Source organism: Dyella sp. 2HG41-7, assembly GCF_021390675.1.
In the GTDB taxonomy this organism is placed as follows: domain Bacteria; phylum Pseudomonadota; class Gammaproteobacteria; order Xanthomonadales; family Rhodanobacteraceae; genus Dyella_B.
Genome location: NZ_JAJEJV010000004.1, coordinates 2,637,238 through 2,694,908, shown reverse-complemented (window position 1 = coordinate 2,694,908; position 57,671 = coordinate 2,637,238). Strand labels below are relative to the sequence as shown.

The window sequence follows — 57,671 nt, the reverse complement described above, 5'->3', positions numbered from 1 at the left end:
GGCAAAATATATAGCTGAAACAACGCACGACACGGCATCAAGGCGGGCTACATCCCCAGCCCCGCCCGGGCAGCGGCCATGCCGAAAACGAATCAACCGGGACGCATCCGCATGCCCGCGGAGGCAACCCCTTTGTCAGCCACAGGACGGATCACATGCTCAACGCCTATCGCCAACATGTCGCCGAGCGCGCTGCGCTGGGTGTTCCCCCGCTGCCGTTGTCGGCCCCGCAGACCGCCGACCTGATCGAATTGCTGAAGAACCCGCCTGCAGGCGAAGAAGCGTTCCTCGTCGATTTGATCACCAACCGTGTGCCTGCCGGCGTGGACGATGCGGCCAAGGTCAAAGCGTCTTATCTCGCCGCCGTGGCGTTCGGTACGGAAAAATGCGCGCTGATCAGCCGCGAAAAGGCGACACAACTGCTCGGCACCATGCTCGGCGGTTACAACATCCATCCGTTGATCGAGCTGCTCGATGATGCGCAGGTCGGCGGTATCGCAGGCGAAGCGTTGAAGAAAACGCTGCTGATGTTCGACGCCTTCCACGACGTCAAAGAAAAGGCGGACAAGGGCAACGCCAACGCGAAATCCGTGCTGCAAAGCTGGGCCGATGCGGAATGGTTCACCAGCCGCCCCGCCGTGCCGGAAAGCATGACCATCACCGTGTTCAAGGTGCCCGGCGAAACCAACACCGACGACCTCTCGCCGGCGCCCGACGCCACCACGCGTCCGGACATCCCGCTGCACGCGCTGGCGATGTTGAAGAACAAGCGCGACGGCGCGCCGTTCCAACCGGAAGAAGACGGCAAGCGCGGCCCGATCAAGCTGGTGCAGGATCTCGCGCAGAAAGGCCATCTCGTGGCCTACGTCGGCGATGTGGTCGGCACCGGTTCCAGCCGCAAGTCAGCCACCAACTCCGTGCTGTGGTGGACGGGCGAAGATATTCCGTTCATCCCGAACAAGCGCTTCGGCGGCGTGTGCCTGGGCAGCAAGATCGCGCCGATCTTCTACAACACGATGGAAGACGCGGGCGCGCTGCCGATCGAACTCGATGTCTCCAAGATGGACATGGGCGACGTTGTCGAGCTGCGTCCGTACGAAGGCAAGGCGCTCAAGAACGGCGAAGTGATCGCCGAATTCCAGGTGAAGTCGGATGTGCTGTTCGACGAAGTGCGCGCCGGCGGCCGCATTCCGTTGATCATCGGCCGCGGTCTCACCGGCAAGGCGCGCGAAGCGCTGGGCCTGCCGCCGTCCGAGTTGTTCCGTCTGCCGCAGAATCCCGCCGACACCGGCAAGGGTTACACGCTGGCGCAGAAGATGGTCGGTCGCGCTTGCGGTCTGCCGGAAGGCAAGGGCGTTCGTCCGGGCACGTATTGCGAACCCAAGATGACGTCCGTGGGTTCGCAGGACACCACCGGTCCGATGACGCGCGACGAGCTGAAGGATCTGGCGTGCCTGGGCTTCTCTGCCGATCTGGTGATGCAGTCGTTCTGCCACACCGCGGCGTATCCGAAACCGGTGGATGTGAAGACGCACCACGACCTGCCCGCCTTTATCTCCACGCGCGGCGGTATCAGCCTGCGTCCGGGCGACGGCGTGATCCACTCCTGGCTCAATCGCATGTTGCTGCCCGACACCGTCGGCACCGGCGGCGACAGCCACACGCGTTTCCCGATCGGTATTTCGTTCCCGGCCGGCTCGGGCCTGGTGGCCTTCGCAGCCGCCACGGGCGTGATGCCGCTGGATATGCCGGAATCCGTGCTGGTTCGCTTCAAGGGCGAACTGCAGCCGGGCGTGACGCTGCGCGATCTCGTCAATGCGATTCCACTGTACGCGATCAAGCAGGATTTGCTCACGGTCGCCAAGCAGGGCAAGAAGAACATCTTCTCCGGCCGCATCCTTGAAATCGAAGGTCTGCCGAATCTGAAAGTGGAGCAGGCGTTCGAGCTTTCCGATGCGTCCGCCGAACGTTCGGCGGCCGGTTGCACGGTGCATCTCAACAAAGAACCGATCATCGAGTACCTCAACTCGAACATCACCTTGCTGAAATACATGATCGCCCAGGGCTATCAGGATGCGCGCAGCCTGCAGCGTCGCATCAAGGCGATGGAAGCATGGCTTGCCAGCCCGCAATTGCTGGAACGCGATGCGGATGCCGAATACGCCGCCGTGATCGAAATCGATCTGGCTGACGTGCACGAGCCTATCGTGGCGTGCCCGAACGATCCGGACGACGTGAAAACCCTTTCCGACGTCGCCGGCGCCGCGATCGACGAAGTGTTTATCGGTTCGTGCATGACCAACATCGGTCACTTCCGCGCCGCGTCGAAGTTGCTGGAAGGCAAGCGCGATATTCCGACCCGCTTGTGGGTGGCTCCGCCGACCAAGATGGACCAGAAGCAGCTCACCGAAGAAGGCCACTACGGCGTGCTCGGCACCGCTGGCGCGCGTATGGAAATGCCGGGTTGCTCGCTGTGCATGGGCAACCAGGCGCAGGCGCGCGAAGGTGCAACGGTGTTCTCCACCTCCACCCGCAACTTCCCGAATCGTCTGGGCAAGAACACTAACGTGTATCTGGGTTCGGCCGAGCTGGCCGCGATCTGCTCGCGTCTGGGTCGCATCCCGACCAAGCAGGAATACATGACCGATATCGGCGTGATCAACGCCAACGGCGAAAAGATCTATCGTTACATGAACTTCGATCAGATCGCCGATTTCAAGGAAGTGGCCGATACGGTCAGCGCATAAGCGTGTGATGTCGAATCCCTCTCCCCTCCGGGGAGAGGGCAGGGTGAGGGGCCAAAGCTTGCCTCACACCCCATAAGAGCGGTGCTCCGATTTCTATTTTTCCGCAAGAGTGACCCCTCACCCCAACCCTCTTCCTCGCTCCTCAAAGCGCGGCCATCCATGGCCGCTCCCCGCGTCCCGAAGGGGAGAGGGAGCTGGTGGTCCGCGCAGTCGTTTATGCTTGCGCGATGATCTCTTCTCACCTATCCGCCGTTTCGCTACGCGACCTGATTCTGGTGCAGGCCGTGCACCGGCATGGAAGTTTCAACAGCGCAGCGCGGGCCATGCACATCAGCCCATCGGGTTTGTCGCATCAAGTGCAAAAAGTGGAACAGGCGCTTGGCGCTCCGTTGTTCGAGCGCGGCGGTCGACGCGTCGTGCCGACCGCGGGTGGCAAGCGTCTGTTGGAACAGATCGATGCAGTGCTCCTGGCCGCCGAACATTTGCAGCAAGCCGCACGCGCAGGCGAAACCGCGTTCGGCGGCGAATTGCGACTCGGTGTGTTGGCGACCTTGGGGCCGTATTTGCTGCCGCATTTGATCGAGCCGTTTCCGCAGCATTTTCCCGGCGCGCGTTTGAGCTTGTCGGAAGGCAAGCCGCGCGGACTGCTTCGACGCTTGAACGAAGGCGAATTGGATGCGGTGTTGGCGCCGCCCGTTGCGGCGGTCAGTGGCATTGCGATGCGGCCACTGTTCTTCGAGCCGTGGGAAGTGTTGCTGCGCGCCGATCATCCGTTAGCCGGCAAACGCTCCGTTTCCATGGAGCAACTCGACGCCAGCCAAGCAATTTTGATGTCGGAGAGCCACGCCGATGGCGAGGGTTATGTGCAGGACGTGAGCCTCGAAAGTCTCGCCGCCCTAGTCACGCTGCGCGGCGGGCATGCGCTCGTACCTGCGCTCGCGCACGATCGGCTCGCTTCGATGCCGGACATCGCGTTGGCGAAGATCAAAGGTTCGACGCCGGGGCGTGAAATAGCGCTCTATTGGCGCGAAGCATCGCCTTGGCACAGCGATCTGCAAGCGTTTGCCGATCTGCTGCGCAAACTGGCCAAACAGCGCCCGGGCCTGCGCCTGATCGATAACGCGTAGCCGCTCAGCGATTATCCAACGTAGTGCCGGTAAGCAGCCCGCGCGCCAGCATGCTGCATTGCCGACGATGCACCAGCAATTGCCACTGACGACCGCCGATCTGCCGCCACAACACCGCCGAACGCACCGCCGCCAACAAGCTGGCGCGTACGCGTTCCACCATGGCGGGCTGCTGTAGCCATTGTGGATTGCCTGTGACCATCACGCGCGGTCGCAACGTGGATAACGTGCTTGCGTAGAGTTCCGCGAGGCGGCTGGAAACCTGCGGCGAATTGAGGCCGAAATGCTCCACTTGCCGTTTGGCGGAGACGATGCCTTGCTGCAATTGATCGAGCAGGTCCTTGCGATGCCCCAGGCTGCGCTCCAGTCGCATGATCGTCACCACCATGCGCGTGATCGCCATATCGCGACCGCTTTCGTCCAGTTGCGTAATCAACGTACGCAAACCCATGCGAATGCCCGACACGCTGCCGTACACGCCGACAACCGACGGCGAGTCGATGCGAAACACACTGGCCAAGCTGGCGTCGAGCGCGAGATCGTCGCAGCGTCCCTCGTTGGCGAGTTGATGCGCCAGGGCGGAGGCCTGAAACAACCCGGCGAGCGCCAGTACGCGCTCTTCGTTCATGGCGAAAGCTTCAAGCACGCTGCGTCATACTCTCTGCAGTGGAATGGGGGAGGCCGCCGTACGCGGCATCGGTTGCGGCGATCACGGCGCCACCCAGGCATTCGTCGCCGGCGTAGAACACCACCGATTGGCCGGGCGTCACGGCGCGTTGCGGCTCGTCGAACCGAACTTCCAGTTGATCGCCGTGTATGGACACCACGCACGCCTGATCGTGCTGTCGGTAGCGGGTTTTGGCGGTGCAACGAAATTCCCTGGCCGACGGCTCGCCGGCCACCCAGGTTGGGGTTTCGGCGATCAGCCGCAGGGACTGCAGCCACTCATTCTCGCCGCCTTGGGCCACGTAGAGCACGTTCCGCGCGACATCCTTGCCGACCACGTACCACGGCTCGCCGCCGGTATTTTGACGGCCGCCGATACCGAGACCGTTGCGTTGGCCCAGGGTGTAATACATCACGCCCTGATGCTCGCCGATCAGATGGCCGTCCGGGTTGCGCATTTCGCCGGGCCGGGCAGGGATGTACTGCGTCAGAAATTGACGGAAATCGCGCTCGCCGATAAAGCAGATGCCGGTCGAATCTTTTTTCGCGTGCGTCGGCAGCGCCGCGTCGCGCGCCATGTCGCGGACTTTGGACTTTTCGATTTCGCCGATCGGAAATAACGTAAAGGCGAGTTGTTGCTGCCCCAAAGCGTGCAGGAAATAGGTTTGATCTTTGCTGGCGTCGACGGCGCGCAACAGGCGAAAACGACCGTTGAGGCTGTCTACGCGCGCGTAATGCCCGGTGGCGATCTTTTCCGCGCCCAGCGCGCGTGCTTCGTCGAGAAAGGTTTTGAACTTGATTTCGCGGTTGCAAAGCACATCGGGATTCGGTGTGCGGCCCGCGCGATATTCGGAAAGAAAATGCTCGAAGACGCCATCCCAGTATTCGGCGGCGAAATTGCGCGCGTGAAAAGGGATGCCGAGTCGGCCGCAGACGGCGACGGCGTCTTTGCGGTCCACATCCGCAGTGCAAGGGCCGTTGCGGTCGTCTTCTTCCCAGTTCTGCATAAACAAGCCTTCCACCTCGTGGCCGGCCTGTTGCAGCAGCAAGGCGGCCACCGAGGAGTCGACGCCGCCCGAGATGCCCAGCATCACTTTCACGGCATGCCTCCGCTGGGCATGAGATTGGCGATGACGGACAACGGCAGTCGCTGGCCTGCGAGCCAATCGTCGATGCTCATGAGAATCATCGGGCTGCGCAGGCGTTCGCCTAAGCCGGCGATGTCCTCGCGGGTCATCCACAAGGCGCGGCGGACGCCGGTATCGAGCGGTTGATGAGGATCGTGGCTTAAAGGCTTGGCGGCGAACGTGAAGCGGACGACAACGTCGCCATGCTCCTTGCTGCGCCACTGATGGACGCCGATCAGGTGTGTCAGCGCCACCGTCCAGCCGGTCTCTTCGCGTGTTTCGCGCACGGCCGCGTGCTGGAGGCTTTCGAAGTCATCCAAATGACCCGCAGGTTGGTTATAAGCCACGCAACCGCCGACCTCCTCTTCCACCATCAGGTAGCGGTCGCGGTCGGCCACGACGCAGGCGACGGTCACATGCGGGCGCCAAACGTCGTTATTCGGGCTTTTGGGTTCTGTCATCGTAAAGGGGGCCATGCGCCCGGGGAGGCACTGGAAATGGCGTTATTGTGCCATTACATCAAGCGCCATCGCTCGGTAGCACACTAGGGATGCTTTGATTGAATCCACACAGGCGTCCCAGAGCCCGGGCGTATACTGAAGCCAAAACAAGCACTAACCGGTAAAGCATGGCGAACGAATCAGATCAAGAACAAGGCGGTGGACATGGGCTTACCGTCGAAGTATCCAAGCCTGAGGTGGCGCGACCGCCGCTGTTTCAGGTGTTGTTGTTAAACGACGATTTCACGCCGATGGACTTTGTGGTCGAGGTATTGCGTACGTTCTTTGGCATGGACCAGGAGAAAGCCGTACAAATCATGTTGCATGTACACACTCGCGGTAAGGGCGTGTGCGGGGTGTTCACCCGAGAAGTGGCAGAAACCAAAGTCACGCAGGTGAACGAATATTCACGTGCCAACCAGCACCCTCTTTTATGCACGATGGAAAAGGTGTGAGGACAATTCAGCGTTTCGGCGTTATCGTGACGGCGAAGACATTGATTCACACCTTGTTGGCCCCCATCTTGCATCAATCGCGATAAAGCCGCCCCAACATTGCAGTGGAGAAGGTCCGGATGTTCAGCAAGGATCTCGAAGTCACCATCGGCCAGTGCTACAAGCAGGCCCGCGAGCAGCGACACGAGTTTATGACCGTGGAGCACCTCCTGCTCGCCCTTACGGAAAATCAGTCCGCGCTCGGTGCTCTGCGCGCATGCGGCGCGGATCTGCCGCGTCTCACTCACGAATTGGAAAAAATCATCGCCGAGACCGTGCCGGTATTGCCGCACGGGGACGAGCGCGATACGCAGCCGACGCTGGGATTCCAGCGCGTGTTGCAGCGCGCGGTGTATCACGTGCAATCGTCCGGTCGAAAAGAAGTCACCGGCGCCAACGTGCTGGTCGCAATTTTCGGTGAGAAAGATTCACACGCCGTGTATTTCCTGCATCAGCAGGAAATTACGCGCCTTGATGTGGTCAACTACATTTCGCACGGCATCGCCAAGATCGGCGACGAGTCGCCCAACAGCATTTCGGGCAGCGAGCGCGATGCCGAGGAAGGCGGTGAGGGCAAGGGCAATCCGCTCAGCGAATACGCCACCAACCTCAACGAACTCGCGCTGGAAGGCAAGATCGATCCGCTGATCGGCCGCCAGGACGAAATCGAACGCACCATCCAGGTGCTGTGCCGCCGCCGCAAGAACAATCCGCTCTACGTCGGCGAGGCTGGCGTGGGCAAAACGGCGCTCGCCGAAGGTCTGGCCAAGCGCATCGTCGACGGCGAAGTGCCGGAGGTGCTGGAAAGCGCCACGATCTGGGCGCTCGATCTGGGCGCGCTGGTGGCGGGCACCAAGTATCGCGGCGATTTCGAAAAGCGCCTGAAAGCCGTCATCGCTCAGCTCAAGAAGCAGCAGGGCGCGATTTTGTTTATCGACGAAATCCACACCATCATCGGTGCGGGTTCGGCGTCGGGCGGCACGATGGACGCCAGCAACCTGATCAAGCCGATGCTTGCGTCGGGCGAGTTGCGCTGCATCGGTTCCACCACGTTCCAGGAATTCCGCGGAATCTTCGAAAAAGACCGCGCGCTGGCGCGTCGCTTCCAGAAGATCGACGTGGTCGAACCCAGCGTCGCCGACAGTCTGGAAATTCTCAAAGGTTTGAAGTCGCGCTTCGAAGAGCATCACAACGTGTCCTACACGTTGGAAGCGCTGAAGGCCGCCGTCGATCTTTCGGTGAAGCACATTCCGGATCGTCTGCTGCCGGACAAGGCCATCGACGTGATCGACGAAGCGGGTGCGCGTCAGCGTTTGCTGCCGGTCGATCAACGCACCGGCAAGGTGGACGTGCCGGAAGTGGAATACATCGTCGCCAAGATGGCGCGCATTCCCGCCAAGCAGGTGTCGGCGTCCGATCGCGACGTGCTGAAGAATCTGGAACGCAACCTCAAGATGGTCGTGTTTGGTCAGGATCCTGCCATCGAGGCGCTCGCCGCGTCGATCAAGATGGCGCGCTCGGGCCTGGCCGATCCATCCAAGCCGATTGGCTGCTTCCTGCTTGCCGGCCCAACTGGCGTGGGCAAGACGGAAGTGACCAAGCAATTGGCGATGCAGCTCGGCATCGAGATGATCCGCTTCGACATGTCCGAGTACATGGAAGCGCATTCGGTCTCGCGTCTGGTGGGTGCACCTCCGGGTTATGTCGGTTTCGACCAGGGAGGCCTGCTTACGGAAGCCGTCACCAAGCATCCGCATGCGGTGCTGTTGCTGGATGAGATCGAAAAAGCGCATCCGGACGTGTTCAACATCCTGTTGCAGGTCATGGATCGCGGCGTGCTGACGGATACCAACGGTCGCGAAGCGAATTTCAAGAACGTGATCGTGGTGATGACCACCAATGCCGGTGCGCAGCAAGCGTCGCGTCGTAGCATCGGTTTCGTGAAGCAGAACCACTCGATGGATTCGAAGGAAGTGATCCGCCGTACCTTCACGCCCGAGTTTCGCAATCGTCTGGATGCCATCATCCAGTTCAATCCGCTGGACTTCGAGCACATCCTGCGCGTGGTCGATAAGTTCCTGATCGAGCTCGAGTCGCAGCTTGGCGAGAAGCATGTGGCGCTGGACGTCGATGCGGATGCGCGTCGTTGGCTGGCCGAGCACGGGTTCGATCCGCAGATGGGCGCACGTCCGATGGCTCGCGTGATCCAGGAGAAGATCAAGCGCGTCCTCGCCGACGAGTTGCTGTTCGGCAAGCTTGCCGAGGGCGGCAAGGTGATGCTGAGCGTGCGCGACGGCGAGTTGCAGGTGAACACCGAAACCGCCGAACCGGTGCCTGCGACCATCACCTGATCGCGCGTTGTTGCAACAAAAAAAAGCCGCGCATCTGCGCGGCTTTTTTATCGGGTGGCGCCGGGCGCCAAAACCGATGCTTACTTCATGCGATAGGTGATGCGACCCTTGGTGAGGTCGTAAGGCGTCATTTCCACCTTTACCTTGTCGCCGGTCAGAATGCGGATGTAGTGCTTGCGCATACGGCCCGAGATGTGAGCAATCACGGTATGGCCGTTTTCCAGCCTTACTCGAAACATGGTATTGGGCAGGGTTTCTACAACCGTGCCATCCATTTCAATGACGTCGTCTTTGGCCATGCGTTCCGGGAGATGCGCGCAGGCCACCATGGCCGCGTAAGCCTTTAATTATGCCACGTTTCCGTGTCGGGTCAAAGAAGCGGGGCGTCTACCCGGCGAAATGCTCGTCCAATTTGCGCCGGATTTCCTGTTCGATCATGCCTTTGAGCGGCGAAAACAGCATGCCGAGCTGGGCGGTCACGTGGATTTCATCGGCGCCGACGGCGATTTTTCCTTGAATGCCGGAGCGCTCGAAGGTCAGCGTCTCGTTCTGCCATTGCGTCTTGACGTCGAATTTTTCCCGCATGCGCGCAGCGACGCTGTCGATGACAGCATGAGCTTCGGTGGGAGACAGGCGATGCGGACGGCGGATATCGATGCTGGGCATGATGAAACTCAACGGCTAAACCGTACATGATAAAGGTACTTTGACGATATTTTTTGCAGTTCTGGTAGAGTCGCGCCGTCACGTCGTTGGTCATTTCATGCGCATCGAGTTCCCTCACTCAAACCGGGCGGTTTTCCGCTGGAACCAGGCGCATTTGCGCATCGGGAGCGACCCCGATAACGACCTTATTCTTGCGGCGAACCAGGCTGCACCCAAACACTTGCTGATCAGTCTCGACCGTCGTGGTTGGGTGCTTGATGTGCTGCCGGAGGCCACGCGCATTTACGTCAACGCGCGGCCGGTGCGCGAACGCGCGATTCTGCGTGCGGGCGATACCTTGAGCGTTGGCGATTGTCGGATGTTGTTCTGCTCGGATGACGTTCCCACAGGGCGCGCGTCGCCCGACATGCCCGAGCAGGACCGCTGCACAGTGGCATTGCGCGCCGTGGCGGGGCCGCTGTCCGGGCAGGTGATCGCGCTGGTCGAAAGTTTGGAGCTCGGGGCGCAGGGACGGGTGCCGTTGGATCTGCCGCAAGACGAAAACGCCAGCGTTGCCATTTTCTGGCGCGATGGCCAGTTGCGCTTGGAAACCACCCAGGCGGTCGAGTCCCGCTACCCGGTGCGGGTGAACGGTACCGCCGTACGAGAAACGGTGCTGCTGCCGGGGGATCATATCGGCCTGGGCATGCATCGCTTTTTGATCGATGCCCCGGGGCTCGAGCCCGAGCCGGAGATCGTCGCACCCCCTGCGGACGCCGATCCCTTGCCGGAAGACGTCGCTGGCCCGCGCGGCGAAGTCTGGTGGTTGATCGCCACCGCCGCCGTGATCGCGTTGGGCATCGCGTTGCTTTTGCTGCTGCATACCTGACAAAGCCATATGGCCACACGCCATTGACGTCGCGTTGCTGCGTCGCGGCATAATGCGACGATCACCCATGACAGGAACGGGCGCGTGAGCAGGCTTTGGAATTTCAGCGCGGGGCCGGCGGCATTGCCCTTGCCAGTGCTAGAGCGCGCGCAGCGCGAACTGCTGGATTGGAACGGCAGCGGCGCGTCTGTGATGGAACAGTCGCACCGCGGCAAACGCTTTATCGCCATGGCCCAGCAGGTCGAGGCGGACCTTCGCGAGCTGATGGGCATTCCTTCCCATTACGCCGTACTGTTCGAGCAGGGCGGGGCCACGCAGCATTTCGCGCAGATTCCCATGAACCTTGCACGGGAAGGCGACAGCGCCGACTACATCGTTACCGGCCATTGGAGCGAAAAGGCTGCGAATGAAGCGGCGCCATATGTGCGCGTGCATGTCGCCGCTACCAGCAAAGCCGACGGCTATCTGCATATGGCGCCGCGCGATACGTGGCAGCTCGATCCTGCGGCGTCGTATGCGCATATCGCCACTAACGAAACGATCCATGGCGTGCAATTCCAGCACGTGCCGGACGTGGGATCGGTGCCCTTGGTCGCGGATATGTCTTCCGATATTTTGTCGGGTCCCGTCGACGTCAGCCGATTTGGGTTGATCTACGCCGGCGCGCAAAAAAATATCGGGCCGTCCGGCCTGGTGCTGATGATCATCCGCCGCGATTTGCTCGAGCGTCCGACGCGCCCGATGGCGAAGATTTTTCGCTATGCCGAGCACGCTGCCAACGACTCCATGCTCAACACACCCAATACCTGGGGCTGGTATCTCGCCGGACTGACCTTTCAGTGGTTGAAGGAAAACGGGGGGCTTGCCGTCATGGGCGAGCGCAATCGGCAAAAAGCCGAGTTGCTTTACGGAACCATCGACGGCTCCGGCGGCTATTACCGCAACCCGATCGATCCCGCGGTACGGTCCCGCATGAACATTCCTTTTACCCTGCACGACAGCGCGCTCGACGCCGCATTTTTGCAGGAATCGGAAGCGGCAGGGCTGCTGGCGCTCAAGGGGCACAAGGCCTTGGGCGGCATGCGCGCTTCGCTTTACAACGCGGTTCCGTTGGAAGCCGTGCAGGCCTTGGTGGACTTTATGCGCGATTTTGCGCGTCGCCACGGTTAACCCGCAGACGCCCGGACCGGACAACCCGGCGCATTTCAGGCACTATGTGTCGTAGATAGACATCTTTACGTTTGGACATCCATCGCATGAACGACCCCAAGCTATCGCTGACGCAAGCGCGGGAGCGCATCGACAGCATCGATCGGCAGATCCAGGAGCTGATCTCCGAGCGCGCCAACTGGGCCCGCCAAGTGGCCAAAGTGAAAGGTGAGGGGCTTTCCGCGATCGACTATTACCGACCCGAACGCGAAGCGCATGTGCTGCGCATGGTGGTGGATCGCAATCACGGCCCGCTTTCCGATGCCGAAATGGTGCGGTTGTTCCGCGAAATCATGTCCTCCTGCCTTGCGCAGGAAGATCCGCTCAAAGTGGGCTACCTCGGACCCGAAGGCACGTTTAGCGAACAGGCCGTGCGCAAGCATTTCGGTCACGCGGCCTATGGGCTGCCTCTCGGGAGCATCGAGGAAGTTTTCCAGGAAGTCGCCGCCGGCCACGCGGATTTCGGCATCGTGCCGGTGGAGAACTCCGGGCAAGGCATGATCCAGATGACCTTGGACATGTTTCTCACGTCCGAAGCGCGCATCTGCGGCGAAGTGGAGTTGCGCGTACACCAGTGTCTGCTCTCGCAAAAGGATACGTTGCAGGGCATCAAGCGCGTCTACGGTCATGCGCAGTCGTTGCAGCAGTGCAAGACGTGGTTGCGCGTGAATTTGCCGGAGGCCGAGTGTATTGCCGTGCATAGCAACGCGGAGGGCGCGCGCCTGGCGCGTCACGCCGACGATGCAGCAGCGATCGCCGGCGCCACCGCCGCGAAGGTATACGGTTTGAAAACCGTCGCGCAGGCGATCGAAGATCGCGCCGACAACACCACGCGATTCCTGGTGATCGGGCGCTCGCTCTTTCCGCCCTCGGGCAACGACCGCACCTCGCTGCTTATTACGGTCAACGATAAACCGGGCGCGCTTTATGACGTCTTGAGCCCGTTCGCCAAGCACGATGTCAGCATGAATCGCATTGAATCTCGGCCGGCGCACACCGGCAAATGGCAGTACGCATTCTTTATCGATGTCTCCGGCCATATCGACGATGCGGCGTTGCAAGCCGCATTGAAGGACATGGGGCCGATGGCTACTCAGGTACGTGTGCTCGGTTCGTACCCGGTGGCCTTGCCATGAGCGGAGCACAGCGTTTGGATTGGGTCAGTCGACCCGCTACGGCGTTGCGCGGTACGGTCGTCGTACCGGGCGACAAATCGGTGTCGCATCGTTCCATGATGCTTTCGGCGATTGCCGAAGGCACCTCGCATATCCGCGGTTTTCTGGAAGGCGAGGACACGCGCGCGACGGCGGCAGTCTTGGCGCAATTGGGCGTTTCGATCGAAGCGCCATCGCCAGGCGAACGCATCGTGCGCGGCGTGGGTTTGCACGGTTTGCGCGCATCGAACAAGCCGCTCGATTGCGGTAACGCCGGTACCGGCATGCGTCTGCTGACGGGGCTGCTCGCGGGGCAGTCCTTCGACAGCACACTGATCGGCGACGAATCGCTTTCCAAGCGGCCGATGCGGCGCGTCACCGATCCGCTCGCGAAAATGGGTGCGAAGATCGACAGTCAGGAAGGTTTGCCGCCGCTACGCGTCCATGGAGGCAGCGCGTTGCACGGCATTCGCTATGAACTGCCGGTCGCCAGCGCCCAGGTGAAATCCGCATTGCTGCTGGCCGGCTTGTATGCGCAAGGCAGCACGGAAGTGATCGAACCGCATCCGACGCGCGATTACACCGAACGCATGCTCGCCGCATTCGGTTGGCCGGTTGAGTTTTCGCCAGGTCACGCCAAGCTCGAAGGCAGCCATCGTTTGCGTGCGACCGACGTGGTGGTACCGGCGGATTTTTCTTCGGCGGCGTTTTTCCTGGTTGCGGCGAGCGTTCTGCCTGGCTCGGAATTGCGTTTGCCCGCGGTGGGTTTGAATCCTCGGCGCACCGGTTTGCTGGAAGCGTTGCGCTTGATGGGCGCCGATATTCGCGTCGAGAACGAAGGCGAAAGCGGCGGCGAATCGGTGGGCGATCTGGTGGTTCGCTACGCGCCGTTGCATGGCATCGAACTGCCCGAGGCGCTGGTGCCGGACATGATCGACGAATTTCCCGCGTTGTTTGTCGCGGCGGCGGTGGCAAAAGGTCGTACCGTTGTTCGTGGCGCGGCGGAGTTGCGCGTCAAGGAGTCGGATCGCATCGCGACCATGGCCGCCGGATTGCGCGCGCTCGACGTTCGTATCGAAGAAACGCCGGACGGCGCCATCATTGACGGTGGAGCGATTGGCGGTGGCGAGGTGAACAGTCACGGCGATCATCGCATCGCCATGAGTTTTGCCGTCGCCGGGCTCGTCGCGCAAGGCCCCGTGACTATCGGCGACTGCGCGAATGTCGCCACGTCGTTCCCGGGATTTTTGGAGCTGGCCAATAGCTGCGGATTCGTCTTGCGCTAATCTTGTCGGGTACGGCTAATCGCTTGTCGCTGTCGAGCGACAAGCGATTAGACTTTGCGGTTTCCACCATAAACACGCCATGTCCGCCCAGAAACCCGCTTTCATCGTTGCGATCCCCGCTCGTTACGGCTCGACGCGTCTCCCGGGCAAGCCCTTGCGCACGATCGCAGGCATTCCGATGGTCGTCCGCGTTGCGCAGCGCGCCTTGTTGGCCGGCGCAACGCAAGTCGTCGTGGCGACGGACGACGAGCGCATCACCGACGCATTAGCGAATCACAATGTGGACGTCTGCATGACCCGCAGCGATCACGCGTCGGGCAGTGATCGTCTGGCCGAGTGCGCCGCGTATTACGGCTGGTCTTCGGACACCATCGTTGTGAACCTTCAGGGCGACGAACCGTTTGCGCCGGCTGCCGGCATTCAAGAAGTGGCGCGAGCGTTGTCCGAAGACAGCGCGCCGATGGCGACGCTTGCCACGCCAATCACCGATGCGCATGAGTTGTTCGACCCCAATGTCGTCAAGCTGGTCAGCTCATCACAGGGGCGGGCGATGTATTTCAGCCGCGCGCCGCTGCCTTGGGCGCGCGATGCTTTTGCGGCAGATCGACAGACGTTGCCTGAAGCATTCCCGTTTCTTCGGCATATCGGGATCTATGCGTATCGCGCAGGTTTCTTGCAGCAATACACGAGCCTGGCGCGCACGCCGCTGGAGCAGGCCGAATCGTTGGAACAACTGCGCGTGCTCGAACATGGTTATCCGATCGCGGTTCGTTTGACGCCTGAGCCTTTTCCGCCGGGCATCGATACCGAAGCCGATCTGCAGCGCGCCGAAGCGTGGGCAAGCAGCCGGTGACCGTTCGCCGCGTATTGTTCGTCTGTCTGGGCAATATTTGCCGGTCGCCGCTGGTCGAGGGCGTTGCGCGCAAGCATCTGGCCGATGCCGGACTCGATATCGAGGTAGCTTCGCGGGGCACCGGCAATTGGCATGTCGGCGAGCAGGCCGACACCCGCATGCGCGCGGCGGCGGCCAACGCAGGTTATGAATTGGAGATTCATTGTGCCCGGCAGCTGGCCGCCGCCGATTTCGAGCACTACGACTTGCTGCTGGCGATGGACGGAAAAAATCTTCGCGACATGCGCGCGGCCTCTAACCGTTCGGCCCATGATCGTTTGGCGCTGTTTTTGGAATGGACTAGCGCGGCGCCGCCTCATGATTTCCCCGATCCTTACTACGGTGAGCCGGAAGATTTCGCGCGATCGGTCGCGCTGGCCGAAAAGGGTGTCGAAGGATTGATCAAACGCCTACGCGGTGGTTGAACTATTTCCGATGGCGGGGGTTGGAATTTCGCCATTCGGGCTAAAATCATTCCCATGCAGCCCGCTCCTCCCCAGGCCTTCGACGGCAAGGTCTTCGTCAGCACGCTTACCACGTCTCCCGGCGTCTATCGTTACTTCGACGAGGGCGGCGATCTGCTTTATGTGGGCAAGGCCAGCAACCTAAAAAAGCGCGTCGGCAGCTACTTTCTTAAGCCGCGGATGGAACCGCGCATCGCGGCGATGGTGTCCCAGATCGCTCGATGCGAAATCACCGTAACGCGCACGGAGGCCGAGGCGCTGCTGTTGGAATCGCAGCTGATCAAGGCGCTGAAGCCCCGCTACAACATCTTGCTGCGCGACGACAAAAGTTACCCGTACATCTATCTGTCGGGCGGCGAGGAGTATCCGCGTCTCGCCTTCCATCGCGGTGCGCGCAATCAGCCTGGTCGATTTTTTGGCCCGTTTCCCAGCGCTTTTGCCGTGCGCGAAAGCCTTAATCTGATGCAAAAGCTATTCAAGGTGCGGCAATGCGAAGACAGCTATTTTCGCAATCGCTCGCGTCCGTGCCTGCAATACCAAATCGGTCGCTGCACGGGTCCTTGCGTGGGGCTTATCAGCCCGGAGGACTATCGCAACGACGTGCGCCACGTGGAAATGTTCCTGGATGGCCGCAGCAGCGCCGTGATCGACGAGCTTGTGGTGGGGATGGAGCAGGCCAGCACTGCGCTGAATTTCGAACGCGCAGCCGGTTTGCGCGACCAGATCGCCGCGTTGCGTAAACTTCACGCACAAAATCACGTGCAAGGCGCGACGGCCGATATGGACGTGATCGCTTGCCGCATCGAATCGGGTATCGCATGCGTCAGCGTGCTGTTCTTCCGCAACGGTATCAGCTTGGGTACGCGCGATTTTTATCCACGCCTTCCGCTGGACGCCGATCCTGCCGATGTGTTGGCGCAGTTCGTCGCGCAGTATTACCTCGACCGCCCGGTGCCGCGCGAAATCATTCTCGGCGAATCCATCGCCGATGAGCAGCTGATCGCTGAGATGCTGGCGCAGCAATGCGGTCACGCGGTGGAAATCAAAACGCGGGTTCGCGGCGACCGCGCGCAATTTCTGCAAATGGCCGAGCGCAACGCGCAAGCATCGCTTACCTCGCGCATCGCCAGTCGCCAGACGTTGGGCGCGCGCTTCGACGATCTGCAGAACGTGCTGGGCCTGGACGAACCACCGAAACGTATCGAATGTTTCGACATCAGCCACACGCGAGGCGAGGCTACGGTGGCGTCTTGCGTGGTGTTCGGACCGGAAGGGCCGGAGAAATCGCATTATCGTCGCTTCAACATCTCAGGCATCACGCCGGGCGACGATTATGCCGCCATGCATCAGGCGCTCACGCGCCGCTTCCGCAAAGTGGCGGAAGGCGAGGGCGCGCGTCCGGATATTCTTTTGATCGATGGCGGCACTGGCCAAGTAGCCCAGGCGTTGGACGTGCTGGCCGAACTCGGGATTAGCGGTATCGAGGTCGTCGGCGTCGCGAAGGGACCAGGACGACGGGCCGGTGAAGAAACACTGATCTTGGCCGGATCCCATCGCGAGATTCATCCTGGCCCCACGTCGCCCGCGCTGCATTTGGTGGCCGCGGTGCGTGACGAATCGCATCGCTTCGCCATCAGCGGACACCGCAAACGCCGCGAGAAGGCGCGCGAACGCAGCGTGCTGGAAGACGTGCAAGGCGTCGGCGCACGGCGCCGTGCGGCACTGTTGAAAGCGTTTGGCGGCCTGGCAGGCGTGGAGGCGGCGGGCGTCGAGGAATTGATGCAAGTGAAAGGCATCGATCGCGGCCTCGCCGAGCGTATTTATGACGCACTCCATGCGTGATCCCATCGACTCGTGCGACACTGACACAAATCGGAAGGAGCCCATGCGCATCAATCTACCGACTTGGCTCACGCTGTTCCGTGTAGCGCTGCTGCCGGTGATGGTGCTGGTGTTTTATCTACCGTTTCGTGGCCATAACATCACGGCCGCCATCGTGTTCGCGTTGGCGGGCATTACCGATTGGCTCGACGGCTATCTCGCGCGCCGCTTGAATATGATCTCCAAGTTCGGAGCTTTTCTCGATCCGGTAGCCGACAAGCTGATGGTGGCGGTGACGTTGTTCATGCTAGTGGCCTCGCATCGAGGCGATTGGTCCGGCATCGTGATGGCGATTACCTCGGCGATTATTGTCGGGCGCGAGATCAGCGTCTCGGCGTTGCGCGAGTGGATGGCGGAAATCGGCATGCGCGCCACGGTGCGCGTGGCATTTATCGGTAAACTGAAAACCGTAATGCAGATGGTGGCGTTGATCGTGCTGATCTTGCAGCACGAAAAAGATGCCGAAGCGCTGCGGCTGTATCACATCGGCGAAGGTTTGCTGGTGCTGGCCGGCGTATTGACCATCTGGTCGGGCCTGTATTACCTGCGCGCGGCGTGGCCGGCTTTGCGGGATGAGGCGCCATCCCACGTGGCGTCCACACCCGAACAAGACAGAAACGCTTGACGGTTTTGTTTCACACGTTAAAATGCGCGGCTCCGATGCGGGAATAGCTCAGTTGGTAGAGCACGACCTTGCCAAGGTCGGGGTCGCGAGTTCGAGTCTCGTTTCCCGCTCCAGATTTCAAACACGGCCCTGAAGCCAGCTTCGGGGCCGTGTTGTATTAATACGTCAAGCATGTGCGGCAAGTTGCTTGAATTACTGAAAAAAAGCAGGCGCGGCTATTCACTTCTAACCGGGTTCTGCTATAGTTACATGCTCCGATGCGGGAATAGCTCAGTTGGTAGAGCACGACCTTGCCAAGGTCGGGGTCGCGAGTTCGAGTCTCGTTTCCCGCTCCAGATTCAAGCAAAACCTCGGTGAGCCGAGGTTTTGTTTTTTAAAGCTCTGACCCTGGCCTATCATGGCTACGGTTTAGCGCAATGGCCAGGTGGCAGAGTGGTCATGCAGCGGCCTGCAAAGCCGTGTACGCCGGTTCGATTCCGACCCTGGCCTCCATTGCGCAACGTTGAAGCCGCCTTCGGGCGGTTTTTTATTGCGCGCAATTTATGCGCTTTGTCATTGCAGGATGCTTGCCACTTTTCGAGCAAATCGACTCGATCGCACTCCCAACACCATATGCGATCAAAAAAATGTGAAGCAATACGCACGACGTAGCGTTGCTGAATTGTCGGTATGCAAATCTGGGAATTTCGCCGTTTTTCACGCAATTCCCCTGCTACATTTCGATTTCCGGTAGTAGAACTACCATTAACAATCAGGGGAAACCCCATGTCCAGTAAACAAGGAAGCTTCGTCCGTAAAGCAGCAATCGCCAGTCTGTTTGCTCTTTGCGCAACCCCCATGGCCTTCGGCCAGACCGCTACTCCGGCGACTGGACTTGGCCAAGCCTGGCCGAATGCGACAGACGTCAGCGCCAATCCGAATTGGCACGTGTATGTGTTCGTGTTGAACGGTGTCAAGTACATCCAGATCAACGATCTGAATGGCAACGTGCACGCGGCGGTGGGTACGGCCAACGGCACGTCGATCGTGCTGCCGGTAGGTGTGGATTCGCAGAACGTGTCGACGCCGTCGTCGTCGAGTGCTGCGACCGCAACGCCGTCGACCAGCTCGACATCAACGCCGGCGCAGACGGTTTACAGCGATAGCGCGACGACTGTTACGGCCACGCCGCAAACCAGTGGCGCGACGACGTTTAGTGTGATGAGCGCAGCTACTTCGTGCCCTCCCGCTACCTGCTCGGGTAACGGCGGTCCCTGATTAGTTGGCTATAGGTGCTATTTCACCCATAGGCGTAGTGGTGGAGCGAGGCGAGATACTGGCCTCTGCTCCTCTTGCACGGCGTCATGCAGCAGAACGGTAATACGTAGACGGTTAGACGGCATCCGCAGATGCAAGTATCCATCGAAGATGCGCACGTGATCGCGCATCTCCGGTATGTCCAGCATGCTTGCTCCAAGCTTGGTCGCAAGACGCTTGCGTTCTTCCGAGTGATACACGGCGTTAGCAACGCCGGTTTCTTCCAGCACGCCTTCTACGCGCAACATAACCCATCGTTTTCCACGCGTTTCGCCACCGCGGAGTACGAGATTTACGCGGTTACAGGCAAGCCTGGATGTGACGTAGACAGCCGCTTCGCATGCGGACCGATAAGTGGCGGTCAGAACGGCAGGCGCTAAACGCGTGAAGCCGCGCCCACTAATTTCGCAACGATAGGCGATGCCTGCCTCATCGAGGGCGCGCGCGATCGTTTCATTGAGCGCCGCCGGCAATCCTCGCTCGCGCCACGCGACGGGATGCATGCTCTCAGCCAGGCGATAGACCTGGCTTTGCATCGCAACCGATTGCTTGTAGAACGCGTGGCTTTCAATGTTCGGGACGATGCGGCGCATCTGTTCAAGCAAGCGGCCATTGGTGATATGCAACGTGCCAGCGAGATACTCCAGAGCTTGCGACGTCTGCCGCATGCGCTGTTCACCAAGCTGGAGGCTCTGCCTTGCGAAACGCTGGACGCTGAGCGCGCTGCGCTTTTCTTTTTCCTCGTCCATAAGCTGGACGCTGATGCGCCCACCCAGCGCAAACAAGCAAGTAACAACGACAGCGAGAGTCGCTTGGGTTGCGTAAGTCTTTGGATCAATGTCGTTGATCGGGGCAATAGGCAGCGAAATGCATGCGATTGCCAAAGGGCCGCTTACGGCAGCGGCGCGCCAACCATGTTTGAGTGTGAGCCACGCCATGGGGAGAAACATGGCGACAGGGGCAATTTGCTTGACCTGATCGTTTCCAACATAGCTGACCCACTCCAGCAGAACTAACGCAGGGATCAGGAGCGCTACGGTGTCGAGAAACAACCTGCTCGATAGGGCTCGGCGAATCTGTTCATGCAGATGGCCTGGCTTGTAATCGAGCTTGACCATCAAGACCCAAGGCACGATGGAAAAAATACCCAGGTATGGGCCGAGAAAATATTCCACGGCATTCATCGGAACAAACGAGATGGTCGGTGCAGTCGCCACCGCTAACGCTGTTGAGCTGTATACCATCCCTCCCAATGAGACCAGCAGACCGCAGACAAGCAGCGCCTTGATGTCGATCAATTTCTTGGAAGGAAAAGGTGGCATCCAGGTGCGACATGCCCACACGATCAACATAGCCACCGCAATGGGAGGAACGGAACGGACCGCCACCCATGCCGGACCAAGTGATGCAAGGCAGGGGATGACTTGGTATTCGTTAGGCAGCGCTTCGCCGATCAGCAGCGCGGGCCAGAATCGATAAGGAATCAGCAGCAGGCAGGCCATACGCACGCCGGCGTGGATCGGCCAATGCGCTGTGGAGAACGGGTGAATGGCAAGGTAAAGCAGCGCGTAGCCGCCAGCTACGGCGAGCTGCAGCAGCCAGTCGTTAGTCCAGAACCGCTTCCCCATGCGTTTCCCCTGCAAAGAAAGACCTACAAAAAATCAGAGCCTTGTTCCACGTTTTCCCCTTGGCTCAGCCTAAGAATAAAACAATTTAGGGCGTGAAGTTTGTGTGAGCTCACACGGATATCGGCCTGTTTTGAAACATATGAAGGGCGATTTACAAAATCTGTCGTATATCAATAAGTTCGACGGCCTTCGTCAACTACAACTCATTGAAATATCGAAGATTTGATTTTTCTCTTCACATTCAAGGGTAAGGGATTAGCGGTACAACTTCTTGCGAAGTGGAAATCGGGTTTCCAGCCCCGAATCGCCTTTGGCTCGAAAAGAACCTGCCGGCCGTCACATCGCTGCAAAGAGTTCGCTAAGCAACGATCGGTAGTCTCTGCCACCGTCGAGGTCACTCGAGCGGAGACTTGCCGGTGCGGTTGCTTCAAGATTCACCCTTTTGCCAAGGACTGTTCGGTATGCGTACATGGCGACTAGTCGCATTGGCAGGTTCGGTCTGGATCGCCGGTTGCGCCACCTATTCGTCCTTGCCGCTCGGCGAGGGGCAGGGCGCCAAGGACGTTTCGCAACTTTCAGTCAGCACGGCGGACATGCCTCTGCCGGCGTTGCGATCTCACCGTTTTGATCTTTCGCACGGGATGGATGTCACGGACGTCGCGATTTTGGCCGTCGCCAACAATCCCGATCTGAAAGTCATGCGCGATCAGTTGGGCGTGGCTCGTGCTCAGTCGTTTGCGGCGGGGCTGCTCCCGGACCCGCAGCTTTCGATCAACCAGGAATACCTCGCGCATCCGGTGCCTGGGTATATGACCTCGTCGGCCTACGGTATTAGCGAGGACATCACCAGTTTGCTGACCCGCTCGACTCGCAAAGCCGCAGCCAAAAGCCAGGCGGACCAAGTGAATCTGGATCTGTTATGGGCGGAGTGGCAAACCATTGCCCAGGCGCGCCAGCTGTTCAACCAAGTGGTGTCTTTGCGCGAGCAGCAACGCGAACTCGCCGCGGAAGAGGCGGCCTTAAAGCCCATCGATGGTTTCGTGCGTAAAGCATTACAAGATGGCAATCTGACGTACGACGCGGCGAGCGCTGGCTTGAACGCATACGCCGACGCCAACAAGCGCGTGACTGACTGCACCGTGCAATTGCACCAAGCTGAACACGATATGCGCGTGTTGTTGGGCCTGGCGCCGGATGCGCCGCTGGATTTGATTGGTGAACCGTTCCAGACATCGCCGACACCGGAACAAGTCAACGCCGCGCTGGCGAGTTTGCCGGAACGACGTCCGGATCTTTTGGCTTTGCAGGCTGGGTATAAAGCGCAGGAAGCGACGTATCGCGGTGCGATTCGCGCACAGTTTCCGGCGCTGACGTTCGGCGTCGATCGCCAAAAAGACAACTCCGGCGTGCTTTCGCACGGCATCAATATCGGCATTACTTTGCCTTTGTTCGATCGCAATCGCGGAAATATCGCCATCGAGAAAGCCACTCGACAACAGCTCAAGGACGACTACGAAGGCCGTGTCTTGAACACGCGCAACGACATCCGCCAGTTGATGATCGATCAAGACACGCTTGCCAAACAGCGCGATCAATCGCAAGCGCAATCGAAGCGTTTGGACGATGCGCGCCGCGCCGCCGAAACGGCTTGGCAAAAAGGCCTGATCGATTGGCCGACGTATTTGTCTATCCGCGCCAATGCGCTTAGCGCAGACATGGATTACATCGCCGCGCGCGATCAGCAATCGCAGCAGGCGATTGCCTTGGAAGCCATGCTCGGCAGCACCGATCTTCAACCCTCTTCTGCATCGACATCTAAGCCATGAATCGACTTGTCCTGACACGTGCCGCACTGGCGGCGTTGCTGCTTGCACTACTGGCCGGATGCGGTGGACACGGTGGCGGCGATGACGACGACGCAGCGCCGGAAGTGAAAGGAACGGTGCTGGTGACCACCGCCGCACCTGTCAACCAGGCGTTCCATGACACCATCCAGGCGTGGGGTACTGCCGTGGGCGATCCGCATCGCGCCAGCACGGTCAATTTGGGGCACGGCGGTCAAGTAATTGGCGTGACGACGGCAACCGGGCAATCCGTGCAGCGCGGACAGGCGCTGCTGCGCGTGGCGCCCGATCCCGTTGCACGCAACGCGTTCTTGCAAGCGCAAAGCGCCTTGGATCTGGCGACGGGTGAGTTCAAGCGCACACAACAAATGGCCGCACAGCACCTTGCTACGCAGTCTCAGGTCGCCACCGCTCAGAAGGCGCTGGACGACGCCAAAGCAGGCGTGGAAGCGCAACGTGCGCTGGGCGGTGGCACGGCGGAGGAGACCATCGCCGCGCCCGCCGATGGTGTCGTGACAGCGCTCAACGTCAATCTCGGCGATCGGTTTCAAGCCGGCACGGCGTTGCTTAATTTCGCGCCATCGCACGCGTTGGTCGCACGTCTCGGCGCGCAACCGGAAGAGGGCGCAAGGCTGAAAGCCGGTATGTCGGTCGACGTGCAAAGCACTTACGGTTCCAACGATGCCTTGCATGGGCGACTCGATGTGGTCGGCCACGCGATCGATGCCCAAACGCATCTGCTGCCCTTGCAGGTCGAACTCCCGCCTGACGCCGGAAACGTACTGGTATCGGGTGCAGCGGTGCAGGCGACGATTGAAACGACGAACTACACCGCGTGGGCGCTGCCGCGCAGCGCTGTCTTGCATGACGACAAAGGCGATTACGTGTTTGTCGACGATCACGATCACGCCAAGCGCATCGACGTCACGCTGAAACATCCGCAAGGCGACACCGTTGGTGTACAAGGTTCGCTCGACGGCAAAATGCGCGTCATCGTGCTCGGCAACTACGAGTTGGACGATGGCGACGCGGTGCGCGAGCAGCAGGAGTCGTCCAAGTGAGTGTGACTGCATGGATGCAGCGCCATTGGCGCTCGCTTCTTTTTCTCGTGCTGATGGCGACGCTTGGCGGCATCGGCAGTGCGGTGTTCATGCCGGTGGCGTTGTTTCCGAATGTGGCGTTTCCGCGCGTTATGCTCTCGCTGGATGCTGGCGACCGTCCCGCCGATCAAATGGCGATTGCGGTAACGACGCCCATTGAAACGGCGTTGCGTCGCGTGCCCGGTGTGCGCGATGTGCGGTCGACCACCAGTCGCGGCAGCGCGGATATTGCGATCTCGTTCGCGTGGGGCACGGACATGAGTCGCGCGCTCGGCGACATCAATGCCGCAGCGAGCCAGGTGTTGCCCGAGTTGCCCGCCGGCACGCAACTCACCAGTCGTCGCATGGATCCCAGTTCGTACCCCATGCTGGCCTACAGCCTGCGTTCGCATACGCTGTCGCCGAGCGCGCTGTACGACTTGGCGCAATATCAGTTGCGCCCCTTGCTTAGCAGTATCCCCGGCGTGGCGCGCGTCAGCGTGCAAGGCGGCGAAGTTGCTGAATTTCACGCCGATGTCGATCCCAATCGTCTGCGCGCACAAGATTTAAGCCTAAACGACGTGGCGACGGCGGTCAGCCATGCCGCGACCATCGAAGCGATGGGACACGTTTCCGATCACTACAAACTCTATCTGCTGCTGGCGGACAATCAACCAAACACGATCGCCGCGTTGCGCCAAATCGTGGTGCGCGCGGACAGCCATGGCGTGGTGCGTCTGGGCGACATTGCCGATGTGACGCTGAGCCATGTGCCGCAGTGGATACGCGTGACGGCCGATGGTCAGGATGCGGTGCTGATGCAGATCCTGCAGCAGCCGGATGGCAATAGCGTGCAGATCGCACGGGATGTCAAACAACGACTGCAAGATTATGGGTCGCAGATGCCGGCGGGTGTAACGCTCGCCAATTGGTACGATCAATCCCAGTTGGTTACCGGCGCGGCGGGCAGCGTACGCGATGCCATCTTGATCGGCATCGTGCTCGCCGGTTTGGTGTTGTTTTTGTTCCTGCGCAATACGCGCGTGATCATCGTTGCGATGCTGGTGGTGCCCGCCGTATTGGCGATCACCGTGTTGCTGCTGCATGTGTTGGGCATGAGCTTCAACATGATGACGCTCGGCGGCATGGCGGCGGCGGTCGGTTTGATCATCGACGACGTCATCGTGATGCAGGAACACATCATGCGCCGGTTGAAGGGCGCGCCGGGTGAAGTGAGCGAGCGGATCGCTCGCGCGGCGTGGGAGTTCACGCGTCCGCTTACCGGATCCAGTGCTGCGACCGTCGTTATATTTATTCCGCTGGCGTTTCTTACTGGCGTGACGGGCGCATTCTTCCAGGCCTTGTCTTTGACGATGGCCAGTGCGCTGGTTATTTCCTATTTGCTTACGTGGATCGTTGTGCCGTTGCTTTCGGAGCGGTTGCTTGATCAAAAACACGCCGGCGATCATGAGGCGAAAGGCCTTTCGCTGCATATCAAGAATCGTTACGAAGGTTTGCTGCAACGCTGGTTGAAGCGTCCGATCTGGGTTGCGGTCATGGTGCTGCCACTCATTGTCGTGGGCGTACTTGCCTTCACGCAGGTCGGTACCGGTTTTATGCCGGCGATGGACGAAGGCGGCTTTACGTTCGACTATATTTCCAAGCCTGGCACGTCGTTGGAAGAAACAGGCCGACTGCTCAATCAAGTTGAAGCGATCATCCGGGCCAATCCTTACGTGGACACCTATTCGCGTCGAACCGGTTTGCAGCTCGGCGACGCACTCACCGAAGCCAATACAGGCGATATTTTCGTTCGACTGAAAAACGGATCGCGCCCGTCCACGGAAGAAGTGATGAACGACATCCGCAAAGAGGCGGAAGAGAAAGTGCCAGGCCTCGATGTGGAAGTGTCGCAGCTGATGGAAGACATGATTGGCGATCTGGTCGCCGTGCCGCAGCCGATTGAAATCCAGCTTTATAGCGACAACGCCGACGAACTGAATGACACCGCGCAACGCGTGGCGGATGCGTTGGGCAAGGTCAATGGCGTCAACGGCGTACTCAATGGCATCAACCCGGCGGGTGATGCGCTGACGATGACGGTGGACCCCGCAAAAGCTGCGCTGCAGGGACTTGATCCGGCAGCTGTACGCGATCAGGTGGATGCGGCGATCGAAGGCACGGTTGCCGCGCAGCTTCCCGCGAACGGCAAGATGGTCGGCATTCGCGTTCGTCTGCCAACGTCGTCGTATAAGCGTATCGAACAAGTCGAATCGCTGCCCATTCGCGCCGCGGACGGACATCTGTTTCCGTTGTCGCAAGTGGCGAGCGTGCAGATCGTGCAAGGACAGCCGGAAATCACGCGTAGCAACCTCAAGCGCATGGTGGCGGTAACGGGGCGTATCAGCGGACGCAGCATGGGCGCGACCATTGCGGACGTCAAAGCCATGCTGGCCCGGCCGAATATGTTGCCAAAGGGTATGTACTACGAGCTCGGTGGTTTGTATCAACAACAGCAGGAAGCGTTCCGCGGGTTGACGGTGGTGTTACTGGCGGCGATCGCCTTGGTATTCACCTTGTTGCTGTTCTTGTACGAAAGCTTCCGCATCGCGCTAGTGATCATGGTGATGCCGTTGCTGGCGATGAGCGCGGTGTTTATCGGGTTGTGGTTAACCGGCATCGAGCTGAATATTTCGGCGATGATGGGCATGACCATGATCGTGGGTATCGTGACCGAAGTGGCGATCTTCTATTTCTCCGAGCTGGAAGACGTTGCTCCGGAGACGCCCCTGCACGACGCGCTGTTGATGGCGGCGCGGCATCGCATGCGCCCCATTCTGATGTCGACCATGGCCGCCATTCTCACGCTGTTGCCTTTGGCGCTTGCCTTAGGTTCGGGGTCTCAGATGCAGCAACCGCTGGCCGTCGCGATTATCGCAGGCCTGCTGGTGCAGGTGCCGCTCGTGCTGCTGGTGATGCCAGTGTTGTATGCAACGCTGATGCGGTCACGCAAAGCTCACGCTTAGCGCTACATCGCCCACGGCTATTTGCGGTGGGCGAAAATCCCGTCACACTGATGGCATGAGTACTGCCATCGTCTGGTTTCGTCGGGATCTACGCCTCGCTGATCACGCGGCGCTTCATCGTGCGTGTGCCGACAGTTCTCGCGTCGTGCCGCTTTATATCCACGCTCCGCAGGAAGAAGGGGACTGGCAACCTGGTGCGGCCAGCCGTTGGTGGCTGCATCATTCTCTGACGGCTTTGGACAACGATTTACGATCCCGTCAAAGCGCGCTTCATATTCGAAAAGGCGACAGTCTTCAGCTATTGCTGGATGTCATCGCGCAGACCGGCGCGGATACCGTCTACTGGCATCGTCTTTACGACCCGGCGGCGGTGGCTCGCGATGCGCGCATCAAGTCGGCGTTGCGTGAAAAAGGTATCGCGGTGCATAGCTTCGGCGGTGCCTTATGGCAAGAGCCGACACAGTTGCTGACGCAGGAAGGCCAGCCGTATCGCGTATTCACTCCTTACTGGCGCAAGTTGCGCACGCTGGTCGAACCCTCCGAACCGTTGCCGGCTCCGTCGGTGGTGCCTACGGCACCTCTGCCAGGCGCTTTGTCGGTAGATGATTTGGAGTTGTTGCCGCGCGTCGCTTGGGATCAGGGGTTGCACGAAGCGTGGCAGCCTGGTGAGCAGGGCGCTTTTGCGGCGCTTGAGCTTTTTGCAGACGATGCGCTTGGCGGTTACGCCACGGGGCGCGACCTTCCGGCTCGGCATGGGACGTCGCGTTTGTCGCCGCATCTGCATTTTGGAGAAATCACGCCGCATCAGGTTCATTACGATCTGATGCAACGGCTACGGCGCAGGGATACAAAGCGAAGGCCGGATATCGAGCCCTTTTTGCGCGAACTTGGTTGGCGCGAATTTGCGCACTACCTGCTTTATCACTTTCCGAGGACGCCCACGGAAAATTTCAATCCGCGATTTAGCGGCTTTGTCTGGACAGAGGCAGGAGAAAACACTCTGCAACGCTGGCAGCAGGGCCGTACTGGTATTCCATTAGTCGACGCTGGCATGCGCGAGTTGTGGCACACAGGCTGGATGCACAATCGCGTACGCATGGTGGTGGCGAGTTTTCTTACCAAGAATCTTCGCTTGCACTGGCTGCACGGCGCGCGTTGGTTTTGGGATACCTTGGTAGATGCGGATTTGGCCAACAACACCTTGGGTTGGCAATGGGTAGCCGGTTGCGGCGCCGATGCCGCGCCTTACTTTCGCGTATTCAATCCCGTCACGCAGGCGCAAAAGTTCGACGCGAAGGGAGAATATCTGCGTCGATGGCTGCCGGAACTCGCCAACGCGTCCGATGCGTTGTTGCATGAGCCTTGGAAAGATCCACAACTGCTTAAACGCAGCGGTTATCCATCCTCGATGATCGACTTAGGCGAATCCAGGCAAGCTGCGCTGGCCGCCTATCAGGCATCGCGCGGTTGAGGCTTCATTTCCGAGTCCACGGCTCGCCGCAGTAACCACGCGAGAATGGGTGGTGTGATCATGGCCGTCAGCAGCGACATCGCCACGATGATCGCGTACATCCGATCGCTGAAAACGCCGGCGGCAAGTCCAAGACTGGCGATCACCACACCTACTTCGCCGCGCGGCACCATGCCAAAGCCGATGATCGCGGCGCTCGCGCGACCGAGCGACAACGATCCCAAAAAGCCACCCAGCAATTTGGAAATGATCGCTATCACGGTGACGACGGTGAGGGCGATGATCGCGTCAGTGCTCGCCAATTGATGCAAATCGATCTTGCTGCCGGTCAACACGAAGAAGAACGGTGTCAGCAAGGCGAGCAACGGTTGGATTTGTTGTTCCAGCGTGTGTTGCTGACGCGTTTCCGATGCGATCATGCCGGCGAGGAACGCGCCGATAATCGCGGCCAACCCAAAGAGCGTGGAAATGTAAGCAAGCCCCAGGCACAAGGCGAGCACAATCAGCAATGGCGAATACGCGCTGCGCGGTTTTTCCAGCCAGGTGGAATTCCAGCGCATCACGCGCGTCCCGCCCCAGCCGATGACGGCGATAAAGCCGATCGCGCCGACTAATACCATTACCAAATGCAACGGATCGAAGCCTTCGCCGCCTTGCAGCGATACCACGACGCCAAGCAGCAACATGGCGAGGATATCGTCGATAACAGCGGCGCCGAGAATCACTTTGCTTTCCACGCGCTGCAGTACGCCAAGCTCTTGCAATACCCGAGCCGTGATGCCTGCCGAGGTCGCGACGAACGCCGCCGCGACGAAAAGCGACTTGCCCCACGCATAGCCGCTGGCATGCGCCCAGAAACCACCCATGGCGAATGGCAACAGCACGCCAAGCACGCCGACCAGAAGCGCGGACTTGCCTACTTTTTTGAGATCTTCCAGGCGCGTTTCCAGGCCCACCGCAAAAAGCAGCAGCACAACGCCGATCTCCGCAAGCACATCGAGCGGAGTGCCGGATGCAATTTGCTCAGGTGTAATCCAGCCCATGACCGATGGGCCGATCACGCAGCCCGCGGTAATTTCGCCAACCACGCCAGGCAGCTTTAGACGTTGCGCAATCTCCGCACCGATTTGCGCAGCGACGAACACGATAAAAAGCGACAGCAGAATTTCATTGGCATGGTGCATGGTCGGAATCCTTCGATCATGAGCATGCCAAATATGCTACCCGCTTAAGCGGTGGAAGACACGCCGACGGTAGACGGAGAAAGCTTTTCCAGTCGGGCGAAGAGGCGACTGGCAACCGCCGTGATAACAGCCAAGGCGATCACTGTCCATCGGAATGCGGCTATATAAGCCGTGCTTTCCTGGCCGTGCAAAAGCGTTTGCATCAGGATGGTGGCCAGGGCGATGCCGAAGCTCATGGACAAATACTGCGTGGTGGATGCCATCGACGACGCCATCGAGGCATGTTGGACGTCGAGGTCGGTGTAGATCAGCGTATTCATCACGGTGTATTGCATGCCCATGAAACCGCCGTAGACAAATATCAATAAGACAATCAGCGCCATGGGGGTGTGCGGGCCGAGCAGCGCGAACATCGCCAGCAGCACGGCGACGATCAGCGTATTGCTTAGCAACAGGCGTCGATATCCAAGGCGAATCAGCGTGCGATTCACCAGCCATTTCGCGCAGATCGATCCGAGCGCTTGCGGCACCATCATCAAGCCAGCCATCAAGGGCGACCAACCACAACCCACCTGCAAGAACAACACGATCAACAGAAACATGCCGCTGACGCCAAGTCTCGTCAGCAGGCTGCCCGACAGCGACACCCATACGCTGCGCACGCGCAGCAATCGCAAATCCGCGACCGGGTGTTCCGTGCGGCGGCTATGCCAGATATATGCCGCTGCAAAAAACATCGCCAGCACGACCAAGGTGCCCATGCGAGCCCAAGGAATGATCGCGTCGGCCGCCAATTCCGAGGCGGCCAGAAGCAATGCGGATGCAGCGGCGAACAAAATGAATCCGAGCAAATCGAAGCGATGGGCGGTATCCAAGCGATACTCAAGCATTTCGCGTTGATTGAGCCACAGGCCGACAATGCCCACCGGCACGTTCAGCAGAAAGATCAATCGCCAGTTGGTGTATTCCACCAACGCGCCGCCCAACAACGGGCCGAGCACGGAGCCCAATAGCCCGAATGTGGCGACCGTGCTCATGACCTGCACGAAATCGCGTTTGTCGATGCTGCGCACCAGCACGTAACGGCCAACGGGCATCAGCGCCGCGCCCCCGCATCCCTGCAGTACGCGCGCGAGCACTAGCTCAGGCAGAGTTTGCGAGATACCGCAAAGCAGGGAGCCGAGCGCGAAGATGCTGATGGCCACACCGAACACGCGGCGTGTGCCGAAGCGGTCGCACAACCACGGGCTGGCAGGAATAAGTATCGCCAAGGTCAGCACGTAGCTGGTCAGGGCGCTGCGCATGTTCAGCGGCGTGTCGTTGAGCGCTGTGGCGATCGCGGGAACTGCCGTGTTGACGATGGTCGAATCCAGCGCCTGCATGAAAAACGCTGCCGAAACGAGCCAGATCAGGCCGCTGTAGCGCTTGCGGGACGACGGGGCTGCGGCTGCGTCCGCCATGGCTGCAGGAGCGGCGGTGGAAGCGGCGGCAGGGGAGGACGACATGGAGGTTATGATACCTGCTATGGCAGCTAGTTTGGTTAAAGGCCGCAAAATGGCGGGCTTGCTTAAATATCGTTTTGCCTGGACAAAAAGTAGTTCAACTAGTGTGCCAATGGTTTCCTTTGACTCATTTGGCAACACACGAATCGTTACACTTCGCGCATGAGCAAACCGTCAGCCCCTCTCTCGTCGGCCCAACTCGTCGAAGATCTGCGCAAGCGGATCGAACACGCCAACTATCGCTACCACGTTCTGGACGATCCGGAGATCGCGGATGCCGACTACGATCGTCTGCTGCGCGATCTGGAAGCGCTGGAGGCGGATAACCCCGAGCTCGCCACGCCCGATTCGCCAACGCGGCGCGTGGGCGCGCGCGCGATTGGCGGATTTGCGGAAGTTCGTCATGCGTTGCCGATGTTGTCGCTGAGCAACGCCTTCGAGCAGGAGGGAGACGGCGACCGCGAGCGTTATCGCGACGTGGCGGAATTCGAACGTCGCATCGAGCAAACATTGGGACGCAGCCATCCGGAATTTTCCGTAGAGCCGAAACTGGATGGTCTCGCGATCAGCTTGCGCTACGAAAACGGCCAATTCGTACAAGGCGCGACACGCGGCGATGGCGAAACGGGCGAAGACGTCACCGCGAATTTGCGCACCGTGCGCGCGATTCCGTTGCGTTTACGCGGAAGCGACTGGCCGCGCGTGCTGGAAGTGCGTGGCGAAATCATCATGCTTCGCAAAGATTTCGAAGCGTTCAATGCGTATGCACGCGAGCATGGCGAGAAGCCGCTCGCCAATCCGCGCAATGGCGCGGCAGGCTCGCTGCGGCAACTCGATCCGGCGATCACCGCCAAGCGTAAGCTGAGCTTTTTTGCGTACAGCGTCGGTATGGTCGAAGGCGTGGAGCTACCGGCTAGCCATTCAAAAACGCTGCAAAAGCTGCGCGATTGGGGATTTCCGGTGTCGCCGGAAGTAGGCGTCGCCAAAGGCTTTGATGGATTGATCGCTTATTTTCAGCGTATTGGCGCCAAACGCGATCAATTGCCCTATGACATCGACGGCGTTGTCTACAAGTTGGACGACTACGTCGGTCAGCGCGAGATGGGCTTTGTCGCACGCGCGCCGCGCTGGGCGCTTGCGCATAAGTTTCCCGCGCAAGAGCAAAGCACCATCGTCGAAGCGATCGAAATCCAAATTGGACGCACCGGCGCTGCTACGCCCGTGGCGCGTCTTGCGCCGGTGCAGGTGGCGGGCGTCACCGTCACCAATGCGACGCTGCACAACGCAGACCAGGTGGCTCGCCTGGATGTGCGCGTCGGCGATACCGTGATCGTGCGCCGCGCCGGCGACGTGATTCCCGAAGTCGTGCGCGTGGTTCCCGATCAACGCCCACCCAAAACGCATCCTTGGAAAATGCCGACGCATTGCCCCGTATGCGGTTCGGCGTTGGTGCGCGAAGAAGGCGAGGCTGCGTGGCGCTGCTCGGGTGGATTGGTGTGCGCCGCACAACGCAAGGAAGCCCTGATCCACTTCGCGTCGCGACGCGCGATGGATATCGAAGGCATTGGCGAGCGCTTTGTCGATGCGCTGGTGGATTTTGGCTACGTCCACACGCCGGCCGATTTGTACTCGCTCACGCTCGATCATTTCTTGGAGATGAAGCAACGGGCGGACGAGCGCGACGGCACCACGCCGGAAACCGTCAAGGCCGGCAAGATCGCCACCAAGTGGGCGGAGAACTTGGTCGACGCAATTGAAGCCAGCAAAAAAACGACCCTGGCGCGTTTTCTTTACGCGCTCGGCATCGTGCATATCGGCGAAAGCACGGCCAAAACGCTCGCCAGTTGGTTGGGACGTTTGGAATGGGTGCGCAGCATGCCTGCGGCGATTCTGCGCGAGCTGCCGGATATTGGCGCGGAAGTCGCCAAGTCGATCGAAGCGTTCTTCAAACAGAGGGGCAATCGCGAGGTGGTCGACGCCTTGCTGAAGGCCGGCGTGATGTTAGGCGATGAGAGCGACCCTTCACCGCGTCTTAGCCAAAAGCTGAGTCTGGCGGCGTTGCTGCAAGACGCGGGCATCAATGGCATTGGTCTTCGCAATGCGGAGTTGCTCACTTCGCATTTTCCTACCATCGAAAAACTGCATAGTAGCGGTGCGACGCATTGGATCACCGCGGGGTTGTCGTCAAATGCCGCGGCGAATCTTGATGAATACCTCACGACGCGTCACCACCTTGACGCTTTGCGCGAGGCCGAGGTAGCCATGCACCGCTTGCTTGAAGCAATACCCAAGCATGCGGAAGTGGAAGCCTTGCCGTTGACAGGGCAAACGGCCGTTCTCACCGGCACGCTGTCCAGCATGGGGCGCGATGAAGCCAAGGAGAAACTCGAAGCCCTGGGCGCCAAAGTGGCGGGCAGCGTGTCCAAGAAAACGCATTTTGTCGTGGCCGGCGAAGCGGCCGGTTCCAAGCTCGACAAAGCGCAAGAACTTGGTGTGGACGTCTGGGACGAAGAGCGTCTGATCAATCTTTTCAAGCAGCACGGGGTCTGATCGTGATGGACGCCAACACCACCAATGTCGCCCCTTTCCGTTTGCGCTTGCAGGGTCGCGCAAAGCTCTACGCCATGATTCGAGCTTTTTTTTCCGAACGCGGTGTGCTGGAAGTGGAGACGCCAATCTTGTCGGCCGCCGGCAACACCGATCCCAATATCGAAAGCTTCAATGCGCCATTTCACGGTCACGTCGACGCGGGTTCGCGCGAGCGTTGGCTGCGCACGTCGCCGGAATATTCCTTAAAGCGTTTGCTTGCCGATGGTGTAGGTGATTGCTACGAGCTTGGTCGCGTATTTCGCAATGGCGAAGCAGGGGAGCGGCACAATCCGGAGTTCACCATGTTGGAGTGGTACCGGGTCGGTTGGAATCATCGACATTTGATGGAAGAGACCATCGCTCTGGTTGAAGCGGCGCTCGCCTTGGTGGGTTCTCGCGTGGAGGTGCTGATCGAAGGCTATCGGCAACTCTTTCTCGATGAACTTGGATTGGATCCGCTGCATGCAGAGATCGACGAGCTTCGCGAGCCGCTCGCAAAGTACGATATCAATCCCTCCGGATTGACGCGAGACGATTGGTTGGATCTGCTCATCACGCACGAACTGCAACCGGCGTTTCCGCGCGATCGCATTACCGTCATTCATGATTATCCGGCCAGTCAAAGCGCATTGGCGCGGGTGCGCCCCGGTGATCCGCCGCTCGCAGAGCGTTTCGAGCTTTATCTGGGCCCCTACGAGTTGGCGAACGGCTATCACGAGCTCAACGATGCGGTGGAACAGCGTGCGCGTTTCGAAAGAGATAATGCGCGCCGACGCGAGCGCGGTTTGCGGGAAATGCCTATCGATGAGCAATTGCTAGCCGTTCTGGAACGCATGCCCGATTGCGCAGGCGTTGCGGTGGGTATCGAGCGTTTGCTTATGTGTATGGCTGGGACAGACAAAATTGCCGACGTTTTGGCGTTTCCCTTCGCCAAGGCATAGCGCTGCTTGCGATCGTTATCCTTGCGAGCACAAGGATCTACTTGTGTTCCTCTTTTTTGTAGAGCCCCAGTTCTATCGCGTACTTGAACAAATCCGCATCGCTGTCAATGCCAAGCTTGCGCATGGCATTGACCTTCTGCGTGCTGACGGTTTGCTTGCTGCGCTGAAGTTTTTCCGCAATACCGTTGATGCTGGCTCCGCCGATATAGAGGGCGATCACTTCGGCCTCGCGAGGCGAGAGTTGCACCGTGCTGCTTCCGGGCGATTGCGATTTCATCATCTTGGCGATGCTCGGCGAAAAGTACCGCCGCCCCACGCGTACCGCCTGGACCGCCGCGCTCAGATGGGAGATATCGTCCGTTTTGCTGAGAATGGCGTGGATGCCGAACGCCATCAAGCTGCGGATTAATACGACCTTGCCCATGCCGGTGAGCACAATGATGTGCATGTCCGAATAGCGGCTGCGAAGGAAGGAAATTAACTCCAGGCCGTCGCCATATTGACCGCCGGGCATGGCGTAGTCGGTGACCAAGATGTCGCAAGGCGTCGCATCAAGCAACGTAACAAGCTCAGTGGAGTCTTGCGCCGACCCCATTCGGCGCACGCTGCTGATGGAATCGAGCGTGGCTTCGATACCCATGCGTATGACGGGATGATCGTCTGCCACCGCAACACGGATAGGATTGTCCATTTTGGCGGGCCTGTTCGACGCACCGGCAGGGCGTGCCGTCGCTAGTGCGTAGATCGTAATATACCGATTCAGACCGGGCAGCGAGGTCTATGCTAGTTTTCGTGCCCGATAATCCTGGTGAAAGGCGTAAGGAGTTCCGCTTGACCATTCGAGTCGCCGTCGCCGATGACCATCCGACCTTATTGGCCGGCATGGAGCATTTGCTGACGGGTTTCGAAGGCATTACCGTCGCCGGATTGGTCACCGATTCCACCACCCTCGTCGAACTTCTAGGAAAGTCTCCTTGCGATGTCGTGGTGACCGACTTCTCTATGCCGCACGGCCGTTATGGCGATGGCCTTTCGCTGCTTCGTTTTTTGCGGCGACGATTCCCCGACGTTCAATTGGTCGTTCTGACGGGCATCGAAAACGGCGATGTCTTACAAAATATTCTCGATGTGGGCGTGAGCGGCATTCTCAGCAAATCGGACGACCTTCATCATGTGGAAGGCGCCATTCGCATGGCGCTCCAAGGCGAGCGGTATCTTTCGCCGGAAGCGGAGCGATTGTTGCAACAAACATCCTCTGCATCGCACGGTGAAGTCGGTCAAGTTCGACTGACAAAGCGCGAAGCAGAAGTGCTTCGTCTGTATGCCGAAGGTTTCACCGTTACCGAAATCGGGCTTCGAGTTGGGCGCAGCAGCAAGACGATCAGCGCGCAAAAACAGGCCGCTATGAAGAAGCTTGGCTTGAGCAACGATGCCGAGGTGTTTAACTACGCGCTTGCGCACGGTTTGGTACAGGCGTCGCAACTCTCCAAGCAGATCGCGCGCAAAACGGACGATGATGTCTGATTTATCTCACGTCGCGTCATCCAATTTGTGGAATCAAAACCGGTGTTGTCCTATGGCGCGCTCATCTGCACGCAGATAGCCTTGCTTGAATTCGCAAGTCATCTTAGGCCGGCTTTCCTGCACAAAGGCACTTAACCGTGGGCGAGTCAAACGATTCAGGCATCGCAGCTCTCCTGCTCGGTTTCAGCGGGCTGGATAAGTTTCAGCGTGAAAAATTCATGGGGCAGCTTAACCACTTCATTTATGTGTCGTCGCGACAAAAGCGCAAGCTGGTGGATGGTTGGCTGGTTGCTTGCCGGGAGTCCGCGGACCCCGCGGCAAACATGATTGCCGAGTCCATGGCGGAATACGTCGTGCACGATCGAAAGCCCATCAAAGGACGCGAGGTAAGGCGTCTTGCGGGCACGGGCGACGAATCATCCTCTGCGTCGTAAGTAAATAGCCGGATTTCTCACTGCACCTCACTTGGAAAGTGCGGTGCAGTGTAAGCAAGACGTCTTCTTTGGCGTGCTATTAGGGGCTTGAGTCGACCAGTACCAGCTCGGCATCTTCAAGCGCCTTCACTTCAAGCGCCGTCTCTTCGCGAATCGCAGCGCCGTCGCGTGCGTCGATACGGACGCCATTGACCTCTACTGCACCCTTGGCCGGTACGAGATAGGCATAACGCCGTTTGTCCAATGTGTAGTGAGCGGTTTCGCCAGCTTTGAGCGTCGCACCCAGCACGCGCGCATCCGTACGCAAGGGCAGGGCATCTGCATCGCCTTTGATGCCGCTAGCAAGCACGACGAAACGTCCGGAGCGGTCGCCAACGGGAAACGGCTTGGTGCCCCAGGACGGCGGACGACCGTGTTCGTCGGGAATGATCCAGATCTGGAAAATGCGCGTTGCGTCGGATTCCAGGTTGTACTCGCTATGCGTGATGCCGCTGCCTGCGCTCATGACTTGTACGTCGCCGGCGACGGTACGACCGTCGTTGCCCAGACTATCGCGGTGCGAAATGGCGCCTTCACGTACGTACGTGATGATTTCCATATCCGCGTGCGGATGCGGCGGAAAGCCGGTCTGCGCTGCAATGGTGTCGTCGTTCCACACGCGCAGCGCGCCCCAGCCCATGCGCTTGGCGTCGTTGTAACTGGAAAAGGAGAAATGATGCTTGGCCTTGAGCCAGCCGTGATCGGCTCCGCCAAGGCTATCGAAAGGACGCCGTTCGATCATGGGACACCTCATTAGCTATGGATCGCGCAAACATAAGGCCGTAGAGCCCCGTGCAGAACTACCGCCAGGGAAACAGTGTGTCGCCGGCTCAGCGTTGGCGGTACCCGCTCATTTCATGCCCTGCATCGTGTGCGAACGCCCGGTGCCATCGCGTGGAACTCATCGATATCACCGTGACAACTAGAAACGCCGCGGAAAAATTCAGTCGGCTGGGTTCGGCGTTGTGGCTGACGGCCATGGCGACCTTCAAAATCAAAGCGCCGGTGCACACCCCGACCGAAAGCATTAACTGCTGCAAGGTGGAATAAAAGCTATTGGCGGCGCTCATACGATCAGTGGGCACCGCTTCGTAAGCGATGGTGTTGTAAGCGGCGAACTGGAACGACATCACCAGGCCACAACCCATCAGCAAACCGAACATCAGCCAAAACGGCCAGTCGGCCCGAAAAAACGCGCAAACGGCGTAGCTCAGGCTTGCCAGCGCGCCGTTGTAGACCATGGCCCGGCGAAAGCCGATCCAGCGCAGCACGCGCGTCGTGAAGACGCGCGCCATCAAGGCGCCCAAGGAGATCGCCAGAATCAATTGGCCGCTGCGCAAGGCAGAAAAGCCAAGGCCGATCTGCAGCAGCAACGGCAGCAAGAAAGGCTGCGCTCCTTGCGTGATGCGCATCAGCGAGCCGGAAATAACGGAGAGGCGGAACGAATCGATGCGCAACAGCGTCAGGTCGACCGCCGGATTGATGCGACGCTTGGCGTGCTGCACATACACCAAGCACGAAACGGCGCCGACGGCGGTAAGCAGGATGGCGTTGCGCAGATTGGTGTTCTCGCCAAACAGTTCGAGCCCAAACAGCAGGCATCCCAAACCCACACTGCAAAGCGCGAAGCCCAGCCAATCAAAGCGAGCCGGCCGCGTCACCGTGTGCACGACCGGGATGAATCGTCGCACCAACCAGAAACCCAAAATACCGATGGGCACGTTGATGTAGAAAATCCAACGCCAATCGAGATATTGAACGATAAAGCCGCCCAGTGGCGGCCCGGCCATCGTGCCGAGAATGGCGGGAATCAGCGTCCACATCATCGACGACACCAGATGGCGTCGTTCCACCGTACGCAAAACCACCAGTCGACCGACGGGCGCCATCATCGCGCCGCCCGTGCCTTGCAACAGGCGTGCAGCCACCATCATCGGGAGGCTCTTGGTGAGCGAGCACAGAATCGAACCGATGATAAATACGACGATGGAGCTGTTGAAGACGCGCTTGGCGCCGAAGCGATCCGCAATCGCGCCGCTGACAGGAATCAGAATAGCCAGCGCCAACAGATAGCTGGTCACGGCCACGCTCATCGCCGGGGCGGAAACGTGGAAATCGCGCGCCATGGTGGGAAGGGCGGTGGCGAGCACCGTGCCGTCGACCTGCTCGAGGAAGATCGCGCAACCCACGATCAGAGATATGACGCGGTAATCGGGATAGACCGGCTGCGTAATGGCCGGTGCGTCAACCTTTTCCTCAGTCAACACGCTCACAAAGAGTTCCTGCAGCGGGCGCAACGTGCCTGAGCCAAAGTGGCAGGAATGTCGTAAACACCCAAGATGTGGGCGCATCGGGGGTGTGCGCCGCAACATGCTGCATTATTCGCTGGAGGCGAAGCGGCGACAAGAGCGTTTTTGCGAGGCCGTGCGCAAGAGTGTGGATGTCTTGCGGCTTGGAAGGTCTGTGCGTGGTTGTTATGGGTGTTGGGGCGAGGTTTACCCCTCCTCACCCCAGCCCTCTCCCCTTTGGGAAGAGGGCGCGATGCGGCGTCGATTCAGAGCGCTTCGAAAATACCGGCTGCGCCCATGCCGGTGCCGATGCACATGGTCACCATGCCATATTTCTGTTTGCGGCGACGCAGGCCGTGCACCAGGGTCGCCACGCGCACGGAGCCGGTCGCTCCGAGTGGATGGCCGAGCGCGATGGCGCCGCCGAGCGGATTCACCTTGGCGGTATCTAGGCCAAGGTCGCCGATTACGGCGAGCGCCTGTGCGGCAAACGCTTCGTTCAGTTCGATCCAATCGAGCTGATCCTGCGTGATGCCGGTGAGCTTGAGCGCTTTCGGAATCGCTTCCTTGGGACCGATGCCCATGATGTCCGGGCGCACGCCCGCTACGGAGTAGCCGACGAAGCGCGCTAGCGGGGTGAGGTTGTAGTCCTTGATCGCTTGTTCGCTGGCAAGGAGGATCGCGCCGGCGCCATCGGAGGTTTGCGACGAATTGCCTGCCGTCACCGAGCCGCCAAACTGGCCGTTACGGAACACTGTCTTCAGCTTGCCGAGCACTTCGGGCGTGCTGCCGGCGCGCGGACCTTCGTCGGTGTCGATCAGGCGGCTGTCGGTGACGATGCCGCGCGTGGCGAGGTCGGGGTAGTGATCGTCGAGCTGATACGGCGTGATTTCACTCTTGAACTCGCCCGCTTTGATCGCGGCGAGAGCGCGTTCATGGCTTTGCGCGGCGAACGTATCTTGCGCTTCGCGGGAAATCTTCCACTGCTTGGCCACGTTTTCGGCCGTGATGCCCATGCCGTAAGCGATGCCGATGTGCTCGTTGTCGAAGATGCCCGGATTCATGGCCACTTTGTGACCCATCATCGGCACCATGCTCATGCTCTCGGTGCCGCCGGCGATCATCAATTCGGCCTCACCCAGGCGAATGCGGTCGGCCGCCATCGCCACCGATTGCAGGCCGGACGAACAGAAACGATTGACGGTGACGCCGGGCACCGTGTCGGGCAGGCCGGCGAGCAGTAGGCCGATGCGCGCCACGTTCATGCCTTGCTCGGCTTCGGGCATGGCGCAGCCGATGATGACATCGCCGATGCGATGCGGATCGATGCCCGGCGCTTGCGCCATCACGGCACGGATTACGTGCGCGAGCATGTCGTCGGGACGCGTGTTGCGGAATACGCCGCGCGGCGCCTTGCCGACCGGCGTGCGGGTGGCGGCGACGATGTAGGCGTCTTGCACTTGCTTGGTCATGGTCTTTGCTCCGTGGCGTCGCGCACTGTGCAGCGACGCCGTTTGGTTTGTCGTCGTCCCGGCCAAAGCCGGGACCCAATGTCTTTGGTGGTGGGGCGACGAGCGCTTAGTTACGCAGCGGTTTACCGGTGGTCATGGTGTGGGCAATGCGCGCCTGCGTTTTTTCGGTTTGCGCAAGCTCCACAAAATGCTTGCGCTCCAACGCCAGCAACCACTCTTCATCCACCAGCGAGCCACGTTCAATCGCGCCGCCGCACAAGGTGTCGGCGATGCGCGTCGCGATCGCGACATCGTGTTCAGACGCGAAGTAACCGGCTTGCAAATTGGCGAGCGACGCCTTGAACGTCGCAGTACCCACATCGCCGGCAACCGGAACGCTGCGTGCGTACATCGGCGCGCGCCAGCCGCTTTCGGCCAGCGAACTTGCGACTTGCTTGGCGACATAAAGCAGTTCGTATGCATTGAAAACGACGATGTCGCTTTCGCGCAGCAACCCAAGTTGCTTGGCTTCCAATGCGCTGCCCGAAACTTTCGCCATCGCGACCGTTTCGAAGACTTTCTTCAATGCTTCGAACGGATCGGTCGGATTGGTTTGCGCGGCGCGCACTGCCAGTTCATGCAAGCCACCGCCGGCCGGCAACAAACCCACGCCGGCTTCGACCAGGCCGATATAGCTTTCCAGCGCGGCGACGGTGCGTGCGGAATGCATCTGAAATTCGCAGCCGCCACCGAGCGCGAGACCGCGCACCGCAGCAACCACCGGCACCAAGGCATGCTTGATACGCATGCTGGTGCGCTGGAAGTTGGCGACCATCGCTTCGAAATCTTTGATCTTGCCCGCTTGCAGTAAACCCAGTGCGCCCTTCAAATCGGCGCCGGCGGAGAACGGCTCGTTGGTCTGCCAGATCACCACCGCTTTGAGCTTTTCTTCGGCAATACCGATTGCGTGCTGGATACCGTCGAGCACCTGATCGTTGACCGTGTTCATCTTGGTCTTGAACGAGATGATGCCGACGTTATCGTCGCCCAGCGTCCACAAGCGGATGCCGTCGTTTTCCCACACCGTGGCGCCTTGATCGAAGCGCTCGCCAAGAATGGCGTCCGGGAACAATTGACGCTGATAGACCGGATGCTGCGAACGCGGCTTGTCGGCATTGGCGGCTGCGGAGTACGAACCGTTCTTGCCGTGCACGCCCGTGCGGCCGTCCGTCACCCACTTCGGCAGCGGCGCCTTGCTCATCGCTTTGCCGGCGTCGATGTCTTCTTGAATCCAGGTCGCCACCTGCTGCCAGCCCGCGGCTTGCCAGGTTTCGAACGGCCCCAGTTTCCAGCCGTAGCCCCAGCGGATGGCGAAGTCGACATCGCGCGCCGTGTCGGCGATATCGGCCAGGTGATAAGCGGTGTAGTGGAACAGATCGCGGAACGTTGCCCACAAGAATTGCGCTTGCGGATCGCTGGACGCGCGCAGCTTGCCGAACTTTTCAGCGGGATCTTTAATCGCAAGAATCGCCGCGACTTCGTCCGAGGCTTTTTGCTCGGAGGGACGGTAGTCGCGCTTGGCGACATCCAGCACCACGATATCTTTACCGGCCTTGCGATAGAAACCAGCGCCGGTCTTTTGGCCCAGCGCGCCTTGTTCAATAAGGCCGCTCAACCAAACGGGAGCCTTGAAGTACTCGTGCCACGGATCGTCGGCGAGCGTATCGGCCATGGTCTTGATGACGTGCGCCATGGTGTCCAGACCCACGACGTCAGCCGTGCGATAGGTGGCGCTCTTGGGGCGCCCGATCGCCGGGCCGGTCAGCGCATCGACCGTATCGAAACCGAGTTTGAATTGTTCGGTGTGATACATCGTGGCCAGCATCGAAAACACGCCGATGCGGTTGCCGATGAAGTTCGGCGTGTCCTTCGCGTACACCACGCCTTTGCCGACGGTGGTGGTCAGGAACGCTTCCAGGCCTTCGAGCACCTTGGTATCCGTCAACTTGGTCGGAATCAGCTCGACCAAATGCATGTAACGCGGCGGATTGAAGAAATGAACGCCGGTAAAGCGATGGCGCATTTCTTCGGGCAACGCTTCGGCCAGGCCGTTGATCGACAGGCCCGAGGTATTGCTAGCAAGAACGGCGGTCGGCGACACATGCGGAGCGATCTTCTTGTAGAGATCCAGCTTCCAGTCCATGCGTTCGGCGATCGCCTCGATGACCAGGTCGACGTCTTTCAACTCGTCCAGGTTATCGTCGTAGTTGGCCGGGATGATCGCGGCGGCGCGGGTGCTGTCGGCTAACGGAGCCGGCGACAGCTTTTTGAGATTCTCGATGGCCTTCAACGCAATGCCGCTCTTCGGACCATCTTTGGCGGGCAGGTCGAACAGTACGGTTTCGACGTTGGCGTTGGTCAGGTGCGCAGCGATCTGCGCGCCCATGACGCCGGCGCCGAGCACCGCGGCCTTGCGGATGCGTAGCGCCGACTTCGGTTGGGATGGAGCGGTCATTGGCTTCTCCGTAAGTACGAATGCGTGAAATGAACAAAAGCAGGGTGCGACAGGCGCGTGGCCTGCCGATGACAAGGAATCAGGGCGCCCGCAGGCCGGCGGCGGCGAAGCGGATCAGGTGCTCGGCGGTCTGTTCGCGATGGGTGATTTCGCTGACATCGCTCTTGCGCTGGATGATGCCGAAGCCCGACATGGCGTGAGTCAGGGCGCCGGTGACCAGGTCGATCCGCCAATAGAGCTCTTCCTTGCTGAGCTGCGGCAGCAGACGCGCAAATTCGACGGTGAACTGGCGCATCACATGGCCGTAGTTCTCGGATAGGAATTTGCGCAGGCTGTCGTCGTGCTCGGCGAATGCCCGGGCAAGCACGCGCATAAACAAGCCGCCGCCGCCGTCGTGTGAGAGGTCCAGGGCAGGGCGGATAAAGGCCGCCAGCACGTCCTCCAACGAGGTTTCCGATTGGGAGGCAACCTGCTTCAAAGCCGCAAGACGACGGGCGTTGAGCTGGTCCAGGCGGCGTTTGAAGACCTGTTCGACCAGGTGGTCTTTCGAGCCGAAGTGGTAGTTCACGGCGGCCAGGTTCACGCCGGCGGCGGCGGTGAGCTGGCGTAGCGAAGCACCTTCGAAACCGCGCTGAGCGAACAAGGCTTCGGCGGCGGTGAGGATGCGTTCCTTCGTAGAAGCGGAGCTATTCACGGGTACGCCCAATCGAGTGGAATCAAACGATCGTTTGAGCATACGCGCGGGCGGCTGGGAGAGTCAAACGATCGTTTAGACGATGCCCAAGCCGGGTTGCTTATGGGTTAGAATCTGTCAAACTTTCGTGAGCTAAATCCCCGTTTCGGGACGCATTTAGCTCTACATTTCAATCCGACGTGAAGTCGGATCGCCTTTTCTTACACAGCCCGTTTACGTGGAGTCGACGCATGGCGCTGGAGCGCACCCTTTCCATTATCAAACCCGATGCCGTTGCCAAGAATGTCGTCGGCGAAATCCTTGCACGCTTCGAAAAGGCGGGCCTGAAAGTCGTTGCAGCGAAAATGAAGCATCTTTCGCGTAAAGAGGCGGAAGGTTTTTATGCCGTGCATCGCGAACGTCCGTTCTTCAATGCGCTCGTGGAGTTCATGATTTCCGGTCCGGTCATGATTCAAGTGCTGCAAGGTGACAATGCGATTCTCAAGAATCGCGAACTGATGGGCGCAACCAATCCGAAGGATGCTGCTAAAGGCACCATTCGCGCCGACTTCGCCGACTCGATCGATGCGAATGCCGTGCACGGTTCGGACGCCGCTGAAACCGCCGCTGTCGAAATCGCTTATTTCTTCGCGGCAACCGAAGTCTTCCCGCGTTGAGATAGCACGACAGTGAACCAGGTGGAAAAAGTCAATTTGCTCGATTTTGATCGCCAGGGGCTGCGCGAATTTTTCGCGCAGCTTGGCGAGAAGCCGTATCGCGCCGAGCAGGTGATGAAATGGATGTATCACCATCTGGAAGACAAGTTCGAAAACATGACCGACGTGGGCAAAGCGCTGCGCGCCAAGCTCGAAGCTACGTGCTACGTCGGTCCTCCTAATACGCTGTTCGATAAAGGCGCCGTGGACGGCACCCACAAATGGCTATTAGGCATGGACGGCGGCAACGCCGTCGAAGCCGTTTATATCCCCGAGCCTACGCGCGGCACGCTGTGCGTATCTTCGCAGGTGGGTTGCGGGCTGAACTGCCAGTTTTGCTCGACGGCGACGCAGGGCTTCAATCGCAATCTCGCCACGTCCGAAATCATCGGGCAGATGTGGGTGGCCGCGAAGCATTTGGGCAACGTGACGCATCAGAATCGCCGCATCACCAACGTGGTGATGATGGGCATGGGCGAGCCGCTGCTCAATTTCGACAACGTCGTAAAGGCCATGAGCCTGATGCGCGACGATCTCGGCTTCGGTCTTGCGTCCAAGCGCGTGACGTTGTCGACTGCCGGCCTCGTGCCGATGATCGACAAGTTGTCCGAAAGCATCGACGTGTCGTTGGCCGTATCGCTGCACGCGGCGAACGATGAGCTGCGCACCGAACTGGTTCCGCTCAACAAGCGGTTTCCGATCGCCGAACTCGTCGCTGCATGTCAGCGCTGGATCGCGCGCAAGCCGCGTACGTCCATCACGTTCGAATACACGTTGATGAAGGGCGTGAACGATCAGCCCGAGCATGCGCGCCAGTTGATCAAACTGATGCGTCGTTTGCCCACGTGCAAAGTCAATCTGATTCCTTTCAATCCGTTCCCGGGCACCCGCTTTGAGCGCTCCGAGCCGGAAGTCATTCGCGCCTTCCAGACGCAACTGCTCAACGCGAACATCCTGACCATGTTGCGTCGTACTCGCGGCGATGACATCGATGCCGCGTGCGGACAGTTGAAAGGGCAGGTGTTGGATCGGACGCGCCGACAGGCGGAATTCCGCAAACGACTGGACGATGGAGCGGCACATGCGGCGTAAACGGGTCTTGGTGGCGGCATGTCTGATGGTTTCCCTCGCGGGTTGCCATCGCGGGATGTATGTTCCGCCGCCGCCGCCCGAACCCACGTTGCCTGCCCAGTCCAAAGCAGAAAAAGCCCAGAGCGCCGCCGATGTGCATACGCGCCTGTCGCAGCATTACATCGAGATCGGCGATCTTCAGGGCGCGCTTGAGAAAGTGAAAATCGCCGTGACCGAAGACCCGACCTATGTCCCCGCGCAAACGGTGATGGCTTACATTTACGAGCGCATCGACGATTTGCCGAACGCGGAAATCCATTACCGTCGCGCGCAAGCACTTTCGCCCGACAAGGGCGACGTGAATAACAACTTGGGACAATTCTTGTGCCGCGAAGGCAAGGCGCCGGAATCGTTCGCGTATTTTTCCAAAGCGTTGCAAGATCCGTTCTATAAAACGCCGGACGTAGCCCTGACCAATCAGGGCGTATGCCAACTTAAGTTGAACGACAACGTCAGTGCCGAAGCAAATTTCAGGCAGGCCGTTAAGCGCAATCCGAATAACGCCGATGCGCTGTTGCAACTGACCAACGTCCTGTATTTGAATCACGACTATTTTCACGCCAGCGCTTTTTTGCAGCGCTTCGACGCGTTGGGTCAGTCGACGCCGGCTTCGCTGAAGCTCGGCTACGAAATCGAATATCACTTGGGCAACAAGGATGCCGCCCAGAACTACGGCAAACGGCTAATTAGTCAGTTCCCGGATTCGGAACAGGCGCAAGCCCTCACTGAAACAGTACGCCCATGATTTCTGAGCAGTCCAATCCGGCGACGCAGGGTGAACTCCTCCCCAACGCGTCTGCTTCGACGGCAGCGAACATGGAACAGAATGCTGCTGAATTTCGCTTCAACGAGGCTCCTGGCTTTGGAACTCGTTTGAGAGCGGCGCGCGAAGCGCGCGGCGTCGATATCGAATCCTGCGGTCACGCATTGCGTCTGCCTGTACGCGTGCTGCGCCAGCTGGAAGCCAACGATTTCAGCGGCATCGACTATCAGGTTTACCTCGAAAATTACCTGCGCAAATACGCCCGCTATCTGGAGATCGACGACGTCGAGATCGAATCGGCCGTCAGCAAACTCAGGCCTGCGCAGCCCAAGCTGGTGGCGACCGGCGGCATCTCGCATTCGCGTTATTTGCTCGATCGCTACGCCACCGCGGCCACCTATGTGGTGCTGACCCTGGTGATCGCTGTGCCGACGGTTTGGCTTGGCATGCGCGGCACGCTTTCTCGCGATATGAGCCATCTGTCGCCGCTCGACGCGACACCGGTTGCGCAGCAAGATGCGCCGCCGGCGCCAACGCCGCCGCCGTCGAATGCTGCGGCAAAAACCGACGCAAGCACAACGTCTGTTGCGCAAGCCGCTCCGGCAGCGCCGGCCGCCGCAACGTCCGCATCGCGTTCGGCGTCCGAGCAACCGTTGTTGGCATCGATGGTGCCGGTGCCCAGTCTCGACAGCGATGTCGCCATCTCGTCGCCCACCACCGCTAACCCATCCGTCGCGGCCAGCGGAAGTGGTGCGCACAGTGTCACGTTGAACTTGCCCAGCGCCAGCTGGGTTGAAGTGATCGGCAAGGACGGTTCGCGTCTGGAGTACGGCATCCTGCCGGCCGGCACCGACAAGACCTATCACAGCGATCAGCCGCTCGAAGTGCGCATCGGCAACGCAACGGGCGCGCAGGTGAGCATCGATGGACAGCCTGTGACGCTAGATCCCTATCGCCACTCCAACGTCGCGCATTTCCGCGTCGACATTCAGGATGGCAAGGCCGCTCCTGCGGGGGCTTAAGAGCCCGTCTACGCGACGATCGTAGGCAGGTTCAGTAGCCTTCACCCCCCTGCAATCGGTTATGCTTGCGCATTGCCCGCCCGCGAGGCCGGGCAATGCCGGCTGTCGCCGGATCGCGGCGGCTCCAGAACACCCTTTGTGACGCCTCTTGGCGTTTTTTTGCGATACGGTGATTGCATGGCATTTGATGCTTACGACGACTACGAACAGAGCGAACGCGTACAAAAGTGGCTGCGGCAGAATGGCCTGTCGATCGCTGTGGGTGTCGTCATCGGCTTGATCGCCATCTTCGGATATCAGCAGTGGCGCAACCATCGCGTTGCACACCAGACCGCGGCGTCGGGCATCTATCAACAACTGCAAGGCATCGTCGATTCAGGCAACGCCAACGCCATCGATGTTCTCACCCAGCAATTGATGAAGGACTACGCGGATACACCGTACGCGTTATTCGCCGTCAGCGACCGCGCGCGCCGCCAGGTCGAAGACAAACAGCTGGACAAAGCGCTCGATTCGCTCGCCTGGGCCGAGCAGCATGCGCCGAGCCCGGAATTGAAAGCGCTCGTGGAACTGCGCATCGCGCACGTGCAGCTCGCCAAGGGCAACGCCCAAGAGGCGCTGAGCGCGCTCGACCGCATGCCGGCCAACAGCTACGCGATCGAAGCTCAGGAACTACGCGGCGATGTGCTGGTCAAGCTTGGACGGCAGGACGACGCGCTCAAGGCTTACCAAGCTGCCGTGAAAGCCATGGGGCCGCAGGTGTCGCCGGATAATGAAGTGCAAATGAAAATCGACGATCTGGCCACGGCCGGGAAGCAGGGTGCATGAAACGTTTTTGGCTGATCGTATTGACGGGTTCGGTGGTCGCTCTGGCGGGCTGCCATTCCTTCAAGAAAGAAAACATCCAGCCGCCGACTCCGCTGGCGAAAGATTTCAAGCCGACCGTTCAGACCACGCGCGTCTGGAAATCGAGCATCGGTAAAGGCGCAGGCGTAAGCGGCGTGCGTATGCAGCCCACTGTGGTGGATGGCGTGCTTTATGCCGCCAGCACTGACGGCGACGTCGGCGCGTTCGATGCCAATACCGGCAAGACGCTTTGGGAAAAGAAGAGCCGCACGCACGGCTGGTTCGGCTGGGGCGACAAGAAGCGCTCGGATGCGTTTTACTCCGGCGGTCCGGCGGTTGCCGGCGATCTGCTCGTAATCGGCACGCTCGACGGGCACGTCTATGGCCTGAACGTCAAAGACGGTAGCCAGCGCTGGGTTAGCACGCTGCCTTCGGAAGTCATCGATTCGCCGGTTATCGCTGGCGCACTCACCATCGTTCGTACGCAGGATGGTCGCGTGTACGGCCTGGACAGCGGCACCGGCGAGCGTCGCTGGGTGAACGATCAAGGCAACGTGCCGCTGTTGAGCCTGCGCGGTAATGGTCCCTTGCTGGTGACCAATGGCGTGGTGTTTTTCGGTAGCGACGACGGCAAGTTGAACGCGCTGCGCCAGGACAACGGCGAAAAGATTTGGGAGCAGAAGCTCTCGACCGGCGAAGGTCGTACGGATATCGATCGCATGAACGATGCCGACGGCGCCATCATGATCGACGGAAGCACACTTTACGCGTCGGCGTATCACGGCAATCTCACCGCCGTGGATGGTCCCAGCGGCCGTCCGCTGTGGGCGCGTCCCTTCTCCACGTATACGTCGATGGCCGGCGCGGGCAACAGCTTGTTCGGCGTCAACACCGACTCGCAAGTCTGGGCGTTCGACAAGAGCAGCGGCGCCGACATGTGGAAGAACGACGATCTCAAGTACCGCTGGCTGACCTCGCCGGCCGTGCAGGGCAACTATGTGGTGGTCGGCGATATCGACGGCTACGTGCATTGGCTGCAAACGGGCGACGGCGCACTCGCCGGTCGCGAGCGTCTTTCCAAGAAAGCCATTCGTGCCCAGCCGGTAGTGGCGGGTGACCTGGTTTACGTCGAAGACGTGAAAGGTCACATCGCCGCTTATCGCCTTGGTGCGAAGTAATTACTGGAACCATGTTTCGTGCTGCCCGTCATCGCCCTGGTCGGTCGTCCCAACGTCGGTAAATCGACCCTCTTCAATGCGTTGACGCGCAGCCGCGACGCCCTGGTGGCCGATATGCCGGGCGTCACGCGCGATCGCCACTACGGTATCTGCCGTATTGGCGCGCGTCCTTTTGTAGTCGTCGACACCGGCGGCCTTTCCGGCGTCGAAGAAGGTCTCGACGCATTGACTGCGCAACAAGTGCGCCTTGCCATCAGTGAGGCGCAGGCGCTGGTTTTCGTGGTCGATGCGCGCGACGGTTTGTTGCCGCAAGATCGCAGCATCCTCGCGGAGCTCCGTCGCAGCGGAAAACCGATCATCGCCGCGATCAACAAAACCGACGGCTTGGAAGTGCAGGACGCCTTAGCCGAATTTTCGTCCTTCGGCATTGCGCAAACCTTGCCGCTGTCCGCTGCGCACAATCGCGGCACCGAAGAACTGATTGGCTCGGTGTTGTCGCTGCTGCCCGAAGACGTGCACGAAGAACTCGCGCCCGACGACAACGACAGCATTCGCGTCGCTATCGTCGGACGTCCGAATGCCGGCAAATCCACCTTGATCAATCGCCTGCTCGGCGAGGATCGCCTTATCGTTTCGGATGTCGCCGGGACCACCCGCGATCCCATCCGCGTGCCGCTGGAGCGCGACGGCAAGCGCTACACCCTGATCGATACCGCGGGCGTGCGCCGCAGGGCGCGTGTCGAAGAAGCCGTGGAGAAATTCAGCGTCATCAAGACGCTGCAATCGGTGGCTGCCGCACAAGTCGTCGTCGTTATGATCGATGCGCGCGAAAATCTTGCCGACCAGGATCTAACGCTGATCGGCCACGTGCTCGACGAGGGCAAGGCGCTGGTCATCGCCGTTAATAAATGGGACGACATGGATCCGTATCAGCGCGAACAATGCCAGCGTGCATTGGAGCGTCGACTCGGTTTCGTGGAATGGGCCAAACAAGTCTTTATTTCCGCGTTGCACGGCTCGGGTCTGCGCGAATTAATGCGTGCGATCGTACGCGCGCACGTCTCGGCGACGCGCGAGCTGACCACATCCGACCTCACGCGCACGTTGGAACGCGCTTATGAAGGCTACCAGCCGCCGCTGGTACGCGGACACGCGCCGAAGCTGCGATTTGCGCACCCGGGTGGCAGCAATCCGCCGACTGTGATTATTCACGGCAGCCGCACCAAGCACATCGCGCCGGCGTATCGTCGTTATCTGGAAAACTTCTTCAGGCAGCGCTACAAGCTCGAAGGTACGCCGATCCGCATCGATTTCCGTGATACCGAAAATCCGTTCGCGGGCAAAAAGAATGTGTTGACCGAAGGGCAGCAGCGCAAGCGTCAGCGCATGATTCGCGAGATGAAGCGGCGCAAAAAGTAAGTTTTTAACGCCTTTTTCGACGTCGAAGAGGGTGCTATGCCGGCGAGCTACACTAGACAGATGAACGCTCCCCTCGACCGCGAGTCCTGGCTGACCTCGTTGCGCGAACGCGTAACCGAATTATCGCCCGCGGACGCGCTTCTCAAACAGGCACAGGGCGCATTGTTGATCGACGTGCGCGAAGACAACGAACGCGCTGCGGGTTCGCCCGTCGGCGCCGTGGGCTTGTCGCGCGGGTACCTCGAGTTGCGCATCGAAGAGATCGAACCCAACCGCGACCGTGTCGTGCTTGCCCTTTGCGGAAGCGGTCGACGTTCTTTGCTTGCCGCCGAAACGCTTCAGCGAATGGGATATCGCTTCGTCGCTTCCGTAGTGGGTGGCTTTGAACGCTGGAAGACGGAAGGTTTGCCGATCAGCGCCGGTCAACTCGATACTGATACTGCGGAACGTTACGCACGCCAATTGCGACTACCGCAAGTTGGCGAAGCCGGTCAGCTTAAACTCGCGCAGGCCAGGGTCGCGTTGTTGGGCGCCGGCGGTCTAGGTGCGCCTGCGGCGCTATACCTTGCGGCAGCGGGAGTAGGGCGGCTCACGCTGATCGACGACGATCGCGTCGAGCGTTCCAATTTGCATCGACAAGTCATCCATGCGGATGCGCGCGTCGGCATGGCGAAAACCGAATCGGCCCGCATGACGCTGACGGCGCTCAATCCGCGCGTGAACGTTGAACTGCGTCAAGAACGCCTGCGTGCGGACAATGTCGAGCGTTTGCTCGAAGGTCACAATCTGATCGTCGACGGCGCGGATAATTTTCCCGCGCGTTATTTGCTGGCAGCCGCCACGCGGCGTTTGAGCATGCCGATGGTTTACGGCGCGGTCGAACGGTTTACCGGACAGGTCAGCGTGTTCGATCCGCGGCGCAGCGATTCGCCTTGCTATCGCTGCCTGTTCCCCGAACCGCCCGCTGCCGAAGACGCACCCAATTGCAGTGAGGCTGGCGTGCTGGGCGTGTTGCCGGGCATTGTCGGGCTGTTGCAGGCCACCGAGGCGCTGAAGCTAATCCTCGGTATCGGCGAGCCCTTGGTCGGGCGGCTGCTGTCGTTCGACGCGCTGAGCATGCGTTTCCGGGAAACCAGGCTCCCACGCGATCCGGCTTGCCCGGGCTGCGGATCGGCCGCCGTCTTCGCTGGCTATGAAGATATCGAGCGCTTCTGCGCAGCTCACTGACTGTTGGACGCAAACAAAGCATGGCGAGCCGGCTCGCAAGCCACGATAATGTGCGCTACGAAGGCCAGGGCACACCATGAGCGCACGCATACTCGACGGTAAACGCATCGCACAGGAAGTGCTGGATCGCATCGCCAAGCGCGTCAGCGAGCGGAAGGCTCAGGGCAAGGAGGAGCCTGGCCTGGCTGTCGTACTCGTCGGCACTGATGCGGCGTCTTCCGTTTATGTGCGCAACAAGCGCAAAGCCTGTCATCAAGTGGGATTTCGATCCTACGACTACGATCTGCCGGCCACCGCCACGCAAGAAGAACTGTTCGCGTTGATCGACAGGCTCAACGCCGATCCAGCCGTGCACGGCATCCTGGTGCAGTCGCCTTTGCCGGATCACATCGATGAAGATGCTTTGGTCGATCGCATCGATCCCGATAAAGATGTCGACGGCTTTCAGGCCGTCAACGTTGGCCGTCTTGCGTTGCGTCGCTTTGGCCTGCGTCCGTGCACACCGCGCGGCGTGATGACCTTGCTGGGTCACACCGACCGACCGGTGCGCGGACAGCACGCGGTCGTGGTGGGCGTTTCCAACCACGTGGGTCGCCCGTTGGCGCTGGAGTTGTTGATCGCCGGCTGCACCACCACGTGTTGCCATCGCTTTACCCGCGATCTGGAAACCTATGTTCGCCAGGCCGATATCTTGGTGGTCGCTGTCGGCAAGCCGGGTCTTGTGAAAGGCGAATGGATCAAGTCCGGCGCCGTAGTGGTGGACGTCGGCATCAATCGCTTGGACGACGGGCGTCTCGTCGGTGACGTGGATTTCGATATCGCCGCGCAACGCGCAAGCTGGATCACGCCGGTTCCTGGCGGCGTTGGACCGATGACCGTGGCCACGTTGATGGAAAACACCTTGGAAGCCGCCGAAGCGCGCAGCTGACGGCGGTCGGTTAATGCCGGCTAAACAATGTCGCCTGCGATGCGAAAAATTGCACGCTGCTGGCATCGTTTTTGTCGACCACAGTCGCGTTGAGCCCGCCTCCCGCGTATAATCCTCTCTTTGCAGCGGGACTTATCGCATGCGCATCCTCGCCGAGGCCCTCACTTACGACGACGTTTACCTCGTCCCGGCCCATTCCCAAATTTTGCCCCGCGACGTGGATACCTCCACACGCCTTACGCGAAATCTTCGACTGAATATTCCGATCGTATCCGCCGCCATGGATACCGTCACCGAAGCCCGTCTCGCCATCACCATGGCGCAGAACGGCGGCATCGGCATCATCCACAAAAATATGAGCGCCGATCAGCAGGCCGCCGAAGTGCGCCTGGTGAAGAAATTCGAAGCCGGCGTCATTCGTAGTCCGATTACCGTTACGCCGCATACCTCGATTCGCGATGTGCTTAAGCTGACGCGCGCGCACAACATCTCCGGCGTGCCGGTGGTGGAAGGCGAGCAACTGGTCGGCATCGTCACCAGCCGCGATTTGCGCTTTGAGCGCAAACACGACGATCCGGTGCGCAACATCATGACGCGCCAGGAAAAGCTGGTTACCGTGCGCGAAGGCGCCAGTCAGGACGACGTGCTGCAACTGCTGCACAAGCACCGCATCGAAAAAGTGCTGGTGGTGAACGATGCGTTCCAACTGCGCGGCCTCATCACCGTCAAAGACATCCAGAAAGCCCGCGATAATCCCAACGCCGCCAAAGATGCGCATGAGCGCTTGTTGGTTGGCGCCGCAGTCGGCGTTGGCGGCGATACCGAACAACGCGTTGAGGCTTTGGTCGCTGCCGGTGTGGACGTGATCGTGGTGGATACCGCGCACGGCCATTCGCAAGGCGTGATCGAGCGTGCCGGCTGGGTGAAAAAGCATTATCCGCAAGTGCAAGTCATCGCTGGCAATATCGTGACGGGTGAAGCCGCACGCGCTTTGCTCGATGTCGGCGTCGATGCAGTCAAGGTGGGCGTCGGTCCGGGTTCGATCTGCACCACGCGCGTCGTGGCCGGCGTGGGCGTGCCGCAAATCACCGCTATCGACATGGTCGCGACCGCGTTGAAAGATGAGATTCCGTTGATCGCCGATGGCGGCATTCGCTACTCGGGCGATATTCCGAAAGCGTTGGCCGCAGGTGCATCCACGGTAATGCTTGGCTCGATGTTCGCCGGCACCGAGGAGTCGCCAGGCGAAGTGGAACTGTTCCAGGGACGTTCCTACAAGAGCTATCGCGGCATGGGTTCGCTCGGCGCGATGGCGCTCGGTTCGAAAGACCGTTATTTCCAGGACGAAGCGGACGCCGACAAGCTGGTTCCCGAAGGTATCGAAGGGCGCGTGCCGTATCGCGGCCCGCTGCGCAACATCATCCATCAGCTGATTGGTGGTCTGCGCGCTTCGATGGGTTACCTCGGCGCGGCGACCATCGACGACGTGCGCAACAAGGCGCAGTTCGTCAAAGTCACCTCGGCCGGTGTGACCGAAGCGCATCCGCACGATATCCAGATCACGAAGGAAGCGCCGAACTATCGGCTTAATTCGTGATCGGCGCTGACGTGTTTTTGCACGTCATGAAATTCGCTGCTCGAATACGCGCGAAGCACGCAACCATCGTATTGAGTGCTTCGCGCGACGTATTTCCATCGAATCCAGGCGTTGGCCAGGACAACGATGAGGTACGCACCATCTGCTCATCACTTTCTTGACCTCGCCGCCATGACCAACATTCACAGCGACAAGATCCTCATCCTCGATTTCGGTGCGCAGTACACGCAACTCATCGCGCGGCGCATTCGCGAGATCGGCGTGTACTGCGAAATCTGGGCGTGGGACCATAATCCCGCCGAGATCGCGGCGTTTGGCGCCAAGGGCATCATTCTCTCGGGCGGTCCGGAATCGACCACGGTCCACGGGGCGCCGAAAGCGCCGCAGGAAGTCTTCGACTCGGGGTTGCCGATTCTCGGCATTTGCTACGGCATGCAGACGCTTGCCGCGCAGCTCGGCGGCGCCACCGAAGCGGCGGACGCACGCGAATTCGGTCATGCGCGCGTCGAGGTGGTTGCGTCGGACAAACTCTTTACGGACTTGAGCGATCACGATTCTTTCCAGGCCCTGGACGTCTGGATGAGCCACGGCGATCACGTCGCCAAGGCGCCACCGGGATTCACGGTCACCGCCGTGACGGATCGCATTCCGGTTGCCGCGATGTCGAACGAAGCCAAGCGCTGGTACGGCGTTCAATTCCATCCGGAAGTGACGCATACCAAGCAAGGCACGGCGTTGCTCAAGCGCTTCGTCACGGACATTTGCGGTTGCCAGACGCTCTGGACCGCCGCGCACATCATCAACGACCAGATCGCCCGCGTACGCGAGCAGGTCGGCGGCGATCACGTGCTGCTGGGTCTTTCCGGCGGTGTGGACTCGTCCGTCGTTGCCGCGTTGTTGCATCGTGCGATCGGCGATCAGCTCACTTGCGTGTTCGTCGATACCGGCCTGCTGCGCTGGCAGGAAGGCGACCAGGTGATGGCCACCATGGCCGAGCACATGGGCGTCAAAGTCATTCGCGTGAACGCCGCCGAGCGCTACTTCAAGGCGCTCGAAGGCGAGGCGGATCCCGAAGCGAAGCGCAAGATCATCGGTCGTTTGTTTGTCGAGATCTTCGATGAAGAATCGGCCAAAGTCACCGCGGCGGGCGGCGGTCATGTGAAGTGGCTGGCGCAGGGCACCATCTATCCCGACGTGATCGAATCGGCCGGCAGCAAGACCGGCAAAGCGCATGTGATCAAGAGCCACCACAATGTGGGCGGCTTGCCGGAGCATATGAAGCTCAAGCTGGTCGAGCCCTTGCGCGAACTGTTCAAGGACGAGGTACGTCGCATCGGCGTCGAACTCGGTTTGCCGCGCGAGATGGTGTATCGCCATCCGTTCCCCGGTCCGGGTTTGGGCGTGCGCATTCTTGGCGAAGTGAAAGCCGAATACGCCGAATTGCTTGCTCGCGCCGACGCCATTTTTATCGAAGAGCTGCGCAATGCCGATCTCTACGACCAGGTCAGCCAGGCGTTTGCCGTATTCCTGCCGGTGAAATCGGTGGGTGTCGTGGGTGATGCGCGCGCCTATGAGTGGGTGGTGGCGCTGCGTGCCGTGGAGACTATCGACTTCATGACGGCGCATTGGGCGCACTTGCCCTACGAATTTCTAGGCAAGGTTTCCAATCGAATTATCAATGAATTACGTGGTATTTCTCGTGTCGTTTACGACATCAGTGGCAAACCACCAGCTACGATCGAGTGGGAATAATAAAATCAGTAACTTAAGTGGTGATCGCCACTAAGCTCTTACGTTTCTCACGTTAGGAAAGCGCTACAAGTTGCTGAAATGGCCGAAGAATTGACCATCGATAGCTCGCCTCCGGCCTTCAGTGCGGACGATGAAGCCTATATGCGCCGCGCCTTGCAGCTCGCCGAGCACGCGCGCGATGCCGAAGGCGAGGTGCCGGTCGGCGCCGTGCTAGTGCACGAGGGCCAGATCATCGGTTTGGGCTGGAACCGCAACATCACGTTGCACGATCCCACGGCGCACGCGGAAATCATGGCCTTGCGCGCCGCTGGCGAAAAAAAGGCCAACTATCGCCTCGTTGGCGCCACGCTTTACGTCACCCTGGAACCGTGCGCTATGTGCGCGATGGCGCTGGTGCATGCACGTGTGGGCCGCGTCGTTTACGGCACGATCGATCCGAAAACCGGGGCGGCCGGTAGCGTGTTCGATACGTTGATTTCAGATCGCCACAACCATCGCATCGAGGTACAAGGTGGTTTGTTGGCCGAGGAAGCGGCGACGCTCTTACGCGATTTCTTCCGCGCGCGCCGTTAGAGATGTAGAAAAGCCAGCGCTTCCGCGCACGGCTGATTCACCTTCAAGCTCAACAGCGGATCGGCGCGTGTACGCCCAAGATTGACGGCGGCGATCGGCTTGCCGACTTTCGCTGCGGCGTGCGCAAAGCGATAGCCCGAAAACACCATCAACGACGATCCCACCACCAGCATCGCATCGGCTTCGTCCAGCGCGTTCATGGCGGCGGCGACGCGATCGCGCGGCACGTTTTCACCGAAAAATACGACGTCCGGTTTCAAAATGCCGCCGCAGTGCGGGCAGGGTGGAATGGTAAACGTGCTGAAATCGTGGCCGTCGAGATCGGCATCGCCATCCGGCGCATCGAAGGCATCCAGCGTGGCCCACTGAGGATTGAGCGTCAGCAGCATGTGCTGCAATTCGTGACGAGGAAGCCGATGCTCGCATCCCATGCAGCGCACGGCATCCAGGCGCCCGTGCATATCGACCACATTCTGGCTTCCCGCGCGCTGGTGCAAACCATCCACGTTCTGCGTCAACAGCAATGCAAGCTTGTCGCGCTGCTCCAGTTTGACGAGGGCATGATGCGTGGCGTTCGGCAGCGCTTTTCCAAAACGGCGCCAACCGATCAAGCTGCGCGCCCAATAGCGTTTGCGCGTCCGTTCTTCGCCCATAAAGGCCTGATACGTCACTGGCTGCGCGCGTTTCCACCCACCGTCGGCGTCGCGGTAATCCGGAATGCCCGAATCGGTGCTGCAGCCCGCGCCGGTGACGACAAACAGGCGTCGGTGCGCTGCGATAAACGTCTGCAAGGCGTCGTTATCGGCTTTTGATGAGGTGGTTTCTGCAAGCGTCATGTGCCTCACCATATGCCGTCGATTAACCCCGATTCAATAGCCGGATTCTTAATAACGCCAAAAGCCGCGCGACGCACCGTTGATGAATCTTGTAGGGGTGTAAGATTCAACCAAATCCAGCCAACAAGGCGACCGATGTGTC

Annotated in this window: 48 protein-coding genes and 3 tRNA genes; 36 read left to right on the top strand and 15 right to left on the bottom strand. The window is 59.9% G+C overall.

The features are described from left to right. Positions 1-155 precede the first annotated feature (155 nt). Positions 156-2,747, top strand: coding sequence for a bifunctional aconitate hydratase 2/2-methylisocitrate dehydratase (gene acnB / locus L0U79_RS13345; protein ID WP_233842759.1), 2,592 nt, complete (start codon positions 156-158; stop codon positions 2,745-2,747). A 227-nt stretch (positions 2,748-2,974) separates the two neighbouring features. After that, positions 2,975-3,874 (top strand): LysR family transcriptional regulator, encoded by a 900-nt coding sequence (locus L0U79_RS13340; RefSeq protein ID WP_233842758.1) that lies wholly within the window; start codon positions 2,975-2,977, stop codon positions 3,872-3,874. A 4-nt stretch (positions 3,875-3,878) separates the two neighbouring features. Here the strand turns inward: L0U79_RS13340 and hflD are convergent, their stop codons facing one another. The 3 genes from hflD to L0U79_RS13325 are packed head-to-tail and all read right to left on the bottom strand — an operon-like array spanning position 3,879 to position 6,128. Then, positions 3,879-4,502, bottom strand: a complete 624-nt coding sequence (gene hflD, locus L0U79_RS13335; protein ID WP_233842757.1) for a high frequency lysogenization protein HflD — start codon at positions 4,500-4,502, stop codon at positions 3,879-3,881. Positions 4,503-4,512: 10 nt separating this feature from the next. Next, a complete protein-coding gene (mnmA, locus tag L0U79_RS13330; protein ID WP_345778436.1) occupies positions 4,513-5,640 on the bottom strand; it encodes a tRNA 2-thiouridine(34) synthase MnmA in 1,128 nt (375 codons plus the stop codon). Then, positions 5,637-6,128 carry an NUDIX hydrolase gene (locus L0U79_RS13325; RefSeq protein WP_233842756.1) on the bottom strand — a complete coding sequence of 164 codons (492 nt, stop codon included), beginning with the start codon at positions 6,126-6,128 and terminating at the stop codon, positions 5,637-5,639. The genes mnmA and L0U79_RS13325 overlap by 4 nt, the downstream gene beginning before the upstream one ends. Before the next feature lie 167 nt (positions 6,129-6,295). On the opposite strand from L0U79_RS13325, the gene clpS reads away from it, so the two are divergent. Both clpS and clpA read left to right on the top strand, forming a co-directional pair. After that, positions 6,296-6,622, top strand: a complete 327-nt coding sequence (gene clpS / locus L0U79_RS13320) for an ATP-dependent Clp protease adapter ClpS (protein WP_233842755.1) — start codon at positions 6,296-6,298, stop codon at positions 6,620-6,622. Positions 6,623-6,741: 119 nt separating this feature from the next. Further along, positions 6,742-9,012, top strand: coding sequence for an ATP-dependent Clp protease ATP-binding subunit ClpA (gene clpA / locus L0U79_RS13315; protein WP_233842754.1), 2,271 nt, complete (start codon positions 6,742-6,744; stop codon positions 9,010-9,012). An 80-nt stretch (positions 9,013-9,092) separates the two neighbouring features. Here clpA and infA read toward each other — a convergent pair whose 3' ends face one another. Then, on the bottom strand, positions 9,093-9,311 hold the full coding sequence (gene infA / locus L0U79_RS13310) for a translation initiation factor IF-1 (protein ID WP_233842753.1): 219 nt from the start codon (positions 9,309-9,311) through the stop codon (positions 9,093-9,095). An 88-nt stretch (positions 9,312-9,399) separates the two neighbouring features. After that, entirely contained in the window at positions 9,400-9,678 is a 279-nt protein-coding gene (locus L0U79_RS13305) for a polyhydroxyalkanoic acid system family protein (protein ID WP_233842752.1), read from the bottom strand. Positions 9,679-9,775: 97 nt separating this feature from the next. On the opposite strand from L0U79_RS13305, the gene L0U79_RS13300 reads away from it, so the two are divergent. The 12 genes from L0U79_RS13300 (at position 9,776) to L0U79_RS13245 (ending at position 19,314) form a co-directional block, all read left to right on the top strand. Continuing rightward, complete coding sequence (locus tag L0U79_RS13300; protein ID WP_233842751.1) at positions 9,776-10,546, top strand: FHA domain-containing protein; 771 nt, start codon at positions 9,776-9,778, stop codon at positions 10,544-10,546. Between the two features lie 84 nt (positions 10,547-10,630). Then, positions 10,631-11,716: a 3-phosphoserine/phosphohydroxythreonine transaminase gene (gene serC / locus L0U79_RS13295; RefSeq protein ID WP_233842750.1), complete on the top strand. Its 1,086-nt coding sequence runs from the start codon at positions 10,631-10,633 to the stop codon at positions 11,714-11,716. An 86-nt stretch (positions 11,717-11,802) separates the two neighbouring features. Then, positions 11,803-12,891 carry a prephenate dehydratase gene (gene pheA / locus L0U79_RS13290; protein ID WP_233842749.1) on the top strand — a complete coding sequence of 363 codons (1,089 nt, stop codon included), beginning with the start codon at positions 11,803-11,805 and terminating at the stop codon, positions 12,889-12,891. Further along, positions 12,888-14,195 (top strand): 3-phosphoshikimate 1-carboxyvinyltransferase, encoded by a 1,308-nt coding sequence (gene aroA / locus L0U79_RS13285; RefSeq protein WP_233842748.1) that lies wholly within the window; start codon positions 12,888-12,890, stop codon positions 14,193-14,195. Before pheA ends, aroA begins: the two co-directional genes overlap by 4 nt. A 79-nt stretch (positions 14,196-14,274) precedes the next feature. After that, positions 14,275-15,048 (top strand): 3-deoxy-manno-octulosonate cytidylyltransferase, encoded by a 774-nt coding sequence (gene kdsB / locus L0U79_RS13280; protein WP_233842747.1) that lies wholly within the window; start codon positions 14,275-14,277, stop codon positions 15,046-15,048. Beyond that, positions 15,030-15,512 (top strand): low molecular weight protein-tyrosine-phosphatase, encoded by a 483-nt coding sequence (locus L0U79_RS13275; protein WP_233842746.1) that lies wholly within the window; start codon positions 15,030-15,032, stop codon positions 15,510-15,512. The genes kdsB and L0U79_RS13275 overlap by 19 nt, the downstream gene beginning before the upstream one ends. A gap of 54 nt (positions 15,513-15,566) precedes the next feature. Next, on the top strand, positions 15,567-17,393 hold the full coding sequence (uvrC, locus tag L0U79_RS13270) for an excinuclease ABC subunit UvrC (protein WP_233842745.1): 1,827 nt from the start codon (positions 15,567-15,569) through the stop codon (positions 17,391-17,393). A 43-nt stretch (positions 17,394-17,436) separates the two neighbouring features. Then, positions 17,437-18,057 (top strand): CDP-diacylglycerol--glycerol-3-phosphate 3-phosphatidyltransferase, encoded by a 621-nt coding sequence (pgsA, locus tag L0U79_RS13265; protein ID WP_233842744.1) that lies wholly within the window; start codon positions 17,437-17,439, stop codon positions 18,055-18,057. Positions 18,058-18,094: 37 nt separating this feature from the next. Continuing rightward, positions 18,095-18,170, top strand: a tRNA-Gly gene (locus L0U79_RS13260). Positions 18,171-18,316: 146 nt separating this feature from the next. After that, a tRNA-Gly gene (locus tag L0U79_RS13255) sits at positions 18,317-18,392 on the top strand. Between the two features lie 83 nt (positions 18,393-18,475). Then, a tRNA-Cys gene (locus L0U79_RS13250) sits at positions 18,476-18,549 on the top strand. A gap of 273 nt (positions 18,550-18,822) precedes the next feature. Continuing rightward, positions 18,823-19,314: a hypothetical protein gene (locus L0U79_RS13245; RefSeq protein WP_233842743.1), complete on the top strand. Its 492-nt coding sequence runs from the start codon at positions 18,823-18,825 to the stop codon at positions 19,312-19,314. 17 nt (positions 19,315-19,331) lie between these two features. On the opposite strand, the gene L0U79_RS13240 is transcribed toward L0U79_RS13245, so the two are convergent. Next, complete coding sequence (locus L0U79_RS13240; RefSeq protein WP_233842742.1) at positions 19,332-20,981, bottom strand: hypothetical protein; 1,650 nt, start codon at positions 20,979-20,981, stop codon at positions 19,332-19,334. Between the two features lie 461 nt (positions 20,982-21,442). Between L0U79_RS13240 and L0U79_RS13235 the strand changes: the two genes are divergently transcribed. From L0U79_RS13235 to L0U79_RS13220, 4 genes are read left to right on the top strand one after another with little or no spacing between them, the layout of a single operon-like run. After that, positions 21,443-22,807, top strand: coding sequence for a TolC family protein (locus L0U79_RS13235; RefSeq protein ID WP_233842741.1), 1,365 nt, complete (start codon positions 21,443-21,445; stop codon positions 22,805-22,807). Next, positions 22,804-23,886 (top strand): efflux RND transporter periplasmic adaptor subunit, encoded by a 1,083-nt coding sequence (locus L0U79_RS13230; RefSeq protein WP_233842740.1) that lies wholly within the window; start codon positions 22,804-22,806, stop codon positions 23,884-23,886. Before L0U79_RS13235 ends, L0U79_RS13230 begins: the two co-directional genes overlap by 4 nt. Further along, positions 23,883-26,930, top strand: a complete 3,048-nt coding sequence (locus L0U79_RS13225) for an efflux RND transporter permease subunit (RefSeq protein WP_233842739.1) — start codon at positions 23,883-23,885, stop codon at positions 26,928-26,930. The genes L0U79_RS13230 and L0U79_RS13225 overlap by 4 nt, the downstream gene beginning before the upstream one ends. A gap of 55 nt (positions 26,931-26,985) precedes the next feature. After that, complete coding sequence (locus L0U79_RS13220) at positions 26,986-28,401, top strand: deoxyribodipyrimidine photo-lyase (protein WP_233842738.1); 1,416 nt, start codon at positions 26,986-26,988, stop codon at positions 28,399-28,401. Here the strand turns inward: L0U79_RS13220 and L0U79_RS13215 are convergent. Both L0U79_RS13215 and L0U79_RS13210 read right to left on the bottom strand, forming a co-directional pair. Continuing rightward, the gene (locus tag L0U79_RS13215) at positions 28,383-29,585 is read right to left on the bottom strand and encodes a cation:proton antiporter (protein WP_233842737.1); all 1,203 of its coding nucleotides are present in this window, start codon (positions 29,583-29,585) and stop codon (positions 28,383-28,385) included. The genes L0U79_RS13220 and L0U79_RS13215 overlap by 19 nt on opposite strands. A gap of 44 nt (positions 29,586-29,629) precedes the next feature. Beyond that, positions 29,630-31,045 (bottom strand): MFS transporter, encoded by a 1,416-nt coding sequence (locus L0U79_RS13210; protein ID WP_233843906.1) that lies wholly within the window; start codon positions 31,043-31,045, stop codon positions 29,630-29,632. A gap of 204 nt (positions 31,046-31,249) precedes the next feature. Between L0U79_RS13210 and ligA the strand changes: the two genes are divergently transcribed. Both ligA and epmA read left to right on the top strand, forming a co-directional pair. Further along, a complete protein-coding gene (gene ligA, locus L0U79_RS13205) occupies positions 31,250-33,637 on the top strand; it encodes an NAD-dependent DNA ligase LigA (protein ID WP_233842736.1) in 2,388 nt (795 codons plus the stop codon). Positions 33,638-33,642: 5 nt separating this feature from the next. Next, entirely contained in the window at positions 33,643-34,617 is a 975-nt protein-coding gene (gene epmA, locus L0U79_RS13200) for an EF-P lysine aminoacylase EpmA (RefSeq protein WP_233843905.1), read from the top strand. Between the two features lie 37 nt (positions 34,618-34,654). On the opposite strand, the gene L0U79_RS13195 is transcribed toward epmA, so the two are convergent. Beyond that, entirely contained in the window at positions 34,655-35,308 is a 654-nt protein-coding gene (locus L0U79_RS13195; protein ID WP_233842735.1) for a response regulator transcription factor, read from the bottom strand. 140 nt (positions 35,309-35,448) lie between these two features. Between L0U79_RS13195 and L0U79_RS13190 the strand changes: the two genes are divergently transcribed. Continuing rightward, positions 35,449-36,141 carry a response regulator gene (locus tag L0U79_RS13190; protein WP_233842734.1) on the top strand — a complete coding sequence of 231 codons (693 nt, stop codon included), beginning with the start codon at positions 35,449-35,451 and terminating at the stop codon, positions 36,139-36,141. Positions 36,142-36,278: 137 nt separating this feature from the next. After that, a complete protein-coding gene (locus tag L0U79_RS13185; RefSeq protein ID WP_233842733.1) occupies positions 36,279-36,575 on the top strand; it encodes a hypothetical protein in 297 nt (98 codons plus the stop codon). A gap of 79 nt (positions 36,576-36,654) precedes the next feature. On the opposite strand, the gene L0U79_RS13180 is transcribed toward L0U79_RS13185, so the two are convergent. The 5 genes from L0U79_RS13180 to L0U79_RS13160 form a co-directional block, all read right to left on the bottom strand. Beyond that, complete coding sequence (locus L0U79_RS13180; protein WP_233842732.1) at positions 36,655-37,356, bottom strand: pirin family protein; 702 nt, start codon at positions 37,354-37,356, stop codon at positions 36,655-36,657. Positions 37,357-37,444: 88 nt separating this feature from the next. After that, positions 37,445-38,887 carry a DHA2 family efflux MFS transporter permease subunit gene (locus L0U79_RS13175; protein ID WP_233842731.1) on the bottom strand — a complete coding sequence of 481 codons (1,443 nt, stop codon included), beginning with the start codon at positions 38,885-38,887 and terminating at the stop codon, positions 37,445-37,447. A gap of 281 nt (positions 38,888-39,168) precedes the next feature. Continuing rightward, on the bottom strand, positions 39,169-40,374 hold the full coding sequence (locus tag L0U79_RS13170) for an acetyl-CoA C-acyltransferase (protein WP_233842730.1): 1,206 nt from the start codon (positions 40,372-40,374) through the stop codon (positions 39,169-39,171). 106 nt (positions 40,375-40,480) lie between these two features. Continuing rightward, on the bottom strand, positions 40,481-42,868 hold the full coding sequence (locus L0U79_RS13165; protein ID WP_233842729.1) for a 3-hydroxyacyl-CoA dehydrogenase/enoyl-CoA hydratase family protein: 2,388 nt from the start codon (positions 42,866-42,868) through the stop codon (positions 40,481-40,483). Between the two features lie 79 nt (positions 42,869-42,947). Further along, the gene (locus L0U79_RS13160; protein ID WP_233842728.1) at positions 42,948-43,604 is read right to left on the bottom strand and encodes a TetR/AcrR family transcriptional regulator; all 657 of its coding nucleotides are present in this window, start codon (positions 43,602-43,604) and stop codon (positions 42,948-42,950) included. A 188-nt stretch (positions 43,605-43,792) separates the two neighbouring features. Between L0U79_RS13160 and ndk the strand changes: the two genes are divergently transcribed. The 12 genes from ndk (at position 43,793) to tadA (ending at position 56,693) form a co-directional block, all read left to right on the top strand. Then, positions 43,793-44,218, top strand: coding sequence for a nucleoside-diphosphate kinase (gene ndk, locus L0U79_RS13155; RefSeq protein WP_233842727.1), 426 nt, complete (start codon positions 43,793-43,795; stop codon positions 44,216-44,218). A 12-nt stretch (positions 44,219-44,230) separates the two neighbouring features. Next, positions 44,231-45,349: a 23S rRNA (adenine(2503)-C(2))-methyltransferase RlmN gene (rlmN, locus tag L0U79_RS13150; RefSeq protein WP_233842726.1), complete on the top strand. Its 1,119-nt coding sequence runs from the start codon at positions 44,231-44,233 to the stop codon at positions 45,347-45,349. Continuing rightward, positions 45,339-46,133, top strand: coding sequence for a type IV pilus biogenesis/stability protein PilW (pilW, locus tag L0U79_RS13145; RefSeq protein ID WP_233842725.1), 795 nt, complete (start codon positions 45,339-45,341; stop codon positions 46,131-46,133). Before rlmN ends, pilW begins: the two co-directional genes overlap by 11 nt. Positions 46,134-46,204: 71 nt before the next feature. Beyond that, positions 46,205-47,173 (top strand): helix-turn-helix domain-containing protein, encoded by a 969-nt coding sequence (locus L0U79_RS13140; RefSeq protein ID WP_233842724.1) that lies wholly within the window; start codon positions 46,205-46,207, stop codon positions 47,171-47,173. Positions 47,174-47,350: 177 nt separating this feature from the next. Continuing rightward, the gene (locus L0U79_RS13135) at positions 47,351-48,001 is read left to right on the top strand and encodes a tetratricopeptide repeat protein (RefSeq protein WP_233842723.1); all 651 of its coding nucleotides are present in this window, start codon (positions 47,351-47,353) and stop codon (positions 47,999-48,001) included. Then, positions 47,998-49,197 (top strand): outer membrane protein assembly factor BamB, encoded by a 1,200-nt coding sequence (bamB, locus tag L0U79_RS13130; RefSeq protein ID WP_233842722.1) that lies wholly within the window; start codon positions 47,998-48,000, stop codon positions 49,195-49,197. The genes L0U79_RS13135 and bamB overlap by 4 nt, the downstream gene beginning before the upstream one ends. 18 nt (positions 49,198-49,215) lie before the next feature. Next, positions 49,216-50,616 (top strand): ribosome biogenesis GTPase Der, encoded by a 1,401-nt coding sequence (gene der / locus L0U79_RS13125; RefSeq protein ID WP_233842721.1) that lies wholly within the window; start codon positions 49,216-49,218, stop codon positions 50,614-50,616. A gap of 60 nt (positions 50,617-50,676) precedes the next feature. Then, the gene (gene moeB / locus L0U79_RS13120) at positions 50,677-51,843 is read left to right on the top strand and encodes a molybdopterin-synthase adenylyltransferase MoeB (protein ID WP_233842720.1); all 1,167 of its coding nucleotides are present in this window, start codon (positions 50,677-50,679) and stop codon (positions 51,841-51,843) included. Positions 51,844-51,919: 76 nt separating this feature from the next. Beyond that, positions 51,920-52,771: a bifunctional methylenetetrahydrofolate dehydrogenase/methenyltetrahydrofolate cyclohydrolase FolD gene (gene folD / locus L0U79_RS13115; protein ID WP_233842719.1), complete on the top strand. Its 852-nt coding sequence runs from the start codon at positions 51,920-51,922 to the stop codon at positions 52,769-52,771. A 139-nt stretch (positions 52,772-52,910) separates the two neighbouring features. After that, complete coding sequence (gene guaB, locus L0U79_RS13110) at positions 52,911-54,368, top strand: IMP dehydrogenase (protein WP_233842718.1); 1,458 nt, start codon at positions 52,911-52,913, stop codon at positions 54,366-54,368. Positions 54,369-54,539: 171 nt separating this feature from the next. Next, complete coding sequence (guaA, locus tag L0U79_RS13105) at positions 54,540-56,120, top strand: glutamine-hydrolyzing GMP synthase (RefSeq protein WP_233842717.1); 1,581 nt, start codon at positions 54,540-54,542, stop codon at positions 56,118-56,120. A 78-nt stretch (positions 56,121-56,198) separates the two neighbouring features. After that, positions 56,199-56,693 carry a tRNA adenosine(34) deaminase TadA gene (gene tadA, locus L0U79_RS13100; protein ID WP_233842716.1) on the top strand — a complete coding sequence of 165 codons (495 nt, stop codon included), beginning with the start codon at positions 56,199-56,201 and terminating at the stop codon, positions 56,691-56,693. On the opposite strand, the gene L0U79_RS13095 is transcribed toward tadA, so the two are convergent. Beyond that, positions 56,690-57,529: an NAD-dependent protein deacetylase gene (locus tag L0U79_RS13095; RefSeq protein ID WP_233842715.1), complete on the bottom strand. Its 840-nt coding sequence runs from the start codon at positions 57,527-57,529 to the stop codon at positions 56,690-56,692. The genes tadA and L0U79_RS13095 overlap by 4 nt on opposite strands. Positions 57,530-57,671: the final 142 nt, after the last annotated feature.

Bases quoted from the DNA above. Each gene is read 5' to 3' on its own strand.
- acnB (WP_233842759.1), top strand. From the start codon at position 156: ATGCTCAACGCCTATCGCCAACATGTCGCCGAGCGCGCTGCGCTGGGT.
- L0U79_RS13340 (WP_233842758.1), top strand. From the start codon at position 2,975: ATGATCTCTTCTCACCTATCCGCCGTTTCGCTACGCGACCTGATTCTG.
- hflD (WP_233842757.1), bottom strand. From the start codon at position 4,502: ATGAACGAAGAGCGCGTACTGGCGCTCGCCGGGTTGTTTCAGGCCTCC.
- L0U79_RS13325 (WP_233842756.1), bottom strand. From the start codon at position 6,128: ATGACAGAACCCAAAAGCCCGAATAACGACGTTTGGCGCCCGCATGTG.
- clpS (WP_233842755.1), top strand. From the start codon at position 6,296: ATGGCGAACGAATCAGATCAAGAACAAGGCGGTGGACATGGGCTTACC.
- clpA (WP_233842754.1), top strand. From the start codon at position 6,742: ATGTTCAGCAAGGATCTCGAAGTCACCATCGGCCAGTGCTACAAGCAG.
- infA (WP_233842753.1), bottom strand. From the start codon at position 9,311: ATGGCCAAAGACGACGTCATTGAAATGGATGGCACGGTTGTAGAAACC.
- L0U79_RS13305 (WP_233842752.1), bottom strand. From the start codon at position 9,678: ATGCCCAGCATCGATATCCGCCGTCCGCATCGCCTGTCTCCCACCGAA.
- L0U79_RS13300 (WP_233842751.1), top strand. From the start codon at position 9,776: ATGCGCATCGAGTTCCCTCACTCAAACCGGGCGGTTTTCCGCTGGAAC.
- pheA (WP_233842749.1), top strand. From the start codon at position 11,803: ATGAACGACCCCAAGCTATCGCTGACGCAAGCGCGGGAGCGCATCGAC.
- aroA (WP_233842748.1), top strand. From the start codon at position 12,888: ATGAGCGGAGCACAGCGTTTGGATTGGGTCAGTCGACCCGCTACGGCG.
- kdsB (WP_233842747.1), top strand. From the start codon at position 14,275: ATGTCCGCCCAGAAACCCGCTTTCATCGTTGCGATCCCCGCTCGTTAC.
- uvrC (WP_233842745.1), top strand. From the start codon at position 15,567: ATGCAGCCCGCTCCTCCCCAGGCCTTCGACGGCAAGGTCTTCGTCAGC.
- pgsA (WP_233842744.1), top strand. From the start codon at position 17,437: ATGCGCATCAATCTACCGACTTGGCTCACGCTGTTCCGTGTAGCGCTG.
- L0U79_RS13245 (WP_233842743.1), top strand. From the start codon at position 18,823: ATGTCCAGTAAACAAGGAAGCTTCGTCCGTAAAGCAGCAATCGCCAGT.
- L0U79_RS13240 (WP_233842742.1), bottom strand. From the start codon at position 20,981: ATGGGGAAGCGGTTCTGGACTAACGACTGGCTGCTGCAGCTCGCCGTA.
- L0U79_RS13235 (WP_233842741.1), top strand. From the start codon at position 21,443: ATGCGTACATGGCGACTAGTCGCATTGGCAGGTTCGGTCTGGATCGCC.
- L0U79_RS13230 (WP_233842740.1), top strand. From the start codon at position 22,804: ATGAATCGACTTGTCCTGACACGTGCCGCACTGGCGGCGTTGCTGCTT.
- L0U79_RS13220 (WP_233842738.1), top strand. From the start codon at position 26,986: ATGAGTACTGCCATCGTCTGGTTTCGTCGGGATCTACGCCTCGCTGAT.
- L0U79_RS13215 (WP_233842737.1), bottom strand. From the start codon at position 29,585: ATGCACCATGCCAATGAAATTCTGCTGTCGCTTTTTATCGTGTTCGTC.
- L0U79_RS13210 (WP_233843906.1), bottom strand. From the start codon at position 31,045: ATGGCGGACGCAGCCGCAGCCCCGTCGTCCCGCAAGCGCTACAGCGGC.
- ligA (WP_233842736.1), top strand. From the start codon at position 31,250: ATGAGCAAACCGTCAGCCCCTCTCTCGTCGGCCCAACTCGTCGAAGAT.
- epmA (WP_233843905.1), top strand. From the start codon at position 33,643: ATGGACGCCAACACCACCAATGTCGCCCCTTTCCGTTTGCGCTTGCAG.
- L0U79_RS13195 (WP_233842735.1), bottom strand. From the start codon at position 35,308: ATGGACAATCCTATCCGTGTTGCGGTGGCAGACGATCATCCCGTCATA.
- L0U79_RS13180 (WP_233842732.1), bottom strand. From the start codon at position 37,356: ATGATCGAACGGCGTCCTTTCGATAGCCTTGGCGGAGCCGATCACGGC.
- L0U79_RS13170 (WP_233842730.1), bottom strand. From the start codon at position 40,374: ATGACCAAGCAAGTGCAAGACGCCTACATCGTCGCCGCCACCCGCACG.
- L0U79_RS13165 (WP_233842729.1), bottom strand. From the start codon at position 42,868: ATGACCGCTCCATCCCAACCGAAGTCGGCGCTACGCATCCGCAAGGCC.
- L0U79_RS13160 (WP_233842728.1), bottom strand. From the start codon at position 43,604: ATGCTCAAACGATCGTTTGATTCCACTCGATTGGGCGTACCCGTGAAT.
- ndk (WP_233842727.1), top strand. From the start codon at position 43,793: ATGGCGCTGGAGCGCACCCTTTCCATTATCAAACCCGATGCCGTTGCC.
- pilW (WP_233842725.1), top strand. From the start codon at position 45,339: ATGCGGCGTAAACGGGTCTTGGTGGCGGCATGTCTGATGGTTTCCCTC.
- L0U79_RS13140 (WP_233842724.1), top strand. From the start codon at position 46,205: ATGGAACAGAATGCTGCTGAATTTCGCTTCAACGAGGCTCCTGGCTTT.
- L0U79_RS13135 (WP_233842723.1), top strand. From the start codon at position 47,351: ATGGCATTTGATGCTTACGACGACTACGAACAGAGCGAACGCGTACAA.
- bamB (WP_233842722.1), top strand. From the start codon at position 47,998: ATGAAACGTTTTTGGCTGATCGTATTGACGGGTTCGGTGGTCGCTCTG.
- moeB (WP_233842720.1), top strand. From the start codon at position 50,677: ATGAACGCTCCCCTCGACCGCGAGTCCTGGCTGACCTCGTTGCGCGAA.
- folD (WP_233842719.1), top strand. From the start codon at position 51,920: ATGAGCGCACGCATACTCGACGGTAAACGCATCGCACAGGAAGTGCTG.
- guaB (WP_233842718.1), top strand. From the start codon at position 52,911: ATGCGCATCCTCGCCGAGGCCCTCACTTACGACGACGTTTACCTCGTC.
- guaA (WP_233842717.1), top strand. From the start codon at position 54,540: ATGACCAACATTCACAGCGACAAGATCCTCATCCTCGATTTCGGTGCG.
- tadA (WP_233842716.1), top strand. From the start codon at position 56,199: ATGGCCGAAGAATTGACCATCGATAGCTCGCCTCCGGCCTTCAGTGCG.
- L0U79_RS13095 (WP_233842715.1), bottom strand. From the start codon at position 57,529: ATGACGCTTGCAGAAACCACCTCATCAAAAGCCGATAACGACGCCTTG.